The organism is Streptomyces bathyalis (assembly GCF_015910445.1).
In the GTDB taxonomy this organism is placed as follows: domain Bacteria; phylum Actinomycetota; class Actinomycetes; order Streptomycetales; family Streptomycetaceae; genus Streptomyces; species Streptomyces bathyalis.
The window spans coordinates 6,451,755-6,507,973 of record NZ_CP048882.1 but is presented as its reverse complement, the minus strand read 5'-3'; the positions used below and the strand labels follow the sequence as shown (position 1 = coordinate 6,507,973).

The following is a 56,219-nucleotide window of genomic DNA, read 5'->3' as shown; positions in this document are numbered from 1 at the left end:
CCTCGACCACCTCGACGTCGGCCCTCCAGCCTCCGTCCGTGGCCTTGACCGAAGAGACGGAAGCGGGTTCGCACTGAAGGAGTTCGGCGAGCTGCCCGGCCGCGAGACGCATGGCCTCCGCTATCGGAACCCGTCCGTTCGGGCTGCTGCCGTAACGCCCCTGCTTCTGCTCGGCGTTGCTGCTCTGCCGCTCGCTCCGGTCGGCGCTGCCGCCCCGTTCCTGCTTCTGATCTGCGTTCGCCTGCTGCCGACTTGGCTGCCGTCGGCTCGCCTGCTGCGTTTTGCTCTCTTTGCTGTCTTTGTCACCCGATGTCGCCATGCTCTCACCCCTTTCCCTGAGGCCGGGTTGCAGTCCTGTGTTCCAGGTCTCACCGCTCGAACCTGCGGAGGGTGTGTTGGGTGCCCCGACTGTGAAGACCTATGCGTCGGGGTTTACGTGTCGATCACATCTGGGACGTCAACTGCCTTGTGAGAGCGGGGAGATGGTGGCTCAATTCATGCGGCTGCGGTCTCACGCACGACCAGCCGGTGAGGGACTGTGACCTGACGCGCGGGCAGATGACCGAGGCGCCCGTACACACGGTCCGCGAGGCACTGCAGGGCCCGCTCGGCGATCTGCTCCTTGTCCGGGGAGACAGTGGCCAGCGAGGGAACCGAGTACCTTCCGTCCTCGATGTCGTCGAACCCGACCAGCGCAAGGTCCTCCGGCACCCGCAGGCCCGCCTCATGAGCGGCTCGGAGCGCGCCGAGGGCGAGTTCGTCGCTGAAGCAGAAGGCCGCATCCGGCGCCTGCGGCGAGTCCAGCAGCTCACGCATCGCACGAAGGCCCTCCTCGCGGTGCAGCGTGGCGACCTCCCGCGTCAAGGACTCCCCGAAGGGCAACTCCGCGAAGGCGAGAGCCTCGCGGTAGCCCTGTGCGCGCTGTTCCGCCGTGCCGTTTGAGAGTTGAGGCTGCAGGCCGATCGCGGCGATGCGGCGGCGGCCGAGTGAGGCGAGGTGCGCCGTGGCCTCACGCGCGGCGGCGACATTGTCGATGGCCACGTGGTCCGCCGTCCCACCGGTCTCCTGCTCGCCGAGCACGACCAGCGGCATTGTGGCGCTGTGGCGGCCCAGCTCCCCCGGAGTGAGCGACCAGGGACTCATGATCATCCCGTCCACGGTGTGCCGTTCGGAACCCTCCAGCAGGCGGCGCTCCCGTTCGGCTGTGCCGTCGGTGCGGTCGATGAGCACCGTCCAGCCGCGGTCCTGAGCGGCGTCGATGAGCAACTCCGCGATCTCTCCGAAGTACGGGGAGCTGACTTCGGGGACGGCGAGCCCGATCAGCCCGGTGCGGCCCTGGCGGAGATTGCGCGCCGCCAGGTTGGGGCGGTACTGCAGCTCGTCGATGGCGCGCAGCACCCGCTCGCGCGTGGCGGGAGCCACCGCGGGAGCGTTGTTCACCACGTTGGAGACCGTACGGACGGAAACGCCGGCCCGGGCTGCCACATCCTTCAGCTTCGCCGCCACCTGCGCCCGTCCCTTCCGGCCCGGTCCACCCCGCCGTTCACTCGTTCCGGCGACTCGATCCTCCCACGCCGGACTTCCCGGCTGAAAAATCTTCTCTCAGTGTATTGCCACGCTGCATGCAACGTTGCAAAGTGACCCGTCACGCCAACCGTCAGAGAAGGAGCCAGCTTGTGTCCACGATGAGCACCGCGCCGGTCGGCGATGCTGCGCCGGTCAGCCTGTCGGCCATCGGCAACGTGGTGCGCGACCTGTACACCGACGGCATCAGCGCATGCCGCGGCGCCTTCACGCCCGAGTGGGCCGACCGCATGCGCGAGGACATCGAGAGCGCCTTCGAGGAGGCTCGGCAGCGTCCCGGTGGCGCCGTGGGACGCGGCCCGAACCGCTATTACGTCGAGATTCATCCCCAGCAGATGCGGGGCTTCGTCGACCTCGTCGAGCATCCATGGGTACGGGCGGTCTGCGAGGCGGTTCTCGGCCCGCAGTACTCGATCGTCGAGCTCGGGTTCGACATCCCCTTCGCGGGCGCCGTTCACCAGCCCTGGCACCGCGACTTCCCCATGCCCGAGACCACGCGGGCCCGGCGCCATCTGAACTCACTCGCCTTCAATCTCACGGCCGTCGACACCACCGACGAGATGGGCCCCTTCGAGATCGCGCCCGGCACGCAGTGGGACGAGGACAGCGGCTTCGAGCACGGCATGTTCCCGCCACGTGAGGACTACGCCCGCTACCAGGAGCTCGGCGTCCGCAAGTACCCGCAGCGCGGCGACGTCTCCGTACGCTCCGCACTCACCATCCACCGCGGCACCGCCAACCGGTCCGAGCTGTCGCGGCCGGTGCTCGTACTCGGCGTGGACGCCCCCGGAGCGGGCAACGACGGCCATCACGACATGGCCGTCACGGGCGACTACTGGGAAACGCTGCCGGAGCGCCTGCGCGCTCACATGCACTGCCCCGTCGTCGACTCGCTCACCCCGATCGTGCAGAAGCACACCATCGAGGGCCTGGTCATGGGCGACGCGGAGCCCGACTCCCCCACCGGTGGCATGGCCGCTGTCGTGCAAGAAGACGCCGACGGCGGCTGACACGCCATGGCGAAGTGAAGAAACACAGAAAGGCCCTCACCGTGACCACCCCTGCTCCGCCGGACACGGCCGATTCCCCTGCACCCGTACGGCAACCACCGCTGCTCCACGCCGTCGCCGCGATCTCCGCTCTCGGGGGTCTGCTCTTCGGCTACGACACCGGCATCATCGCCAGCGCCCTGGTGGACCTGGGGCGCGACCTCGAACTCTCCTCCCGTGCACAGGAGATCGTGGTCAGCGCCATCCTCGTCGGCGCCATGGTCGGCGCGCCCGTCTCGGGCACGCTCGTGGCTCGCTACGGCCGCAAACCTGTGGTGACCGGTGTCGCCGTCTTCTTCGCCGTGGGCGCCGTCGCGGCTGCCGTGGCTCCGGGGACGGCCGCTCTCATCGGCGCCCGCTTCGTTCTCGGACTCGCGGTCGGGGCCGCGTCGAACACCGTCCCGGTCTACATCGCCGAGACGGCTCCCGCGGCCGTCCGGGGCCGGCTCATGGTGCTCTTCCAGCTCATGGTGGCCATCGGCCAGCTGATCTCCTACCTCGTGGGATACGCCCTGGCCGGGCCGGGTGGCTGGCGCTGGATGTTCGCCCTGGCCGCCATCCCCGCCGTGGTGCTCGCCGTCGGCATGATGCCGCTCCCCGAGAGCCCGCGCTGGCTGGTCGGGCAGCGGCGGACGGAGGAGGCCCGCGCCGTTCTCATGAAGCTGCGCCGACCCGGTTCGGACATCGACGAGGAGATCGCCGACATCAAGGCGGTGCGCACCAAGGAACGCGGTACGGGCTGGCGGGCCCTGCGCGGAAGCTGGGTGCGCCCGGCGCTGATGGTCGCGCTGGGGATAGCCGCGTTCTCGCAGCTGACGGGCATCAACGCGATGGTCTACTACGCGCCGAAGCTGCTCACCGACGCCGGGTTCGGTGACTCCACAGCCCTGCTGACCGGCGTCGGGATCGGCGTGATGCTCGTGCTCGCGGGAATCGCGGGCACCCTCCTCGTCGACCGGACGGGACGGCGTCGGCTGCTGCTGTGGCTGCTGCCCGGTTCGGGACTCGCCATGGCGGTGCTCGCCCTGGCGTTCCTGGGCACGTCGGGATCACAGGCGCAGAAGTGGACCGTCATCCTGTCGCTCTTCGCGTACATCTTCCTCAACGGCGCGAGCATGCAGGCCGTCGTCTGGCTCATCGGCCCCGAAGTACTGCCGCTGGCCGTACGCGGCCCGGCCATGAGCCTGGCCACCACGGCGGTGTGGGGTTTCGACCTCGTCATCGCGATGACCGCGCTCACCGCCGTCGACACCTTCGGCCGTACCGTGACGTTCCTCGTCTACGCGTTGATGAACGCGGCCTGCTGGATCTTCGTGCTGCGCCGGGTCCCGGAAACTCGCGGGCGCACGCTGGAGGAGATCGAACAGGCTTTGCGCGGTCCCGCGGGCGCGAAGAGCACCTCCGAGGTGCCGACGAACGCCTGACGGAAAACCCGTGGCCGACGGGTCGCGTCAGGCGACGCGGCCCGTCGGTCACTCCTTCACGGCGCCGGTGAGCATGCCCTCGATGAAGCGCCGCTGCAGCGCCACGTACACCACGACGACCGGCAGGGCGATGAGCACCGAGGCGGCAGCGAGCAGCGCCGTGTCGGAACTGTGCTGCCCCTGGAAGAAGGCCAGCCCGAGCGGGACGGTGCGGTGCGCCTCGTCGCTGACCATGACCAGTGCCATCAGGAACTCGTTCCACGTCCACATGAAGACGATGACGACCATCGTGGACAGGGCCGGACGCCCCATCGGGACGAGTACGCGCCACAGCGTGGTCCAGCTGGACGCCCCGTCGATCCGGGCGGCCTCGATCACCGACCGCGGGCTGTTGCGGAAGTACGTGCGCATCCAGAAGACGCCGAACGCGAGTGACTGTGCGGTCTGGGGCAGGATCAACGCCCAGTAGGTGTCGGTGAGTTGCCAGTACCGGAGATCGAAGTACAGGGGTACGACGAGTGCTTCCTGGGGCAGCGTCAGCCCGATGACGAAGAGGTAGAAGAGCACGCTCGAGCCGGGGAAGTGCATCACGCCGAAGGCATAGGCGGCGAGCACGGCCAGCACGGCGGTGGCCGTGACGACGACGGCCGCGACCAGCACGGAGTTCGTCAGATACGAGCCGAAGTGCCCGCGGGTCCATGCCTCGGCGAAATTGGCCCAGTTGAGTCCGTCCGGCAGCGAGAAGCCCGCCGCCTGCGAGGAGGGACGACCGAACGCCGTGGAGAGGATGCCGATCACGGGCGTGAGGCTGATGACGGCGAACAGGGCGAGGATGCCGTAAGTGGCGCTGCGTTCCAGGCGGCCGGTCATCGGTTCCGTCCTTCTACGAGCCGTGCGACGGAGACCGTCAGCACGAAGATCAGCACGGTCAGTCCGACGCCCATCGCGGCCGCGGATCCGACCTCGTTCGTCTCGAACGCGCGGTGGTAGACCTCGTACGCGGGCACGGAGGTGGCGTTGCCCGGGCCGCCGCCCGTGGTGATGTAGATCAAGTCGAAGTTGCGCAGCCCGGCGACGATGGTCAGGGTCAGCGCGACTGCGGTCTCGGCGCGCAGCGCGGGGAGGGTGACGGCGAAGAACTCCCGCAGGGGGCCCGCTCCGTCCATGCGTGCGGCCTCGTACAGCTCCCGCGGGATCCGCTGGATGCCGGCCAGGAAGAGCACGACGCACAGCCCCGTCTCCACCCAGGTGCCGATCGTGCCGACCGCCGGCAGCGCCCACGTGTAGTCGCCGAGCCATGAGCGGGCGAGGGAGCCGAGACCGACCGCGCGGAGCGAGTCGTTGAGCAGCCCGTCCGGGCCGAGGATGGAGCGCCAGGTGACGCCGACGACGACCATCGCAAGGACCTGCGGCAGGAAGAACACCGTGCGGAAGAACGTCATCCCGCGCACCCGGAAGCGGGAGAGCGCGGAGGCCAACAGCAGACCCAGCGCGACGGGCAGGGCGGCGTAGAAGAACAGCAGGGCGAGGGCGTGCAGGAAGGGGCCGCGCAGCGACGGATCCGTCAGCAGGGCCTGGTAGTTGTCCGTCCCGGCCCAGGTGGCGACGGTCAGTCCGTCCCAGTGCAGCAGCGAGAGCCACACGGTCTGCCCGAGCGGGAAGAGCAGGAAGACGCCGTACAGGGCGAGGGCCGGTAGCACGTAGAGGTAGCCGACCGCCCGTGGCTGCCCGGGAGCCCGGCGGCGGTAGCGGCCCGCGGCGTGACGCAGCAGCCGGCCGCGCGGGCCGTTGTCCGCTGCCGGAGGCCGGGGGGCCTCGTCCCGGGGTTCGGCGGCCGGCGCCGCGGGGGCGGAGCTCACTGCTTCGCCTTCCCTTCGGCTCGCTTCTTGTCCTGGAAGTCCGTGTAGGAGCGCTGCATCTTCGACGACAGCTCGTCCGGGGAGACCGATCCGTCGATGACGCCCTGCAGGTCCGCGGAGAGCGAGTCGTAGAAGTCGGGCGTGGTGTAGTCGAGGTAGGGCACGAGCCCGTCGTCCGCGTTGAGCCGCTCCCAGCCCTCCACCATCTGCGCGTCGACGCTGCCCTCGGGGATGTCGCGGGCGGCCTTGCCGGGCAGGGCGGGCAGCACGCCCTCCTCGGTCATCACGTCAGCCGCGTGTCGGCTGGTGATGAAGTCCAGGTAGGCGGCAGCGACTTCGGGGTGGCGGGACTTCGACGTCACGGACCACGCCAGGCCCTGACCACCGGTGGTGACGGGTGCCGCGTCCTTCTTCGCGGGCGGTGGCGGCATGAACCCCAGGCTGTCGCCCATGGTCTTCTTCAGATCCGGCAGCTGCCAGGTGCCGGTGATGAGGAAGGCGCCCTCGCCGCCGGCGAACTTCTTCGCGGCGTCGTCGTATCCGGTGCCGTTGGCGCCCTTGGGCACGTAGCCGTTCTTCTTCCAGTCGGCGAGCGTGCGGGCGGCTTCCTTCGTCGGCCCGTTGTCGAACCCCTTGCCGCGGCCGAAGACGCTCTCGCGCGTCTCCTGCGCACCGCCGGCCTGGTTCTGCAGCACGCCGAAGGTGTGGATCGCCGGGTACTTGTCCAAGTTGCCAAACTGGACGGGCAGTTCACCCTTGTCCTTGATCCGGGGCAGTGCGTCCGTCAGCTCGCCCCAGGTCTTCGGGGGCTTCACGTCCGCCTTCTCCAGGACGTCCTTGTTGTAGTAGACGCCGATGTACTCGCCGGTCTGGGAGATGCCGTAGAGGCGCCCGGTGCCGAAGTCGCGGCCGTCGACCGAGACGCGGTTGAGGTTGAGCAGCGTCGAGGGGTAGCGGGTGTTCCAGGCGTAGATGCCCGCATAGTTGTCGAGCGGGGTGAGCAGCCCGGCCTTCACGAAGGCCACCATGTCGGAGTAGCCCTGGTTGGCCTGGATGACGTCAGGGGGCTTGTTCCCCGAAATGGCCAGCTTCAGCGTCGTCTTGAGGTCGGAGAAGCTGCGGGCGGTTCGCTTGATCCGGATGTGCGGGTACTTCTTCTCGAACTCGGCGTTGAGCCGCTCCAGTTCGTCGTTCTGGCCGCCGCGTACCTCCTGGTCCCAGACGGTCAGCGTGGCCTTGCCCGCCTTTGCGGGGTCGGGCTTGGAGGTGGCGGCCGAGCCGGGCACTCCCGCCCCCACCGCGCCGGAGCCGTCGGTTCCCGGAACGCAGGCCGCGGCAAGCAGCGCTCCGCCCACGGCCAGCACGAGCGCTGCCGTACGACGCCGCCGGATCCGTCCCGCGCCGCTGAAGGGACTGTGCCGGAACGGGTGTTGACGGGGCGGTTGCGGGCGGGGCGGCACGCGGCGCACCGGGCCCGCACCTGTCGGTCGCTCAGCGCGCATGGGAGTCTCCTCTCGGCGCCCCTGCCGCGGTTGCCGTGGCACGGGCGGGGCGGGCCGCCTCCGTACCTCGGCACCGCTCAGGTCGCACGGAATCCGATGGTGGGCGTGGCACGGCGCAGCGCCGAGCCCCGGTTGGCCCCGGGCAGCAGGTCGGACAGGAAGGCGTACCGCCGCATCACGTCCTCGCTCTGTCCGCCGCAGCGGGTCGCGTACTGCCACCAGGCGGCGACCTCGGGCCAGCCCGGCGCGGACAGCGAACCGCCGAAGTGCTGTACGGACAGTGCCGCGGTGAGGTTGGCGAAGGCGAGCCGGTCGGTGAGCGGCCAGCCGGCGAGCGTGCCGGTGATGAAGCCGGCGACGAAGACGTCACCCGCCCCGGTCGGGTCCAGCGCCTCGACGGGCAGTGCGGGAAGATCGGCGCTCTCGCCGGTCAGCGAGTCGACGGCGACGGCCCCGCCGGAACCCTTGGTGACGACGGCGATCGGTACGAGTTCGGCCAGCGCCCGCACCGCTTCCTCGGGACTTCCGGTGCGCGTGTAGTGCTGCGCCTCGGCGGCGTTGGGCAGGAAGGCGTGGCAGTAGGAGAGGTCGGCCAGCGTGTCCGGGTCCCAGGCGCCGGTGTCGTCCCAGCCGACGTCGGCGAAGATCTTGCTGCCTTCGTCGTGGGCCTCGCGCACCCAGCTCTCCAGCCGGCCGGGGGCCAGGTCGGTGAAGCAGGCGCGGGAGCGCGGGCGTCCGGCCGACCGCACGCACGGGGCGGGGGCCTCGTGCCCGTGGGAGACCATCGTCCGCTCGCCCTCGTAGGCCATGGAGACGGTGACGGGCGAGTGCCAGCCCTTGGCGCGATGGGACGGCCCGAGGTCGATGCCTTCGCTGTCGGCGAGCGACTCCCAGCAGTAGTCGCCGTACACGTCGTCCCCGAACGCGGCGGCGAGAGAGGTGCGCAGACCGAGGCGGCGCAGGGCGGTGGCCATGTTGGCGACGCCGCCGGGTGACGAACCCATGCCGCGCGCCCACGACTCGGTGCCGCGCACGGGAGCGTGGTCGAGCCCGGTGAAGATGATGTCGAGGAAGACGGTGCCGGTCAGGAACACGTCCTGCTCCGGGCCGCCGTCATCGCGCAGGGCCGACAGCGGGTCCAGGGCCGCCGAAGTCGGCGCCGGCTGCGCGCTCCCCGTCGTACTCACTGCTCGTCCCGCCCCTTCTGCGGCCTGTGAAGGCCCCGTCCACCGGTGCGCCGGCGGCGTCGTGCTCTGCAGGGCACGGTCCTCGATGGCCGAGCACCCGGAGAATCGCCGGAGGATCCTCGATTCTTTGAGCGATACCTTGCACGTCAGCGGCGATGAGTGCAAGACCCCGGTCACACTCGCGCAAAGACGCTCAGGCACGCTACATTGCCTGCATGTTGCGCGAGACCCGTCATGAGCGGCTGCTGAAGCTGCTCCGCGAGGAGGGTGTACTGCCCGTCGGGCAGATCGCACAGCGCCTCGGCGTCAGCGAGGCCACCGCGCGACGCGACCTGAACGACCTGGCGAACGCGGGCCGGCTGACGCGGGTGTACGGCGGTGCCGTGGCGCGGGGCCCCGTCGAGCGTCCCTTCGCGGAGGAGGAGGGCGACGACCGCGCCGACAAGGACGCCATCGCGCGCAGCGCCGCCGCCATGGTCGAGGACGGAGAGGTGGTGCTGCTCGACATCGGCACCACGACGCTGCAGCTGGCGCGCAGGCTCCACGGCCGGAACATTACCGTGGCGACCAGCAACCTCGCGGTCTACGAGGAGCTGAAGGACGACACCGAGGTCGCGCTCGTGCTGCTCGGCGGCCAGGTGCGCCGCAACTACCGCTCCCTGGTGGGGCACTTGACCGAGTCGAGCCTGAGCCACCTCTACGCCGACCGGCTCTTCCTCGGTACCAGCGGGGTGCTGCCCGACGGACGCGTGCTGGACACCACCGACGTCGAAGTGCCCGTCAAACAGGCCATGTTGGCCTCTGCACGCCACGTGGTGCTGCTCGCCGCCGCACGGAAGTTCCCGGGTACGGGCACGGCCCGCGTCTGCGGGCCGAAGGACATCGACGTGCTGATCACCAATCCGGCGTCGGACCCCGGCACCCTCGCCGTCTTCCGCGAGGCCGGGGTGAAGGTGGAGACAGCCATGGACGCGGAGACGGAGGGCCGATGAGGCTGACGGTGCTGGGCGGCGGCGGATTCCGGGTGCCGCTGGTGCACCGGGCGCTGCTGGAGGACGAGGGCGACGACGCGGGACGCATCACCGAACTCGTGCTCCACGACACCGACTCGGACCGCTTGGGCGCGATCACGACCGTCCTCTCCCACCAGGCGGAACAGGCGCGGCAGCAGCCGGAGTGGGATGCGCGCGGACGGGGCCCGGCGCCCGCCGTGCGCGCCACCACGGACCTCGACGAGGCGCTGCGCGGCGCCGACTTCGTCTTCTCCGCCATCCGCGTCGGCGGCCTGGAGGGCCGCGCACTCGACGAACGCACACCGCTCGCCGAGGGAGTGCTGGGACAGGAGACGGTGGGCGCCGGCGGCGTCCTGTACGGACTGCGAACGCTGCCCGTCGCCGTGCGCATCGCCGAACGCGTCGCCGAACTCGCCCCCGGCGCCTGGGTCATCAACTTCACGAACCCCGCCGGCATGGTCACCGAGGCCATGAGCCGTGTCTTCCGCGAACGGGGCCTGGGCGAGCGGGTGATCGGCATCTGCGACTCCCCTGTCGGCCTGTGCCGCCGGGCTGCCCGCGCCATGGGAGCGGACCCCGACCGCGCGGACTACGACTACGTGGGTCTCAACCACCTCGGCTGGCTCCGCCGCGTCGTCGTGGACGGGAAGGACCGCCTGCCCGGGCTCCTCGCGGACGAGGCGCTGCTGGAGTCCTTCGAGGAGGGGAAGCTCTTCGGCGCCGGATGGCTGCAGGCCCTGGGCGCGCTGCCCAACGAGTATCTGCACTACTACTACTTCAACCGCGAGGCCGTCGCCTCGATCAAGGGTTCGCGGGCCACCCGCGGGGAGTTCCTGCGCGAGCAGCAGTCCCGCTTCTACGAGGAGTCGTGCCCCGGGCGTGCCGCCGGGCCGGCCGAGGCGTACGAGGCCTGGGACCGTACGCGCCGGGAGCGCGAGGAGACCTACATGGCCGAGAGCCGTGAGGCGACCGGCGGCTGGGAGCGTGACAGCTGCGACCTCGAGGGCGGCGGCTACGACCGCGTCGCCCTCGCCCTGATGCGTGCGGTCTCCCGCAACGAACGCACCACGCTGATCCTCAACGTGCCCAACCGCACGGCCGTTCCGGGACTGGACGCGGAGGCCGTCGTGGAGGTGCCGTGTCTGGTCGACGCCGGCGGCGCACGGCCCCTCTCGGCGGGGCCCGTCGCGCCGGATCAACTGGGCCTGATGCTCCAGCTCAAGGCGGTGGAACGATCGGCGATCGAGGCGGCGGAAAGCGGCTCACGTGCTGCGGCGCTGCGGGCGGTGGCGCTGCATCCGCTGGTGGATTCGGTACGGGTCGCCGAGCGGATCCTCGACGCGGCGGGCGGCTTCTGAGGTCGGCTCACCTCTCCTCCCGGCATTCGAGTAGGCCGCGGTGGTGCGGGGCCGGCACCGGCCGCGCGGTGGCTGGGGAGGCAGTGGTCGCGATACGCCTGAACTCGCTCGGGTTCACGCCCCGGACTCGTTTGAACGGACCGTGAGTCGCTTCATCCGACCTCCTCGACAAGATGTCAGTCGGAGACAGTTCGGCGTGTGGCGCACGGTGATTCATCGCGAGCCTTCGTCGTTGCTGTCGCTGAGGCGCTCGAGCAGCCGGAGCAGGACAGCGCCGGTGGTCGCGACCTCCTCCGGTTCGAGGCATTCGAGTGCCGCGGCTTCGGCAGCGGTGGCCAGCGGCTCCGCACGTCGCAAGGCGTCGAGACCGGCGTCGGTCAGTGTCAGAACGAGAGGCTGACGCGGCGGGGTGGGTGCCTTGTCGATCAGATCTGCGGCGAGAAGTCGCGTTACGAGGGTGTTCACCGCTTGCGGGGTGATGAGCAGGGCTCGGGCGAGGTCGCTGCTGCTCAGCGAGGGTCGGCGCGCGATGTGGGCCAGGGCGCTGAACTGGCGCAGGGTCAGCCCGACCTGGCCGACGGCCTTGTCGATTTGGCGCTCGAGCAGGTGCTCGACTTTGGCCATCAGGTAGGTCAAGTGCTCGTCGGGACGAACGTCGAAAGGCTCACCCTTGGACGGTTCTTGCAACATGCTGTTAGCCTAGCAGCATGTTGCAAGAGCCCTTGACGTGCGACGGGCCGCTTTGCGAGGACTGCCGCTCGTCGTATCCGTTCGCGGCGCTGTACTGCTGGCCGAGTCGTCGGTGCGGGCGTGGCTCGTGTTGATCGATGATCCCGCCGCTGGCGTCGTGCGTGCTCGACGCAGCGGTCGGAGCCCGTGTTCAGCCCCGTTGCCTCCGATTGATCCACTGCGGCCAGGCCCACGGGGGGCGGAGATCCGCGGGTGGGTCGACGGCTGTCTGCCGCCGGTCTCGCTCAACCGCGTCGAACCCATACTCGCGTGCGGCGTCGGATTCGCATCAGCGGCTGCGCAGATCGACTGACCTGCGCGAGGAGAGAAGAGGCAACCAATGATCGACATCACCGATCCGTCCGTCGGGATGGTCCAGTTGGTGACGTTCACCGTCGAACCGGCCCACCAGCAGGAGATCGCGGCCACCATCGTCGACCGGGTCGAACAGACGGTCGCGCGCCGTCCCGGCTTCGTCTCGGCGACCTACCACTTGTCCCTCGATGGCACCGAGATCATGAATTACGCCCAGTGGGCGAGCAAGGACGCGTTCGACGCGTTCGCCGAGGACCCGGCATCGCAGGACCTGCGGTCGGCATTCGCCGATCTCGACGGTGTGGTCTCGCTCGCCGGGAGTTCATGGCAGGTCTACCGCGCCGTGACACCGGCCGCCACCCGGTGACCTCCCGCGCCGCCTGGTGGCGAAGCCTCAGCGAGCCGGCAGAGTCCTGATGCCGCGTAGCGGTGTTCGGAGCAAGCGATCGGGCGGACGGGCGGACTCATCGTCGGTGAACCACTCGCTGCCACTCACGCCGTGGTCTCGTGCACCGGAGCGTCCCACGTTCATCGCGGTGACCGGGCGTGGAGGTTCTCTGACCAGGTGCCTCGGGGCCTGCTTCAACCCAACCAACCCCGGAACACGGCACCAAGAGCAGGAGACACCATGAATTCGACCGACCGCGATGCCATCGACACGCTCGTCGAGAGCCTGGTTGCCGCATTCAACCGACATGAAGCGCGCGGCTTCGCCGCCGGCTTCACCGAATCCGCATCCTTCGTGGACGTCCTCGGCCGGCGAATGGCGGGACGCCAGGGCATCGAAGCCGGCCACCGGTTCCCCTTCGGTGGCCCGCTCGCCGAGGCCGTCCTGACCGTCGAGAAGCGAACCGACACCGTCGTCCACCCCGATGTCGCAGTGGTGGACCTGGCCTGGCGAACCCGCGGCGGACGTGGCGGCGACGGCCGCGCGGTCGGCGAACGCGTCGGGCTTCTCTCGCTGACCACGGTACGCAGCGGCAGCCGTTGGCAGATCGCACTCGGCCACAACGTGGACTACACCAACGCGTTCGACCGGACGACCGACAGCCCCGATCGAGCCGACGCGTCACGAACACCTGGCACGCCCGGCGAGGTCGTTGTCACCGGGAGCTCAGAGACGTCGTCGTGATCGTCGTGAACAGCACATCAGCGCCATCACAGGTCCCCAGGGGCTCATTACAGCGCCCAAGAACATACGGGGGCACCATGCGCTCCACGATCCCGACGGCCGCAAGCCAACGATGCACTCGAACCAAATGAGACCATCTCTCATCCGCCGTTGCGGAAGACGAGCAGATAGCGCCAGAAGAGCAGCCTGCGGATGCGGCAGCCGGTCAGCAGGACGGCCGCTTCCGACCGGACCTGGGACAGCGGCATCCCAGGCTGCTTCACCGGGGGCTTCATCCGGCCCCGGCCCGCGGGCGCGGAGGCGGGACGCAGCCTGTCCCCTGCCCAAACCGCAAGCCTGGCAACGGCGTTGACCGGGACGGCGGCCAGGCTCCAGAGAAGGTCGAGCCATGTCTCCTCCCGGTAGCAGCCGAGGATGAGCAAAACACCGCCGGGTGCGAGCGCGTCCCGCAGCGCGGAGACCGTGCCGAACGGCACATGGTGGATGCTGGCGAGGCAAGAGATGAAGTCGTAGTGCCCGCGGGGCAATTCGAGAGCCATGATGTCCGCCCGCCGATAGCGCGGGCTGCGTACGGCCCCGTTCGGCGGGCACGGGGCACGGGCCTTCGCGATCACCTCTTCGGAGGGGTCGATCGCGTCGACCTCCATCCCGAGCCGGGCGAGCCGCCGTGCGAACCGGCCCGTTCCGCAGCCCACGTCCAGTGCCGTACCGCCGTTTCGCGGAATGTGACGCGACAGCAGCCGGTGATAGTGGTCGTTGTGGTCGAAGGGCACCGAACAATGGTGTCACGGGGTCGCTGAAGCCCTTTTCCTCCGGCGTGCACTCCTTTCCTCCGGCGTCCAATCCCGATCCGGGGATCAGGCCGTGGGCCGCCCATGAATCCGGTGGAGCGGCCTCTTTCACCCGACCGCAGGCGAACGGCGGCGGAAACGTGGACCTGGTGCTGCGGTGGCCGTAGTTTTGACGCACAGAAGCAGCCTCGCGTGCACGCCCGGCAGCGAATACCTGCGAAGATCTCGGCCGGCGGTGATTCCCATGGTGCTCAAGGATCTCTGGCGAAGATTCCGCGCTTTCAACGCGGAGCAGATCGAAATCTGGGAACGGATCAATCTTCTCAACCGCCCCTGGGAGGAAGAGGTCCTCCACTGGGCACGGAGCGAGGACGGGTGGGTGCTCCACGGTCACCTCCCCCCGCCCGGGCAGGGCAGCCGGACGAGCGTGACCCGCTCGGGATGGTGCCCCGGGCTGAAGGATTCACCCGGGTCACGGGGGTCACAGGGAACCGACAAGCCGCCCGCCGGGGCCCTTTGACCACACGGCAGGGCAGAGCCCGTCGGCCGCTTCCGCGTCCCGGCGGGGTTCAGGTGCGTGCGGATCAGGGCCCCGGTACAACAACGCGGTTCAGGGGCGCGGGAAGGCGTTGACGAGGGGCTCTCCCGCGGCATAGCGGCGGACCTGCTCCACGACGAGCCGCTCGGCGCGCGGCCGGAACGTGGCGGAGCCGCCCGCCACGTGCGGCGTGATCAGCACCCCGGGCTGACCCCGCAGCGGATGGTCGCCCGGCAGCGGCTCGGGGTCGGTGACGTCGAGGGCCGCGCGCAGCCGTCCACGCCGGACCTCTTCGAGCAGCGCGCCGGTCTCCAGCGTGCGGCCTCGTCCCACGTTGACGACGAGCGCTCCGTCGGGCAGCGCGGCGAGCTCGTCCGCCCCGAACATGCCTGACGTGGCTGGGGTTTCGGGCAGCACGAGCACCACGATGTCCACCTCCGGCAGCAGGTCCGGCAGGGCGGTCACCGGGTGCACGTCCTCCTCGGGCCTGGACCGCCGGGCCACGCGCACGACCTCCGCCTCGCACGCCAGCAGCCTCCGCTCCAGCGCCTCCCCGATCGATCCGTAGCCGATGACGGCGACGCGCGACCCGGCGAGCGAGCGTGTGAAGTGCGGTTCCCAGCGTCCGGCCTGCTGGTCCGCGACCCAGCGCGGAAGATCACGCTGCGCTGCGAGGATCAGGCCGAGCGCGTGCTCGGCGGTGCTGGCGTCGTGCAGGCCCCGGCCGTTGTACAGCTTCGCGCCCTCGGGCATCACCGGCAGCAGCTTCTCGACGCCGGCGCTGAGCGACTGCACGGCCCGTACGGCCGGGAGCCGCGGGAGCAGCCGCTCGGCGCCCGGCACCGCGTACGGCATCACCCACAGCCCCGTCGACTCCAGCGCGTCCGCGGGCAGTTCGTCCTCGGGCGTGTGCCCGTCCCATACGTGCACGCGGACGTTCGAGGGCCACGGTCCGTGACGCTCGTCGAGTCCGTTCCAGGGCAGGAGCACGTGGACTGCGGGATCGGTGGTCTCGGGCATCGGCGTGTGCCTCTCCTCGTCGCGGCGGCGGTGACGGTCGGACGGACGGACGGACGGAACGAACGGACCGGCGGACCGGGACCGGCGGACCGGCGGGCGTCCCGGAAGTCCGGCGGCATGCGGGCCCGGACTCGTCATGGCCATTGACCCGGCCCGCACACGCTCGTAACGTCCTTCCCGCTCAGTGAAACACTTTCCACCCGACGGAAAAAGGGGTGTTCGGGAATGACGGCAGCGTCTTCCTCCCGCACCGCCAGCGGCGGCTTCTGGTCATCCACCCGCGCCCGGTACCTGATGCCGATCGCGTTCATCACGTACTCGCTCGCCTACCTCGACAGGTCCAACTACGCGATCGCCTCGGCGGGCGGCATGGCCGATGAGCTGAACCTCTCCGCCGGGACCGACTCCCTCATCGCGGCCTCGTTCTTCCTCGGCTACTTCTTCTTCCAGATCCCCGGGACGATCTACGCCGAGCAGCGCAGCGTGCGACGGATGGTCGCCGGTTCGACGATCGCGTGGGGCGTGCTCGCGACGGCGCAGGGCCTGCTCAGCAGCCCGGGCCAGCTGATCCCGGTGCGCTTCGCGCTCGGCGTCGTCGAGGGGGCGGTCCTGCCGGCGCTGGTGGTGCTGCTGAGCCGCTGGTTCACCAAGCGTGAGCGCGGCCGCGCCAACTCCCTGCTGATCCTGGGCAATCCGATCACCGTGATGTGGCTGTCCGTGCTCTCCGGATGGCTCATCGAGATCTCCGACTGGCGGATGATGTTCATCGTCGAGGGCGTGCCCTCGATCATCTGGGGCGTGCTGTGCATCCGCTTCATCAAGGACCGCCCGGCCGAGGCCAAGTGGCTGCCCCGGGCGGAGCACGACCAGCTGCGCAAGGACCTCGCCGACGAGCAGCGCGCCGCAGCCGAGGCGCCGGGTTCTGCCGTGACAGCCACCGAGGTCAGCGCGGGCACCCCCGACTCACCCGCAGCCGGGTCGGACCCCGGCGCTCACGCCACCACCGCCGACGCGCCGCGCGCCACCGCCGCGGACTACAAGAAGGTGCTGCGCTCCCGCGCCGTGGTCGTGCTCGCCGCCCAGTACTTCTTCTGGTCGTTCGGCATGTACGGCTTCATCTTCTGGCTGCCGTCGATCGTGAAGCAGGCCTCGGGCGAAGGCATCGGCGCGACCGGTCTGATCTCCGCGATCCCTTATGCGTTCGCGGTCGTGGCGATGATGCTCAACTCCCGACTGTCCGACCGCAACGGACGCCGCCGCATCGCCGTGTGGCCGTGGCTGGGCACGGGGGCGCTGGCGCTGCTGGGCTCCTACTTCGCCGGTTCGAACTTCCCGCTCGCCCTTACGCTGCTCACCGTCGCGGGCCTGTGCATGTACGCGCCCTACGGCCCGTACTTCGCCTTCGTCTCCGAGCTGGCGCCGGCCGGTGTCGCGGGCGCGGCCGTCGCCGCCGTCAACTCCTTCGGTGCGCTCGGGTCGTTCGCGGGCACGTATCTCGTGGGCTGGGTGCGCGGTACTCCGCTGGGTGATGCCGGTGCCTTCGGCTTCATGGCGGTGTGCACGATGATCTCCGCGGCGCTGATGTTCGGAGTCCGGGAACCGCGGGTCACCCCGGGTGATACCGGTACGGTGAGCGGGGATCCGCACGCGACCGCCGGTACGGCACGGAGCAGTGGCGGACGCGACTGACCTTGCCGCGCACGATCTTCGAGGGAGCACCGACGGTGACCGCACCGCCCGGCGACGACATGCTCAGCCGGGGCCTGCGGCTGATGACCGTACTGGCCGACAACCCGTCAGGGCTGGGCGTCAGTGCGGCGGCACGCACGGCCGGTCTTCCCGTCAGCAGCGCGCACCGGCTTCTCGGGCGGCTGGCCGCCGAACGCTTCGTCGCCTACGACGAGGACACCCGCCGGTACGCCCTCGGCGTGCGCGTCCTGGAGTTCTCGCGGGGCTTCCAGCGCTCCCCCGCCGGCTATTCGGCCGCGGCCGCACCGATGCGCCGCCTCGCCGCCCGTACGGGACTTCCCGCGATCGCGGGGATCCTCGACGGCAGCGAGGTGCTCATCGTGCTCAGCGCGCAGGGCACGCAGCATCTCCAGCTGCGCAGCGCCGAGGGCACGCGCAACCCGTGGCACGCCACCTCCATGGGTCAGGCGCTCGCCTCGGTGCTCCCCGACGAGGAGCTGGCGGCACTCCTCGCTGCCGACCTGCCCTCCCCCACCGCGCACACCGTCACCGACCCGGCGGTGCTGCGTGAGGAAGTCGCACGTGTACGGGAGCGCGGATGGGCCGAGGTCGACGAGGAGAACGAGGTCGGCGTCCGCTCCGTCGCCACCGTCGTGCCGGATCTCGACGGGGGGCTGCGTCCCCGTCTGGCGATCTCGCTCGGCGCCACCGTCGTGCTCACCACGTGGGACGAACTCCACGGCCACGTACCGGCGTTGCGCGCCTGCGCGGAGGAGATCGCCTCTCTCATGGGCTGACAGTTCTTTGGGTGACATCTCTTTGGGTGACACCTTCCGCCGACTGTCCCGTCCTCCGGGTCGATCGACGGGCGCAGGGGTAGGACTGGGGGCGATCGGAAGCCGAACGGCCTGCCGAGCGGCCAGGCCATGGGGGAGGAGACAACCGTGCGGACGGGCATCAAGACCCTGACCTTCGTCGTCGGCACCGGGCGCAGCGGCTCGACGGCGCTGTCCCAGGTGCTGCGGCTGCACCCCGACGTGCTCAGCCTCAACGAGCTCTACTCGTGCATCGACGGCCCCCCGGCGCTGTCCCGACAGCCGCTGACGGGCCCGGAGTTCTGGCGATGTCTGCGCGAACCGATGCCGGTCTTCGACGCCATGGTCCGCAGCGGCACGCCGCTCCCGGAGTTCCTCTACAACCGGCACCCCGAATGGCGCTACTCGGCCGAGACCACGGGCATCCCCGCGATCAGCATGATGCCGCTGCCTCATCTGAGCGACGATCCGGACGCGCTCCTCGATGCCCTGGAGCCGGAGGTCCGCTCCTGGCCCGAGCGCCCCGCCCCGCAGCAGTGGCACGCCCTCTTCGGCGCGCTGGCCTCCCGGATCGGCGGGCGCGAGGCCGCCGTCGAACGCTCCGGGTACTCGCTGCACCGCGTCGGTCTGCTTCACGAACTCTTCCCCGAGGCCCGCTTCGTGCACCTCTTCCGCGACGGCCCCGACTGCGCCCTATCCATGAGCCGCCACAACGGCTACCGCATGATCTCGCTGCTCCGCGAGATCATCCGCCGCTCGGGCGTGGAGTCGGCCTCGGACCTGACCGACGACCACATCAAGCAACTCCCGGACGACCTGGCCCCGTTGCTCGGCCCGCAGTTCGACCCCGCCCTCGTCCTCGACCGCGAGATGCCGGTGCCGGACTTCGGCACGCTGTGGTCGGACCTGATCTGCGAAGGCGTGGAGTACCTCGCCGCCGTCCCGCGGGAGCAGGTCACGACGCTCTCGTACGAACGCCTCCTCGACGCACCCCGTCAGGAGCTGGCCCGGCTTGCCGACTTCATCGGGGTCCAGCCCTTTGCGGAGTGGCTGGAGGAGGGCGACGAGATCCTCGACGGCACGGGCCGGCGCGGCTCGGCGCTGCGCCTGCCCGTGCGGGTTCTCGCGGAGCTGCGTGACAACTGTGTGCGGGGAGAGCGTGCGTTGGGCGTGGTCGGCGCGGATGCGGGTGCTGCGCAAGGGAGTTGACCGACCGGCCTTCTGCACCGTCCGTCGTCGCTGGTTCCCACGGCGTCCCGTCGGGAGCCGGGGACGAACGGCGCTCGGCCCCGGGACGCCTGATCACCCCAACGCCGCCTGGATTGCAAAGAGTCCTTCGCGAAGGAGTCTTTGCAAGGAACCCTTTGCCTTCTAGAGTTCACGGTATGGCAGAGACTCACGGCCTGCGGGCCCGGCGGGCGGTCAGCGAGTTCTGGAAGCTCCCCAGCGAATGGCGCGACCCCACCGACATGAGTGACTGGCCCCTGCGGCTCACCCCGGACGAAAGCCGTTCCCTCCACGAGGAGTTGGTCCCGGTCAGCGACCGCTACCGTCGGGACGGGCCCGGAGCCGAAGCCCCGGAGGACGCGGAACGCGTCACGCTGATCACGCACATCCTCCCCGAACTGGACGACCATGGGAGGCAGGCATGAATCAACTCCCCTCCGGAAGACGGTCGCTGCGACCCCTGGCCGGCGTGCTCGCCGCGACCGGACTGTCGCTCACCGGCACCCGCATCTCGGTCATCGCCCTGCCCTGGTTCGTGCTCGTCACGACGGGCAGCGCGACGCAGACCGGCCTCGTGGCCTTCTGCGAAATGGGCCCGTACGTGCTGGTCAAGGCGTTCATCGGGCCGTTGGTGGACCGAAGCGGCCCTCGCGTCGTCTCCTGGTCCACGGACCTGGTGAGTGCGACGGCAGCCATGACGATCCCCGTTCTGCACGCCGCGGATCTGCTCTCCTTCTGGCTGCTGATGCTCCTCGTCGCCGTCATCGGCGCCGCCCGCGCTCCCGGCGATCTGGCGAAGGAGGTCATGGTTCCGGAAGCCGCGGACCGCGGCAGTGTCCCGCTGGAGCGGGCCACCGGGCTCAGCGGCGTCATGGAACGGCTCGCCTTCACCCTCGGTCCTGCCGCCGGCGGGTCGCTCGTCGCGTTCCTCGGACCGATGACGGCGCTGGTGGTCAACGCCCTCTGTTTCGGACTGGGTTCGGTCGTCATCTCGCTGGTTGTTCCGCGGAGCATCGGCCGCACCGCCGAGGTGCCGGGTCATGGCCCGGATGCCCCCGGCTACTGGCAACGCCTCGGCGAGGGCATGCGCTTCCTTCGCCGGGACCCGCTACTGCTCACCATCACGGCGATGATCGCGGTCACCAACCTGCTGGACACCGCCTTCTCCACGGTCCTCCTCCCGGTGTGGGCCAAGGAGTCGGGCAACGGCCCGGCCGCGATCGGGCTCACCGGCACCGCCTGGGGGCTCTCGGCGGTCGCAGCCAGCCTCACCGCGGCAGGTCTGGCACACCGGCTGAACCGCCGCCTCGTCTTCTTCGCGGGCTTCACGCTCGCCGGCGCTCCGCGCTTCCTGATCCTCGCCGCCGACGTACCGATGTGGGTCGTGATCGCCGTCTTCGTCGCCAGCGGCTTCGGAGCGGGCTTCCTCAACCCCATCCTGGGAGCGATCCTCTACGAACGCATTCCGCGCCAACTGCTCGGCCGTGTCCGGGGGCTGGGCACCTCACTCGCCTGGATGGGCATTCCGCTCGGCGGCCTGGTGGCAGGAGCCGTGGTGTCCTCCGCGGGCCTCGTCCCCGCGTTGGCCGCCGCCGGCGTCGCGTACTTCCTCACCACGAACCTGACGGGACTGCGCCCGGAATGGCGCCAGATGAAGCGCCCGCCCGCAAATGCCCCAGAGGCTGGGATTCCACGGCCCAACGACCACGCGCCGACATAGGCCGACCGCGACGGAATCAGCACGCCGGGGTGAGGGCGCATGACCGAGGCAAGGCTACGACCACGGTCTCGGCACACTGGTACGGAGCTACGGACTCGACATCGCTTCTTGACGCGACCACCTGACCGGAGTCCCGGCAGGAACCGGCTTCAACGCGGGGTACGGTCGGCCCCCGGCATCGAACCGAGAGGAGAAACCGTGGCCGACGCAGAGTTCCTCGCCGTGCTCACCACGACGGACAGCGAAGAGGCCGCCCAGGTGCTTGCCGCGTCCGCGGTCGCGGGGCGGCTCGCCGCGTGCGGGCAGGTCGACGGGCCGATCAGGAGCGTGTACCAGTGGCAGGAGAAGGTCGAGACCGACACGGAGTGGCGCGTGCTCCTCAAGAGCACGGCGGCCCGTTACGACGAGCTCGAAGCGCTCATCAAGTCCCTGCACTCGTACGACACACCCGAGATCATCGCCACCCCGATCACCGCCGGAAGCAACGAGTATCTGGCCTGGCTGCGGACCGAGACGGCCGGCTGACCACGCGGGCGGGCCGGGGTTCGCCGAACGGCCGGCGCCGGCTCCGTACGTCGCGGAGGCGGGCGACAGACGGCGAACCGCGGCCGCCGCCTACGCCTTGATCTCCCCGAACTCCGGTGTCTTCTTCACCAGTCCGCTGTCCTCATGGAACTGCCGCGCCACCTCGTACGGCTCCTTCTTCAGCTCCGGTGACTGCGGCATCTCCCTGCGCAGGATCGGCACCAGCGCGTCCAGGGCCTTCGGATCGGAGTCCTTGAGGTACTTCTCCAGGAGCTCCCGCACCTTGCCGGGGTCGCCCTGCACGTCCTGCTGGGCGCGCTTGATCGCGCTCTGGAAGCCCTTGACCTCCTTGGACTTCTTCTTCAGCAGCTTCTGCGTGGAGAAGACGACCCCGTGCAGCGCGCCCGCCATGTCCTTCACATCGCCCCTGGCCGGGGATATGAGAATCCGGCCCGAGCCGTCGGCCTCGGCCTGCTGGCCGATCGGCTGGAAGAAGGAAAGCGCGTCGACCCGGCCGGACTTGAGCGCTCCGATGGCCGACGTGGCCGCACTTCCCAGGTTGACGAGAGTCGCGTCGGTCTTCGCCTTCTTGCCGATGCGGTCGAAGAGGTGACTCACCAGAGCCTCGGTGCCGCTTCCCGGGCCGGTGATGCCGATCTTCTTGCCCACCAGCGCCCGAGTGCGCTCCTCCAGGCTGGCCCTGTCCCCGGGCCCGGTGAAGGACTTCCCCACGACGATGTCCACGTAGTACTCGGTCACGAGGCTGGAGAGGACCCGCGTCTCACCGGGTTCGGAGGACTCCGCGAGGTTGAAGGCGTCCGTGAGCACCCCGGCCCCCAGGTCGATGGAGCCGGACTTCAGCGCGGCGGCCACCTTCGCGCCGGTGCCGAGCCGGGGGCGGTCGCCGAGCTTGATGCCCTCGTCCTTGAAGTAGCCCTTCTCCTCGGCCACGAAGAGCGGGAAGAAGGCGACGGAGTTGCTGATCTGGCCGATGTTGAGCGTGCCGGCCTTGGTGGTGGAGCCGTGCTTCGCGCATCCGGCGGCCAGTGGGGACAGAAGTACGGGGGCGGCTGCGAACGACTTCAGCAGCGCCCGGCGCTCGATGTGCTTGCCCATGGTTCAAGCTCCAGTCGCATGAGTTCCAGCTCCGTTCGGAGAGGAGGTGGAGGACGGGAAAGTGGAACGGCGGGATCGGGGACGGCGGGATCGGGGGCGGCGGATCAGAGGGCGGATACGGGGACGGTCGGGGCTGTGGGACGCAGAACCGCACCGGCGGAGGTCATCAGGCCTGTGACTCGACGGGTTTCCACCGGTTGACGCGGCGGTCGATGAGTCCGACGAGCACGTTCAACAGCCCCGCGATGACGCTCAGTACGACGAGCGTCGCGAACACGCCGGCGGTGTCGAACTGCGCCGCCGCGTCGTTGATCAGATAGCCGAGACCCTGGTTGGAGGCCACCAACTCGCCGATGACGGCGCCGATGAGCGCGTACGGAATGGCGACCTTGAGCCCGGTGAGCACACCCGTCATCGACGCGGGCAGCACGACCTTGAAGGCGATGTCCCGGCGGCTGCCGCCCATCAGCCGCACGGCGTCGATGAGCCCGCGGTCCACCTCCCGTACTCCCGCGGCGGTGTTGAGGAACACCAGGAAGAAGACGGTCGCCGCGGCGAGCAGCACCTTCATGTGCATCCCGATGCCGAACCAGACGATGAACAGCGGCGCCAGCGCGACCTTCGGGATCGAGTAGAGCGCCATCATGAACGGATCCAGCACGCGGTACGCCAACTGGAGGGATGCCAGCACGAATCCGGCGATCGCCCCCGCCAGCGCTCCGAGCGCGAAGCCGTAGATGATCTCCTGGATCGTCACCCAGCTGTGCGTCCACAGCGTGCCGTCGCCCGACCATTCGCCGAGACGCTGCGCGATGGCGCTGGGCTTGCTGGTGAAGGTGATGTCGAAGAGGCTTCCGGCGGTGGCCTCCCAGCCGGCGAGCAGCACGACGACGAGGAGCAGCCGGACGCCCCACACGGTCACGGTGCGCCCGTTGCGCTGCCACCAGGTGCGCTCGACGGGTATGCGCACCGGTCCGGAGGGGGCACCCGTTCCCGCCGGGCCCTGCGCGGTTCCCTCAACCGGCGCGGCCTCGGTCCCGGCCTGTGCCGGGGCGGACTTGCCCTCGGGTGACGGCGTCACGGTCCGCTCGGTCATGACGACCCCTCCTTCAGCGCGGCGGCCATCGCGGTGTGCAGCCTCACGAACTCCGGGTCCACGCGCAGCGCGTCCACGGAGCGGGGCCGGGCCAGGGTGATCTCCTCGTCGGCGACGATGCGGCCGAGCCCGCCGAGCACGACGATGCGGTCGCCCAGCAGCAGCGCCTCCTCGATGTCGTGCGTGACGAACACGACCGTCTGCCCGCTGCCGTGCCACAACTTCAGGAGTTCTTCCTGGAGTTCGGTGCGCAGTTGCGCGTCGAGCGCTCCGAACGGCTCGTCCATCAGCAGCGTGCGGGGAGTCCCGGCGAGCATGCGTGCCAGGGAAGCGCGGCGCCGCATGCCGCCGGAGAGTTCGCGCGGATAGTGCCTCTCGAAGCCTTCGAGGCCGACGCGCCGGAGCAGTTCGGCGGCGGTCCTGCGGCGCTCGTCGCCGCGAACGCCGCGGATCTCCAGCGGCATCTCGACGTTGCGCTGCACGTCCCGCCACGGCATGAGGGTGTCGGACTGGGTGAGGTACCCGATGTCGACGTCCGGGCCGGTCAGCTTCGTGCCCCGGTGAGACACGACTCCCTCGGAGGGTTCGGTGAGCCCGGCGAGGAGATTGAGCATCGTGGACTTGCCGCAGCCGCTGCGTCCGAGGACGGTGACGAAGCTGCCTTCCTCGACGGTGAGGGCGAAGTCGCGCAGCGCCACGATCGCGCTGTCGTCCTTGGCGAACTGCTTGGTGAGCCCTTCCGCGCTGAGCACCGCGGTCATGTCACCGCCCCCTCGGGCGAGTTCTCGTCGGCCTCGCGCATCCCGTAGGCGTCGTAGCTGAACTCGCCGGCCGCCCAGCGCCTGCGCAGCCCCTCCTCCTTGGCGATGCGTTCGCGGACCGCTTCGACTGCGGAGTCGACGTCGGCGGCCTCCACGGCGGTGACGCCGTCGTCGTCGAGTACGAGCACATCACCGGGGGCGACCGTCGTACCGCCGATCTCCACCGGCACGTTCACGCTGCCGCGTTCGTTCTTGGTGGCTCCGCGAGCGCGGCGCCAGCGGGTCCACACCCCGTAGTCGAGCCGTTCCAGTTCGGCGCTGTCGCGCACGGACGCGTCGACGAGCACGGCCGCCGCTCCACAGGCCGCGGCCTGGGTGGCGAGCAGGTCGCCGAAGAGGGCGACGGGCTCGGGCTCGGGCATGGTCAGTACGAGAACCTCACCGGGGCGCAGATGCGTCATCACCTCGTGCACCGCACGGTTGTCGCCCTGTCCGCAGCGGGCGATCCGGGCGGGTCCGGCGATGCTGCGTCCCGGCTGCAGCGGCGTCCACTCCACGTCGAGCAGCCCGCGGCGGCCGTACGCCTCGTAGACCGTGGCCACGCCCGCCGCGGCGAGTTCGTCGACGGCGGAGGCCGTGACCGCCCCGCTCACAGGGCACCCACCACGTTGGGCAGCAGCCGGTGGAACGCCTCCGCCTGCCGGATGTCCTGGTTGCCGGTGACCTTGCGGGCGTGGTTGCCGCGCTGGTCGGCGCGTTGCGCGTAGTACTCCTGGAGGTACCGCTGGGCAGCCATGCAGCTCATGGCCTCGACCTTCCGTTTGAATACGGGCGTGATGTCCACGTAGACGGTCGGTGTGAAGCCGCACAGCTCCGGCTGGTGCGGTTCGAAGGCCAGGAACTCCGACGGGGGTGCCGTGCGGAATCCGCTGGCGACGCCGGCTCCCGAGGTGAGGAGCCGGGCACGGGCCACCGCCTCGTGCGCGACCGGGTGGTCCGGGTTGAACGGGTCCTTCTCCGGGTGGGTGAGCACCACGTGCGGGGCGAAGTCCCGCATGAGTTCCGCGAGTTCGCCGACGGACTCCTGTGAGACGTGGAGCGGGTAGTCGCCGAGGTCGAACGCGCGGAAGCCGGCGCCGACGGCGGCTGCGGCCTTGGTCGCCTCCTCGTGGCGTATCCGCTTCACGTTCTCCTCGGTCTGGCCCTCCTCCTTCCACAGCACTCCGGACTCGCCGCGCTCCCCGTACGTGAGCGCCACGACGAGGGCCTCGCCTCCGGCGGCCGTGTGCGCCGCGACCGCGCCGGCGGAGCGCCAGACGAAGTCGGCACTGTGCGCGCCGACGACCAGCAGGCGCCGCTCGCTCGATGGCTGCTCGCTCATACGAGGCTCTCCTTCCGGTGGCGGGAGGGTGCGTCCTCGAAGGGCTCGGCGCCGACGAGCCAGCGGCTGTTGTGGACGGTCATGATGCGGACGTCGGCCTCGGAGAGACCTTCCTCCAGCAGCCGGTCGGCACAGATGGCGAGGCCGTCCTCGACGGGCGGGTTGAACGGCTGGCCGAGGTCGCTGGAGATCACCGAGTTCTCGGGTCCGGCTTCCCTGATGGCCCGGAACCAGGTCTCCCAGGAGACCTTGCCGGTGTACGGCGTGGTGAAGCAGCGCTCCAACAGGGCCCCGCGGGCGGCCAGTTCACGCTGGCGGTCGATGGCCACGCGCTGCGAGGTGAACTCCGGGTGTGTGACGACCATCCGCTGGACGCCCTCCTCGGCGGCGGCCTCGACGACGGCGGCTATCTCGTCGGCGTGGAGGTGGCCTGTGGCGAGCACCATGTCGTGGCGGGCGATCAGACGGAAGACCTGACGTGCAGCGTGTACGACGTCGCCGTCGGGTGTGAGGACGTCGACGGGATCGGCGGCCATGCCGTCGGCGCGCAGGTCGTCCTGGAGCTTGGCCCACATGGGAGGCGTGGCGCCTTCCGGCTCGCGGGCATGGCACTGGCGCTGGTTGGCACTGTCGACGGTGGGCAGCCAGACGAACTTCGCGCCGCCGCGTCCGGCGATCTCCACGGCGATCGGGTTGAGGCCGCCGACGGACGCGTTGAGTGTGATCGCGCCGAGGGCCGTGGCGGCGGGCTCGGCCCGGCGGACGACGGCGGCACGTTCGGCGGTGGGCGCGTAGTGCGACTTGAGCACGAAGCCCGCGAGGCCGACGGCGGCGAAGCGCTCGGCGAGGGTCACGTCGTCGATGCGGCGGCGCATCACGTCCGGCGCCACGTGGATGTGCACGTCGTACGCGCCACGCACCAGCTCTCTCGCCCGCTCGGACGGCTGGGGGTGCTCCGTCATCTCTCTCCTTCGACCCTTTGCAGCCATAATCTCCGCTCAGATTGTTAACAATCTTGGCTACAGGGGTCAAGGGGTGCGCAGAAGAGAAAGCCCGGCCCGAACGGGCCGGGCGGTGAGCGGGGAGGCAGGCGGGCGTCGCCGGCACGGCGAACCGGAACCCGACGAAGCGGGGGACGGAGTCCGAGGCGGAGGGCGGCGAGGGTGAGCGGCGAGCAGGTCGGACCGGCAAGTGGCGGGCGCGGACGGACCACGGCGCCCGGCCACCGGCAACCGGCAACCGGCGATCACGGACGGGCAACGGCCATGGCGGTCGGCGAACCCATGAGGTACCGGCAACGGGCAACGGGAGAACGCCGTGACGCACCGGCGACCGGAGAACGCCGTGACGCACCGGCGACGGGAGGACGCCGTGAGCGCGAAGGCGCCGAGCGCGCGCCGATCCCCGGGTGGGGCTCAGTGAGCCGGCCCCGCCCCCGATCTGTCGACCTCCTTGAGCGCCTTGATGACGCTGCGCAGGTGGGTGCGGGCCGCCGCCTCCGCGGCTTCCGCGTCGTGTGTGCAGATGGCGTCGATGATCGCGAGGTGCTCCGGCAGGGACACGGTGGGGCGCCCGGGGTGCATGGCCAGCCGGAACTGGTGGCGCACGTTCTGCCCGCGCAGCCGCTCCAGCATCCGCGACGCCGTCCGCTGGCCGCCGATCTCCCGTACGCGGCGGTGGAGTTGCTGATTGAGGGAGGAGTATCCGAGCAGGTCGCCGTCGGCGACCGCTTCACGCATGGAGCTGCCGATCGAGCGCAGTTCGCGGATCTCCTCGCCGGTCACGGCCGTGGCGGCCTTGGCCGCGCAGAGCCCCTCCAGCACCATCCGGACCTCGGAGATCTCGACGGCCTCGTCCAGGGAGACGGCACGCACGCGGGCTCCGCGGTTCTGTATGCGCTCGACGAGCCCCTCGTTGGTCAGCTCCAGCAGCGCCGACCGCACGCTGGCCCGGCTGGCCTCGAACTGCGTGGACAGATCGGCCTCGACGAGCCGCTGGTTCGGCACGAACTCGCCGCGGATGATCGCTTCGCGGATGGCCTCCACCAGGGGCACTCCGGGCCCGCTCCGCGCCCCGTCCTCTGCCACGTCCGCTCCGGCTCCTCTCCGTCCGCAGATGCACACCGATATTGTCAACAATATTGTGCGAGTTTAGTGTACAGGGATGTCTTCCGTCGCGACCTCTCTAACCGTCGTCGCCGTCCTCGGCCTGGGCGAGGCGGGCAGCGCGCTCTCCCGCGATCTGGCTCGGGCCGGTGCGATCGTACGGGGCTACGACCCCGCCCCGGTGCCGGTTCCCGACGGCGTGCGGGAGGCGGACAGCGAAGCGGAAGCGGCGACGGACGCTCACCTGGTCCTCAGCGTCAACAGCGCCTCGGCCGCGCACGACGCACTCCGCGCCGGGATGCGCGCGGCGCCGCCCGGAGCGGTCTGGGCCGACCTCAACACCGCCTCCCCCGGGGCGAAACGGGCCCTCGCCGCCACCGCGGACGGCCACGGCGTGACGTTCGCGGATGTCGCGATCATGGCGCCGGTTCCGGGCCGGGGACTGCGCGTACCGATGCTGGCGTGCGGACCGGGCGCCGGACGAACCGCTGAACTCCTCGGCCCCTTGGGGGCGTTCGTCGACCTCATCGAGGGAGAGCCCGGCACGGCCGCCGAACGCAAGCTGCTGCGCAGCGTGTTCTTCAAGGGCCTGGCCGCCGCCGTGGTCGAAGCACTCGCCGCGGGCCGCGCCGCGGGCTGCGAGGAGTGGCTCCGCGAGAACATCGCCGCCGAGCTCACCCGCGCCGATGGCTCGACGGTCGAGCGCCTGGTCGAGGGCACACACCGTCACGCGGTCCGCCGTACGGCCGAGATGGCCGCCGCGACGGAGATGCTCGGCGAGCTCGGCATCGACCCGGCGATCTCCGCCGCCAGCCGCGACCTGCTGGCACGGCTGTCCGCGAGGTAGCGGCAGCGCCGTCCCGGCCGCGGCCGGCGGCGGAGCAACTGGGCCGCTATCCCACGGCCTTGGCCGCCGCCCTGCCCGCCGTGCGCCCGGAGAAGATGCAGCCGCCGAGGAACGTGCCCTCCAGCGAGCGGTATCCGTGCACGCCGCCTCCGCCGAACCCGGCGGCCTCGCCTGCCGCGTACACGCCGGGCAGCGGCTCGCCGCCCTGGCTCAGCACCCGCGCGTCCAGGTCGGTCTCAAGACCCCCGAGAGTCTTGCGCGTGAGGATGTTGAGCCGGACGGCGATGAGCGGCCCGGCCTTCGGGTCGAGGAGCCGGTGCGGAGCCGCGACGCGGATCAGCTTGTCGCCCAGGTACTTGCGGGCACCGTGGATCGCCGTCACCTGGGAGTCCTTGGTGAAGGGGTTGGTGATCTCCCGGTCACGGGCCTCGATCTCGCGCCGCAGCCCGGCCTCGTCGATGAGCTTCTCGCCGGTCAGCTCGTTCATCCGCCGTACGAGAGCGCCCAGTTCACGTTCGATGACGAAGTCGGCCCCGTTGTCCATGAACGCCTGCACGGGGCCGGGCGCGCCGGAGCCGACGCGCGCCAGCAGCAGCCGCAGGTCCCGTCCGGTCAGGTCCGGGTTCTGCTCGGAGCCGGAGAGCGTGAACTCCTTCTCGATGATCTTCTGACTGAGCACGAACCAGGTGTAGTCGTGCCCCGTGTGCATGATGTGTTCGAGCGTGCCGAGCGTGTCGAAACCCGGGAAGAGCGGCACGGGCAGCCGCTTTCCCGTGGCGTCGAGCCACAGTGACGACGGTCCGGGCAGGATGCGGATGCCGTGCATGTTCCAGATGGGGCTCCAGTTCTCGATGCCCTCGGTGTAGTGCCACATCCGGTCGCGGTTGATGATGCGGCCGCCCGCCTCCTCGGTGATGCCGAGCATCAGACCGTCGACGTGTGCGGGGACGCCGGAGAGCATGCGGGCGGGCGGAGTGCCCAGCCGCTGTGGCCAGTTGGCGCGCACGAGCTCGTGGTTGCCGCCGATGCCGCCGGAGGTGACGACGACTGCCTGGGCACGCAGCTCGAACGTGCCGGCAACGTCGCGGCTGCTCGCCGTGCCCCGCTCGGCGTCGCTGGGCTCCAGCACCTCGCCGGTGACGGTGTCGACCGTGCCGGAGCTGCGGGAGAGGCCCGTCACACGGTGCCGGAAGCGCAGTTCGACGTTGCCGCGTTCGACGCCGGCCCGCACGCGGCGCTCGAAGGGCTCGACCAGGCCGGGGCCCGTACCCCACGTGATGTGGAAGCGGGGAACCGAGTTGCCGTGCCCCGTCGCGCCGTAGCCGCCCCGCTCGGCCCAGCCGACGACGGGGAAGATCTTCAGGCCCTGGGCGCGCAGCCACGACCGCTTCTCACCGGCCGCGAAGTCGACGTACGCCTCGGCCCAGCGCCTCGGCCAGTGGTCCTCCTCGCGGTCGAAGCCCGCCGTGCCGAGCCAGTCCTGCCAGGCCAGCTCGTGGCTGTCACGGATGCGCATGCGGCGCTGTTCCGGGGAGTCGACGAAGAAGAGGCCTCCGAAGGACCAGTGGGCCTGCCCTCCGAGTGACTGCTCCGGCTCCTGGTCCAGCAGGATCACCTTGCGTCCCGCGTCGGCCAGTTCCGCCGTCGCCGCGAGCCCCGCGAGCCCCGCTCCGATCACGATGACATCGGCGTCGTACGCCATGCGTCCCACCTGTTCCGCGCCCGATTGTCCGCCCTGAAGATCTGGTGACGGGAGAGTATGCCCCCGCGGTCGCGCGCGGCACCCCAGGGGCGCACGGTCAGTGGCCGTCCATTCGCGGACTGCCGCGCACCGGGCGCACCCAGCGCGTCAGGGACCTGCTGTCTGCACGGTCCCGCCGCCGTGCGCCTCGCCCTGCCTCAAACGCTCCGCCTGCAGGGGCCGAGCCGAGGCGGGGCCCGCTCCGCAGGCACGGACGAGTCGTCGGTGCCGTCCGGTCACTGGCCGGACGGCACCGCGCCACCCGTGCACTTCACCCGCCGCCCCGCCGGAACGGCCGGGGCGTTCTGCGAGACTCTTTGTCGGTGGACCAGGCGCCTCCGGGCGCGGAGCACAAGGAGCCGGATGACCCAGCAGCCGCTCTCGGCGGACGAGTTGCTCGACATCGTCGACGAGGAGGACCGCGTCGTCGGGCAGGCGCCGCGGGGCGAGGCGATGGCGCGGAGGCTGCGGCACCGGTCCACGTCCGTCCAGGTGCGCGATCCGCTGGGCCGGATCTTCGTACACCGCCGCACACCGCGGAAGTTGGTCTTCCCGTCGATGTACGACGTGGTGGTCGGCGGCGTCGTGGGGGCCGGCGAGTCCTACGACGACTGCGCACTGCGCGAGGCGGAGGAAGAGCTGGGCGTGCGGGGTCTGCCCGCGCCCGAGCCGCGCTTCACGTTCCTGTACGAGTCGCCGGAGCACACCTGGTTCCTCCGGGTCTACGAGCTGGTGTGCGAGCTGCCCGTGGAGCCTCAGCGGGAGGAGATCGACTGGTGGGACTTCCTCCCGGAGGACGAGCTGGAGCGCCGGCTGACGCTGCCGCAGTGGCGGGTCGTCCCGGACGGACTCGAGTGCCACCGGCGGCTGCGTGCCTGGCACGGACTGAGCGACGGCGGCTGAACTGCGCCTGCGCCGCTGCGCGCCGCGTGCCATGCCGACGGGACGCCGGCGGCCCCCGCGGCGAGGTCCCCCCCCCGGTCACAAAGCCGCCACCGGCCGCCCCGGCGGGGTGCAACACCCGTGCGTACGCCTCGAATCCGGCAGGCACCGGCGTCGGGATGGCCGTCGAGAGGTCCCTGGCGCTCTCCTCGACCCAGCGCGCGGGGGCCGCGCCGTCGACGTGCCGCAGGCGGTCCCCCTGGCCCGGTGCTGCTACCGGTGCTTCACGAGTCTGCTCCCCCGAGACGTCACGGGGCGCCGCCCGCCCCCGTACGCGGTCCGCTTCCCGGGGCGTGAAGAGCGGAAGGTCCAGCATGCGGCGTCGGGCGTATCGGCCCCCGGAGCGAAGGCCCGTAGGCTCGTCCGCATGATCGACCGGCTCATGGCGACACTCCGGCTGTGGTTCGCACCTCAGCGCCTGCGCGCTGAGGGCAGCACGCCCGACTACCGCTTCTCGCTCGCCAACGAGCGCACCTTCCTCGCCTGGATCCGCACCGCGCTGGCACTCGTCGCGGGAGGCATCGCCGTCGATCAGTTCCTCACGGGGCTGAGCTGGGGCGTACGCACGGCGATCTCGGTGGCGGTACTGGCGTGCGGGGCGCTGTGCGCGTTCCGGGCGGTCAGCCACTGGATGCGCTGCGAGCGGGCGATGCGGCTCGGTGAGGACCTTCCGGTCTCCCGCTTCCCGGTGCTGCTGGCGACGGCGACCGCGCTGGCCGCCGTTCTGGTGCTCGTCGCCGTGGTGCTGGGGCGCGGCAGGTGAACGCAGGTGGCGGGCCCAACGCGCGCACCGGCGACCCGGCGGCGCAGCCGGAACGCACGCGTTTCGCATGGCGGCGCACCACGCTCACCTTCGCCGTCGCCGTCGCACTCGGCGTGCGGGAGGCGGTGTACGGGGGCGGCGGCGTCTCGGCTGCCGAGGCGTCGGCCGCCGCGTTCGGCGTGCTGGCGTGGCTGCTGTTCCTCGTGCTGGCACACCGGCGCATCAGGGCCATGGAGGCGGACCGCCCGTCGGGGATGGGGCCCGCGACCGTACGGGCGGCGGTGCTGTGCACACTGGCCATGGCGACGGTTGGAGTGGTGCTGCTGTGGTGAACGACGAAAGCGGGCGCGCGGAGCGGCCGGAAGGGGCCGGCGGACACCGGCCGGCCGACGGCCGGCAGGCGCCCCTGGTCGTGGTGATGGGGGTGTCCGGGTCGGGCAAGTCCACGGTGGGCGAGCTGCTGGCAGACCGGCTGGGAGTGCCGTACGCGGAGGCCGACTCCTTCCATCCGCCCGCGAACATACGGAAGATGTCCGCCGGCACGCCGCTGGACGACGAGGACCGGCGTCCCTGGCTCGACGCCATCGCGGGCTGGCTCTCGGAGCACGCGGACGGTGGCGGCGTCGTCAGCTGCTCGGCGCTCCGCCGCCGTTACCGCGACCGGCTGCGCGCGAGCGGCGCGCCGATGTTCTTCCTGCACCTGGACGGCTCGGAGGAACTGATCGCGGAGCGACTGGGCGGCCGCAAGGGTCACTTCATGCCGCGCACGCTGCTCCGCTCGCAGTTCGCGACGCTGGAGCCGCTGGAGGCGGACGAGCGGGGCGCTGCGGTCGCCATCGGGGGGACGCCTCAGGACGTCACCGAAAGAGCACTCGCCGCGCTCGCGCCGTAGCCGCGGCGCCGAACGCACTGAGAAGCTTTGGGCGTTGTGGCGCCGGAGCCCACCGGCCCGAACGGGCGGCCCCTTCGCGGGCGAGTTCGGCGCCCGGCGGGCGGCGGGAGAACGAGGGAGAGAGCAGCGCATGACGTCTGCGTCAGCGGCGGAGGCGGGCGGGAGCGTGCCGGCGCCGGGTGAGCCGTACACGGAGAAGATCGCCGAAAGCGTGCACGCCTACATCCAGCCGGACGGGGGCTGGTGCCTGAGCAACGCGGGCTGGATCAGCGACCGCGGGGCGACCCTGCTGGTGGACACCGCCGCCACGGAACGCAGAGCCAGGGCACTGCGCGAGAGCCTTCCGGGCAGTGGCGCGCCCGCACCCGCGAACACCCACCACCACGGCACCCCCTTCTTCCCCATGGGTTCACTCAGCGGTTCGCTGCGTGCCCGGGAGCGGCTGCGTGCCCTGGAGCGGCTGCGGGCGCTGGGGGCGCGCACCGTCGTCCCGGGCCACGAGCCGCTCGCCGGGCCGGAGGCGTACGACACGGCGGAGCGCTGTCTGCGGTACGTCGAGGAACTGGCCCGCTCTGCGCACGGGCGCGGTCTCACGCCTCTGGAGGCGGCGCGTGGGGCCGGGCCGGGCGAGTTCGCCGAACTGGCCGAGAGCGAGCGGCTGGTGGCGAACGTGCACCGCGCGTACGCCGAACTGGACGGATGCCCTCCGGGAGAACCGCTCGACATCCCCTCCGTGTGGGCGGACACGGAGCAGATGAACGGCGGCAGGCCGGTCGCGTGCCACGCCTGAGCCGCCGCCCGCTACGGCGCCGCGACCACCGGGTCCGGTGCCGGTCCGCGGGTGTGTCTCGTCACATGCGGGCCGTTGAGCGGGGTCCGTGGCCCTGTCCCCCTAGACGCCATACCGACTAGTCGGCATGATCGTGCCAACCGCCGTCCCACGGTCGTCCGTCAGCCCGCTCACACCCCTCCCCCGACCTCCGACTCCCCCTGCCGCCCACTCCCTGTCCCCCACCCCGACCTCGCAAAGGAGCGCTCACGCATGAGCAAGGAGAATCCGCCCGGCCTCGATCCGGAGCGGCTCGCCGCGTATCTGGACCGGGAGCGGCCGGGCCTGGTGCGGGGGCCGCTGGAGGCCGAGGTGATCCAGGGCGGCCGGTCGAACCTCACGTACCGCGTGACCGACGGCGTCAGCCGCTGGGTCGTGCGGCGCCCTCCCCTGGGGCATGTGCTGGCCACGGCACACGACATGGCGCGCGAATACCGCGTGATCACTGCCCTTCGGGGCACGGACGTGCCGGTGCCCGGGACGGTGCTGCTGTGCGAGGACGAGGACGTGATCGGCTCGCCGTTCTACGTCATGGAGCAGGTCGAGGGCACCCCGTACCGCACGGCCGGTCAACTGGCCGCGCTCGGCCCGGAACGCACCCGCGCGCTGGGGCTGGCGCTGCCCGACACGCTCGTCGCGCTGCACTCCGTGGACCCGGCGGAGGTGGGCCTCGCCGACTTCGGGCGCCCGGAGGGTTTCCTGGAGCGGCAGTTGCGCCGCTGGGGCAAGCAACTCGAAGCCTCGCGCAGCCGGGAGCTGCAGGGGATCGACGAACTGCGCGCGTCGCTGGGGCAGCAGCTGCCCGAGTCGCCCCAACCCTCCGTCGTGCACGGGGACTTCAGGCTCGACAACGTGCTCGCGGGCGAGGACGACCGGATCGCCTCCGTACTCGACTGGGAGATGTCCACCCTCGGCGATCCGCTGACCGACCTGGGCCTGCTGGTGATGTACAGCGAGCCGCTGAACGTCCCCGACGCGCCGGTCAGTTCGACGGCGGAGGCCCCGGGGCATCCCTCGCCCCAGGAGCTGATCGAGCGGTACGCCGCCGGTTCGGGCCGGGACGTCTCCCGCATCAACTGGTACACAGCCTTCGCCTGGTTCAAGCTCGCCGTGATCCTGGAGGGCATCCACTACCGCTACACGCTGGGCCAGACAGTCGGGCCCGGCTTCGACCGGATAGGCGGCCTCGTCCCGGTCTTCATCGACAACGGACTCACCACGCTGCGGAAGGGATGAAGTCAGTGGACTTCGCATACGACGCCCGTACGGAGGAACTGCGCAGGAAGCTGCAGAGCTTCATGGACGAGCACGTCTATCCGGCCGAGGCAGTCGCCGACGAGCAGCGCGACGCGCAGGAGTCGCCCTGGGACACGCCCCCCATCGTGGAGGAGCTGAAGAGGACGGCGCGCAAGCACGGGCTGTGGAACCTCTTCCTTCCCGACCGCACCTACGGGGCGGGGCTGACGAACCTGCAGTACGCGCCCCTCGCCGAGATCCTCGGACGCAGCCCCCGGCTGGCGCCGACGGCCGTCAACTGCGCCGCCCCGGACACCGGGAACATGGAGGTGCTCACGGAGTTCGGCAACGCGGAGCAGCGCAGGACCTGGCTGGAGCCGCTGCTGAGTGGCGAGATCCGCTCCGGCTTCGCGATGACCGAGCCGGACGTCGCCTCGTCCGACGCGACGAACATCGAGACCCGCATCAGGCGGGACGGCGACGACTACGTCATCACCGGCCGCAAGTGGTTCATCTCCGGGGCGATGAACCCCGACTGCAAGATCTTCATCGTCATGGGAAAGACCGACCCGGACGCCCCCGACATCCGCCGCCAGCAGTCGATGGTGCTGGTCCCCCGGGACACCCCCGGTCTCGAAGTGCGTCGCGCCATGCAGGTCTACGGCTACGAGGACCACTACCACGGCGGCCACGCGGAGATCGTCTTCGACAACGCCCGGGTACCCAGGAGCAACCTCGTCGGCGAGGAGGGCGGCGGATTCGCCATCGCCCAGGCCCGGCTCGGCCCCGGCCGCATCCACCACTGCATGCGCCTGATCGGCATGGCGGAGCGGGCTGTCGAGCTCATGTGCCGCCGGGCGCAGGGTCGTTCGGCCTTCGGGCGGCAGCTCGCGGAGCAGGGACAGGTGCGGGAGTGGATCGCCGACGCGCGGGTGCAGATCGAGCAGCTGCGCCTGCTGGTGCTCAAGACGGCGTGGCTGATGGACACGGTGGGCAACAGGGGCGCGCACACGGAGATCCAGGCCATCAAGATCGCGACGCCGCGTGCCGTCGTCGACATCCTCGACCGTGCGGTGCAGCTGCACGGCGCCGGCGGGGTCAGCCAGGACTTCCCCCTGGCGGAGCTGTGGGCGGCCGCCCGTACCCTCCAGCTCGCCGACGGTCCGGACGAGGTGCACCAACGCTCGCTCGCCAAGCGTGAGTTGAAGCGGCACGCCGCCGCCGAGTAGCCGCGCGCCGATGTCTCGGTCCCGCTTCCCTGCCAACGGCGGGGAGGGCGGGACCGGGCGCGCCGCGGCCGTCCCACTCTGTTCACGGGGACGAGGCGGCGCGGCGCCACACCTCCCGCACCGCCGCGTAGTCGGTGACGAATATGCCCTCGTCGCGGAGGAGTTCACGAGCCTCGGGTGAGGTGAGGAACTCGTGGTCGGTGCGCCGCACGAGCCATCCGCCGGGGTCGAGGGCGCGTGACTCCTCGTCGCCGAGGCCGGGATGGACGGCCCACTCGCTCAGCCCGGCAGGGAGCTCCCGCATGAGCTGCGCGTACCGTTCCGACTTGCCTTCGGTGCCGAGGCGGAAGCTGTCGACGAAGTCGTTGTCCGTGACGGGGAACCCGAGCGGGCGCAGCTTCCGGCGCCCGCGGCCGAGCCACACCCGGACGGCGAGTCCGTGCTCGGCCGCCAGGGACAGCGTGAGGTCGAAGATGTCGTCACGCCCGCCGTCGGCGAGGCAGTGCCAGTCCAGGTGCGTGGGTCCGAGCCCCGCGTCGGCGACGGACGTGATCTGCGCTCTGAACTCGCGTTCCACCTCCTCGATCCGGGCCTTCGAGAGCAGTTCGCCGACGGCTCCGGGCTCGTGGAGTCCGCCCGAATCGTCAAGAAGCGAGGGGACGTTGCTCTTCGGGGACAGCGGCCCCCACCGGTTCGCGGCCGTGTCGCAGACCAACGTGAGGTGTATTCCGAAGGGGATGTGCGGCCGCTCGCCCAGCAGTCGCATCGCGTGCGGGGCGGCTGGGCAGGGCGGCATCAGGCTGCACGAGCCGGCGATTCCGCGCTCCACCGACTCCACGACGGCGGCGTTGACGCCTTCGTACATCCCGAGGTCGTCGCAGTTGACCAGGAGCACGCGGGCATCGGGCGGGAATCCGAGCAGTTCACCGGAGCGGGCATGTCCGTCCATGCCGTCAGCGTGCGGGAGAGTGCCGCGCGGCCGCCACGGGATATCCGTTCGGGGACGCTCCGGCTCGCCCTCTGCGATCCGGCCGGGCAGGTCCTGAACCTGTGCTCGGTGGGCGGGTGTGGCACCGGCACGAGGAGTCTCCGTCGTGGAAATACCGGGGTCGCCCGACGCGATGGACCGGATTCTTCCCGGGAGCGGCCTACGTGGACCGATTACTCGCTGCGCAATGGCCGCTCTCGTATTCCTCCTCAAGTTCCGGGTCCGCTAGGATCATTCACATGACTGCCGGGTCGGCCGTGGGCCGCACACAGAACGGATACCCGGCCGGCGTTTGATCACCGCGCGGGCGAGAGGCCCGCCCCCGCTACGAGAAGTGCGCACAGCCACTCGTAGCGGAAGGAGGTGAATTCATGAGCTGGCAGGAATTCCTCGCCCGTCACCAGGCAGGTGACGTCATCGAAGGCGTGGTCACCGCTGAAGTGCCGTTCGGTTCGTTCGTCGAATCCGAAGGGGTCACCGGTCTCGCGTATCAGGAGTCCTGGCCCGTAGGCACCCGCGTCTCGGTCCGCATCCTCGAGATCGATCCCGAGAAACAGCGGTTCAGCCTGGCCTCGGCCTGAGCCGAGCGCTGATCCGGGGGAAGAGGACTCCCCCGGATCAGCGTGACCGCATTATCCCGCCCGGGTCCGCTCCCGATCGCCCCTCTCACGCGAAGCTCCCTCTCCCCGCGAAAGGAATGCGTGGTGTGTGAATCGCCGCCCGAACAGACGGGCAGCAGACGTCTGCCGTGGGGCGGCCTGCCGCAGTCCGTGAGGTCGGGGATCGAGGACGTCTTCGGGAGGAAGGCGGCCGTGGCCACGAGCCTGCCGGGCGGCTTCTCCGAAGGACTCGCCGCACGGCTGGAGTCGGCCGACGGCCGCAAGGCTTTCGCCAAGGCCGTCGACGCGACAGCAGCACCCGCGGTGGGGGCCTTCCACCGGCGTGAGATCGCGACGGTGCGCGCGTTGCCGCCCGGAACGCCGTCGCCCCGGCTGCTCGGTTCGTTCGAGGACGGCGGGTGGGTGGCCCTGGTCTTCGAGCATGTCGACGGGACGCTTCCCGCACAGCCCTGGCGCGAGGCGGAACTGGAGCGGGTGCTCGACGCCCTCACGGGGCTCGCGGAGCGGCTGACACCGGCGCCAGCGCTCGAAGTGGCCCCCGGCGCACCGCGATTGGGCGGCTGGGCACGTCTGGCCGGTGACCACCGGGCAATGACGAGGCTCGCGGAACTCGCTCCCGGCGCCGCGCTGGACCTCGATCTGCACCTGAGGCTGGAGGCAGACCTCGATGAGGCCACGGCGGGCGAGACGCTCACGCACGGGGACCTGTACCCGTTCAACGTCCTGCTCACCGGCGAGCGTGCCGTCTTCGTGGACTGGCCGCACGCCCGGGTGGGCCCGGCCCACGCGGACCTCGTCACGCTGCTGAGCAGCGTGGCCCTCAGCGGCATCGATCCCGAACCGTTCGTCGCGCGTGCTCCGTTGACGAGCGGCGTCGAGCCCGAAGCCGTCGACGTGCTCATCTCGGCGCAGGCGGGTTTCCTTCTGGCGTCGTCCTGCACGGCGGGCCCGGCGGCGGACCCGCACCTGGTGCGCATGATGACGCGGCTCGGACTGGCCTGCCTGCGCTGGCTGTCGGCGCGCCGCGGGACGAACGGGCGGCCGGGGCGTGCCAGTTGGGGGCGGGGGTTGCCGGTGTGCGCCTCGGGTTCGTGCGTGGTGACGGGTGCGGGCCGTTCCGGGGGCGGCCCCGGGGCGGCATGATTTACGGCCGACCAACGGAACCAGTTCGGCGAGCTTTGCATCGGCACAAATCACTTCCCCACGCCTCGCTGGGGAGACCCCAATGGCCCCGGAACCATCCCCCTTCACGACCCACACCCTCCTGCCGTCTCGCGTCTGCCGCCATCTGCGGCTTCGGGTGGTTCAACTCGTCTGCTGTGAGGGTTGGTTCAGGGGCGACGACGTTGGCGGGCCCGAGGGCGGAGACGAAATCGCAGTCCTCTGTGTCCACCGGCGGAATGCCGCTGGACCGGCGGGAGGGGGCGGGACGCGCAGGGGGGCCGTGTCCGGGCTTAAACGTGATTTGTGGCCGATGCGAACCTCGCGATCTGGTTCCCAGTGGTCGGCCGTAAATCATGCCGCCCGGACATGCCCCCCGGAGCGGCACGCCCCCGCCACCACGCACGGACCGATAGCGAACCCCGGGAAACCCCAGCGACGCGGCACGCGCCCGCCACCCGAGACGAACCCAGGCGCACACCGGCGCGCACACAGTCCGGCTGACGGTCGCCGCCGTGGCGACCGTCCGGCACCGCGCGTCCGGCGGGTGCACCTCTACCGCTCCGGCACACCCGCCTCCCAAGTCCGCACCGCTCAGGGCTGGATGACCACACGCCCCGTCGTGATGCCGTCGAAGACGCGCTGCACCGCACTCGCGCCCTCCTCCAGCGGAACGCGTTCGCTGATGAGCGGCTTGACCGAGCCCTCCGCGGCGAGCGCGGTCAGCTCCTCGTGGCAGGCCTGGACGGCGGCCGGGTCCTTGGTGTTGTAGAGGCCCCAGTGCAGACCGAGGATCGAATAGTTCTTGATCAGCGAGTGGTTGAGGCCGGGCGTCGGCACCGCGCCGCTCGCGAAGCCGACGACGACGATGCGGCCTTCGAAGGCGATGCACTTGACCGACTTGGCGTAGGCGTCGCCGCCGACCGGGTCGTAGACGACGTCCGCACCCCGGCCGCCCGTGGCCTCCTTCACCGACGCCACGATGTCGTCCTCGCGGCGGTCGACGACCACGTCGCAGCCCAGCTCGCGCGCCGCCTCGGCCTTGGCCTTGCCGCCCACCACACCGATCACGCGCGCCCCGGCCGCCTTGCCGAGCTGTACTGCCGCGCTGCCGACGCCGCCGGCCGCCGCGTGCACGAGCAGCGTCTCGCCGGGCTGCAGCCGGGCCCTGCGGTGCAGGCCGAACCAGCCGGTCTGGTAGCCGATGTGGAGCGCCGCCGCCTCGGCGTCGTCCAGCGCCTCGGGTGCCTTGCGGACGCTCGCCGCGCTGACCAGCGTGCTCTGTGCGAATCCGCCCATGGGGAGCGCCGGCTGGGCTATGACGCGCGAGCCCACCTCGGGTGCGTCGCCCTCCGGGGTGCCCTCGCCGACCGCCAGCACCTCGCCGCACAGTTCCACGCCGGGAGTGAACGGGAACGGCGGCTTGACCTGGTATTCCCCCCTGCACAGGAGCGCGTCGGGGAAGTTGACGCCTGCGGCGCGCACCCGTACGAGCACCTCGCCCGCGCCGGGTTCGGGGTCGGGGATGTCCTCCAGCCGCATCACCTCACGCGGCTCGCCGTTCATGTGGACGCGCCATGCCTTCACCGGTGCTACCTCCGGAACGTAGTTGCTGCTCTTCGCTCGTGTTGTCGCGCGGCGCCCGCCGCCCGTGGCGCCGCCCGCCGCGCGAGGGCCCGTATGCGTGTGCCTGCCCGGCCGTGTACCGGTGCATGGGGGCTGCGGGCCCGCTGCCTGTATCGGTGTCCGTGTCCGGTCCGTGTCCGGTCCGTGTCCGAGTCTGTGCCCGCGGACGTACGTCCTATGGCCGCAGCGCCCGCAGCAGCAGGTCAGCGAGGTGGTCCGCGACCTCCTGCGGAGCGAGCCGACCATCGGGCCGGTACCAGGCGCTCAGGTGGTGGACCGAGCCGAAGTGGTAGTCCACGACCAGGTCCGGCGGCGTCGCCGCGTTGAAGACACCGTCGCGCTGGCCCTCCGCGACCAGGTCCCGGAAGCGCTCGTGGTAGCGGCGCCGCTCCGCGCGCACCTGCTTCTGCTTCTCGGGGCTGAGCTGGTGCATGGAGCGGAAGAAGATCCGCGCGTCGTCGAGGTTGTCGATGGTGGTCACGACGACGTCGGCCGCGGCCCTGCGCAGACGGTCCTCGACGGGCTGATCCGCGTCCGCGTAGGCGTCCAGGCGGTCCTGCTGGAGGCGGAGCAGCCGTCCGTAGATCTCGTGCAGCAGATCGTCCTTGGAGCCGAAGTAGTGGTAGAGGGCGCCCTTCGTCACCCCTGCCGCCTCGACTATCTCCTGGACGGACGTGCGGTCGTAGCCGCGCTCGGAGAACAGACGCGTCGCGGCGGCCATCAGGCGCTGCGGTACGGGCGCGGCGGCCGTACCGGCCTGACCGCTCTTGTGGGCGCCGGTGCGGGGCGCCGTTCTAGGTGTGGCCATGCGCCCTCACCTGCCTTTCCTCGTGCGCCCGCTCACCGCGAACACCGCGACGACCGCCGCCGCTGTCTCATTTGCCGCTGTCACCGCGGGAACGCAGTTCCCGCCTCAGGATCTTCCCACTGGTCGTCTTGGGCAGGTCGGCCAGGATCTCGATCTCCCGCGGGTACTTGTACGCCGCCAGCCGTTCCTTGCAGTGGTCGATCAGTTCATCGGGCCCGGCCGGGGTTCCCGGGCGCAGGCTCACATACGCCTTCACCGATTCGCCGCGGTACTCGTCACTCACGCCGACGACCGCTGCCTCCCGCACCGCGGCATGACCGTAGAGGACGTCCTCCACCTCCCGGGGCCAGACCTTGAACCCGGAGGCGTTGATCATGTCCTTCTTCCGGTCGACGACGTAGAGCCAGCCGTCGGAGTCCATGAACCCGATGTCCCCGGTGCGCAGTTGGCCGTCGGGTATCGCCTCGGCCGACTCCTTGGGCCTGCGCCAGTAGCCCGGCACCACCTGGGGTCCGCGGACGGCTATCTCGCCCTGCTCGCCCAGCGGTACGGGCCTGCCGTCGTCGTCGAGGATGCTCACCACCGTGTCCGGCCCGGGCACGCCCACCGCGAGCGTGCCGGAGGCCGGGTCGACGGGCGCCTCACGGCCCGGCGGCACGGAGGCGCATGGCGCGGTGCACTCGGTGAGCCCGTAGCCGTTGCGCAGGTACGGGCCGAAGGCCGCGCCGAGCTTCTCCACGAGCGCGGGCGGCAGGGGCGCGCCGCCCGAGGAGAGCACCTGGAACGAGGAGAAGTGCTCCCGCGTGGCCTGCGGGTGGGCCGCCAGCGCCATGTAGGCGGTGGACGGGCCGACGGTGAAGGCCGGCCGGTGCTCCAGGAACGCGTCCAGCACGACGCCCGCTTCGAACCGGTAGGCGAGGGCGAGGGTCCCGCGGCCCGCCAGGCAGGCCGACAGCTCGCAGACCATGCCGGTGATGTGGAAGAGCGGTGCGAGGACGAAGATGCAGGAGGCGTCGGGCAGTTGGAGACCAGTGTGCTGACGCTCGGCGTTGTAGGCGATGTTGGCGTGGGTGTTCATGGCGCCCTTGGGAGCGCCGCTCGTTCCCGAGGTGTAGCTGATGAGCGCGATGTCGGAGCCCGTCAGTTCGCGTCCGGGCGGGGCCGCGCCGCCGGAGCGCGCGACCGTGAGCAGGTCCTCGGCGTCCTCCGCGGGCGCCGCACGCTCGAAGCCCAGCACGCGGGGATCGTCCCGTGACTGCAGGTCGAGTTCGCAGGCGGTCAGCGCGATGCGTACGGGCGAGTCGGCGGCCGTGGCCCGCAGATACGGCTCCCATGCCCTCTCGTCGCACACCAGCGCCGTCACCTCGGCGTCGTGGAGTACGTGCGCGACCTCGCCGGCCTTGTACATGGGGTTGACCGGCACCACCACCGCTCCGGCCTTCCACGCGCCCAGCAGCGCGAGCACGAAGTGCGGGCTGTTCTGCAGCATCAGCGCCAGGCGGTGACCGCGTTCGAAGCCGCGTGCCGCGAGGTGCGCGGCTATGCCGTCGGAGAGCTCGTCGGCCTCGCGGTAGCTGACACGTCCGTCGAAGTAGGCGAGGGCGGTGCGGTCGGGGACGGCGCGCACCGCGTCGCGGAAGGCGTGCAGCATCGTCTCCGGAGGCTGCACCGGGGCACGCTGAACCTCGTTGAGCTGCTTCAGCCACGGCTTGTCCTCGTACGTGATGGTCAACGTGCCGCCCCCTGCGAGCCGTCGGCGCCGTTGGTTCCTGCCGCTCCCCCGGCCGGCTGCGCCTCCTGCGCCTCCTTGTCGAGGAGTTCCTCCAGCTTGCGCTGCATCTTGTTCATGCCGCCCAGCCAGTGATCGGGGTGCCCGGCCCGGGCCTCGTAGAAGCCCGCGGTCTCGGGGTGCGGCAGTACGAGGAAGCGCCCCGCCTGCATCGCCTCGAAGAGGGAGTCGGCGACGGCCTCCGGCTCGATGGCGGTCTCCGCGAGCACCAGGTCGCCCGCGGCGCCGGTATTGGCCAGCATGTCGGTGCGCACGCCCTGCGGGCACACGGCATGCACGTCGATGCCGCGGTGCCTGTAGGTGACCGACAGCCACTCCGCGAAGGCGAGCGCGGCGTGCTTGGTCACGCTGTAGGGCGCCGAGCCGAGCATCGTGAGCAGCCCGGCCGCCGAGACGGTCGCGACGAACCGGCCCCGGCCCTGCTCCAGCCAGCCGGGCACCAGCTCACGCGCGGCCCGCACGTGTGCCATCACGTTCACGTCCCAGGCGTGCTCCCACAGCTCCTCGCCCGCCTCCTGGCCACCGCGGGTCGCAACGCCGGCGTTGGCGCAGAAGGTGTCGATGGTGCCGCCGAGCGCTTCGCGGGCGACCGGCACGATCGAGGAAGCGTCACCGGGAACGGCGACACCGCCGATCTCGTCCGCGACCGCCGCGGCCCTGGCGGCGTCGAGATCGTTGACCGCAACGCGGGCTCCCTCCGCGGCGAATCGGCGGGCCAGTGCCGCCCCGATTCCGCCGCCCCCGCCGGTGACGACCACTGTGCTGTCGCGCAAAGACTCCATCCCCGCAACTCCCCTTCACACTCTCGGCGGCTCTCCCCGCGGCGGCAGACTAACCAGTCGGTATGCCGGGGGGAAGAGGAGGATCCGGACGCGGACGCCAGAAGGCACGGGGACGAGGACGCGGGGACCACCGGCAGGCGACGTCCGGGCGCGGCCCTGACCAGCGGCCTTGGCCGGGCGGCCGGTCAGGTCTTTCGGCCGACCCCTCCGTAGGTGGTGACGGGAGTCACCGGAAACGGGGTGTGGTCGGGCCGCCACTGCGTGACGGGAACGAGCCCAGGCTCCAGCAGTTCGAGTCCGTCGAAGAAGTGGCCCAACTCCTCGGGGCTGCGCAGGTGGTAGGGGACGGCACCGCTGCTGTTGTACTTCTCATGGGCCGCCTGGCGCGCCGCGCTGATGTCGGTGCCGTCGCTCAGCGTGAGATAGCTGTCGGCGGGCAGGGCGTCCAGCAGCCGCCGCACGAGCGACCGTGCGAGTTCGTCGTCGGCGATGTGGCCCATGATCCCGAGCATCATCAGACCGACGGGCCGCTCGAAGTCCAGCGTCCTCGAGGCGGCCTCGAGGATCGTGTCCGGCTCGCGCACGTCGGCGTCGATGTAGTCGGTGGCGCCCTCGGGTGTGGAGGTCAGCAGCGCCTGCGCGTGCACGAGCACCAGCGGGTCGTTGTCCACGTACACGATGCGTGAACTCGGCGCGACGGACTGGGCGATCTCGTGGGTGTTGTCCACCGTGGGCAGTCCGGTGCCCACGTCGAGGAACTGGCGGATGCCGGCCCGGCCCGCGAGATGACGCACGGCACGGGCGAGGAAGTACCTGGATCCGCGGGCCGCGTCGACGATTCCGGGAAATGTCTTCGCGAACTCGTCACCGGCCTCGGCGTCCACCGGATAGTTGTCCTTGCCGCCCAGCCAGTAGTTCCAGATCCGCGCCGAATGGGGCACAGATGTGTCGATCTTCGGCGGGAGGTCCGGCTCGGACTTCTCGTCGGCCATGGTGATCGTCTTCCCGTCTGCCAGGTGGATTCCCGTCTCCACCCTACGGCGGGCCTTCATGCCCCGGGCGCGGGAAAGAGAAACAGCGCCAAGGGCCCGCGCGGCCAATTACATGTGTTCCGGGCGGAGTTGACGCGCATAGAACTGCCGGCGCACGAGACGGCGGGCGCACGCTCCGTCCGCGCCGTGCACAGCAGGGCCATATGCGGAACCACTCGTTGCGATGTCTTCACTACTGATGAGTGTTCTGTGAGAAGTCATGAGAACGAGGTGAGAATTCCCTTCAGGGGAGAGTGTTCAGGCGTTGCGGGGGTAGCCCACGAGCCCGGGAAGGCCGGAGTACGGAAGGCCCGGACAACCAGAGGAAAATGACTTCGCAACGGGGGGATCCGATTGCGCGGCACTTACGTCATAACGCCGACGAGTCGGGTCCAGTCCGTCGGAGGTGGGATGATTGGCCGGTTTCAGAGCCCTCGCAGAGCAGGTCCGCGACCCTGAAAGAGCACCCTCACAGCGTCGCCAGGCGCTGCGTAAGTGCCTTGAGCGATTCGCCCCGTACGGGCATCGCGCGACATGGCAACACCTGTGCGCCCGCGCCGGTTTCGGCCCGGACGACCGTGACCCCGACCCGGAGCTGCTCGTCGCCGCCCTGGAGGAACTCGAAGAGGCGCGGACGGTGTGGCTGGAGTACGAGTCGCAGGTCGCCGTCCGGCGCAGAGCCGAGAAGCGCCACGGAATCAGACAGCCGGCGCAGCACGACGAATGGCACCGACTGACGTGGGGCGGCAGGTCGCTGCTCCCCTGTGACCCCTCGACTCCGCCCACGCCCCGACTCGCGGACGTGCTGCGCCGGATGATCACCGCCATGGACAAGGACGTCGGCAAGGACGTCATCCGCCTTGCCGGCCGGGGACGCCGACTGCGCACCGGACTGGGTTCGATGGCCGCTTCCCGGAGCTGACGACACCGCACGCGCCTCCCGCTTCCTGCGGACGTTGACACGCGCGACAGCACCGCAGCATGCTGAGCGAGCGCTTAGCATCCGGCGGCGCGCGACACGCATGCGGGAGGTTGTACGGATGGCGGAGCCCCGGGTCTTCACCTCGACCGACGAACTGGTGGCCGCGGTCGGCCAGGAACTCGGCTTCAGCGACTGGCTGGAGATCGACCAGAAGCGGATCGACCTGTTCGCGGACGCGACGGGCGACCACCAGTGGATCCACGTCGACCCGGCACGCGCGAAGGACGGCCCCTTCGGCACGACCATCGCGCACGGATATCTGACCCTCTCCCTGCTGCCCGACCTCGTACCGCAGATCATGCGCGTGGAGGGGGTCCGGATGGGCGTCAACTACGGCGTGAACAAGGTCCGATTCCCCGCGCCGGTGCCGGTCGGCTCACGGCTGCGCGCACGGGCGGAACTCGTCGACGTCAGCGAGGCCGGCGGCGGCGTGCAGGTCGCGGCCAAGGTGACGGTAGAGCGCGAGGGCGGCGACAAGCCGGTGTGCGTGGCCGAGACCCTCAGCCGCTACTTCTGGTAGATCACCGGGGGCCGGCGCCGGCCCCCGGCCCGGGACCCCGGGCGTCACCTTGCGGGGCGACCATGCGCAGGACGAGGTCGGCGTAGAGCGTGCCGATCTCGTCCGGTGTCCTGCGGCCGGACGGGCTGTACCAGCGGGCCACGTCGATGCAGAGGGACATCACCGCGAGCGTCGTGCCGCGGATGTCGGCGATCTCGAACTCGCCCGAGGCGTCTCCGCTCTCCAGCACGCCGCGCAGGATCTCCTCGCTGCGGCGGCGCAGTTCGACGATCTCCTCGTAGTGCCCCTCGCCGAGCGCCGCCAGTTCGTACTGCACTACGCGTGCCGTCGTGTGGTGCTCGGCGTGCCAGCGGACGAAGTGGCGCACGGCACGGGCCAGCCGGCCGGAGTCGCTGCCGCCGCCTTCGGCGGCCTCGGCCAGCACGCTCACGGAACGCTCGTGTCCGACCTTGCTGATCTGGAAGAGGAGTTCTTCCTTGGTCTTGTAGTGGATGTAGAGCGCGGCAGGGCTCATCCCCGCGCGGCCGGCGATGTCGCGGGTGGTCGTGGCGTGGAAACCGCGCTCCGCGAACGCGTCCACCGCACCCAGCAGCAGCCGCCGCGCGGCATCCGGGGTCACGCCCTCGAAGGATTCGTCGGCAGCCGCGACCCGGGGTTCCGCCTCCGATGCCATTGCCTGTGCCCTTCCCGTCGACCGGTCGAACACCATACATCGGCGACTGAGCAGATGCTTAGCCGCGGGCGTTGCGGCCGGTGGCGGGGCCGTACGGCGGCGGAAGCGCGGGCGAGGCGCCCGCGCCGTCCGCCCGGCAGGGCTCCGCGCGCAGAACGCCCCGCCCCGGCGTGACGGTGGCGGGGAAGTGACCGGCGCCGGTTCCCCGTTCCGGCCGCTCTACCATTCACCGCATGGCCAGACCGCCCAAGCCGCTGCTGAACCGCGAGAGGATCGTCGCGTGCGCGCTGGCGCTCGTGGACGCGGAAGGGCTCCAGGCCGTCTCCACGCGCCGTCTCGCTGCCGAACTCGGCGTGAGCGGACCGTCGTTGTACAACCACTTCCGCAACAAGGACGAGATCCTCGACGCCGCCGCCGACACGGTGTGCGCGCAGGTCGAGGTGTCGATGTTCGCCGACGGCACGGACTGGCGGGAGGCGCTGGTGCAGTGGGCACGCTCCTACCGCGCGGCCCTCAACGCGCACCCGAACATCGTGCCGTTCCTGGCGCAGGGCCCGGGCCGGCGCCCGAGCCAGCTGCGGATGGCCGACGCGGTCTTCGGCGCGATGACCGCGGCGGGCTGGACCAACGCGCAGGCCACCCACATCGGCGCCCTCATGCGTTACTTCGTGGCCGGGTCGGCGCTCGGTTCGTTCGCCCGCGGCTTCGTCGGCGACGCGTCCTTGTACGAGGGCGACTACCCGCACCTGGACCAGGCCCACCTGCTCGCCAGGCATCAACAGCAGGTCGACGACGGGGCGTTCGAGACGGGGCTGCGCGCGATCGTCGACGGGCTGGCCGCGGGTTTCCCCGGCTGAGACGTTTCCCCGACTGAGACGTTCCCCGGCCGAGACGTTCCCCGGCCGAGACCGGACGGGGCGGGAGGCGGCCGGCGCGCAGCCCTGTGGGGGCGCGCGTTCCGAATCGTCGGAGCGGGACGCGGCGGTCAGCCGCGCAGGAAGTACAGGACGGTCGTCGTCACCGCGGTGGTCAGAAGTACGCCCCGCAGCAGCGGGGCGGGGAGGCGGCGGGCGAGATGGGCGCCTCCGTAGCCACCGGCCACGGCACCGACCAGCATGGCACCGAGCAGCAGCGGGGCGCTCAGCGCGTCGGAGGCAACGAGGAAGAGCACCGTCGCGCTGGCGAAGATGGCCGCGAGCTGTGCGATGCGCATCGGATTGCCGGCCGCCGAGTCGAGGCCGAGGCCGATGCCCCACAGGGCCAGCATCATCACGCCGACGGCCCCGCCGAAGTAGCCCCCGTACACGGCGATGAAGAACTGCCCGGTCAGAAGGGCCCGGGAACTGAGGGCGACCGAGCGGCCCAGCCGGTCGCTCAGCGCCTGCGACACGCGCCGGCCGAAGGCGAGGACCACGGTGGCGAAGGCGAGCAGCCACGGCGCGGCGGCGTCGAACGACGATGCCGGCAGCACCAGCAGCAGACCTGCACCCACCCCGCCGCCGACCACGCTGACCGCCGTCAGCTCCCTCATGGAGGTCGGTCCGACCGGGCCGATCTCGCGCCGGCACACCCAGGCGCCGGCCAGGGCTCCGGGCACGAGGGCGATCCGCGACAACGCGTTCGCCGTCACCGGCGTCAGGCCCAGGGCGACGAGTGCGGGCAGCGCCACGAAGGTGCCACCGCCGCCGACGGCGTTCAGCGCTCCGGCGGCGATACCGGCGAGCAGGGCGAGCAATATCTCGAACACCCGTCGAGCATGAGGCCGTGACCAGCCATTTCACAATGCGTAATCGCTGTACCCGGCCTAAGGCTGCTCCTTAGGCTGAGGCGGTGCGCTACGACTTGGACGATCTGCGGCTGTTTCTCCACATCGTGACGGAGGGGTCGATCACCGCGGGTGCGCACCGGATGCATCTGAGCCTGCCCTCGGCCGGCGCCAGGGTGCGCTCGCTGGAGCGTCAGACCGGTGTGGCGCTGCTGATACGGGGCCGGCGCGGAGTCCGGCCCACACCGGCCGGGGCGACCCTGGCCCGTCATGCGCGCGATGTGCTCACGCGGACCGCGCGGCTCGAGAGCGCCGTCGCCAGCTACGCCCGGCCCCGGTCCGCTCCCCTGACCCTGCTGGGCGGCGGGTCCGCGATGCACCGGCTCGTACCGCGTGCCCTGGTCTCCTTCCTCCGTGCCCACCCGGACGTCGACGTCAAGGTGTCGGAGAGCCGCACTCCGGAGACCGTGCGGATGCTCGCGGACGGCGAGGCGCATCTCGGGGTCGTCCTCGACGACGAGGCCCGCGACTGCGGCCTGCGCGTGGAGCCGCTCGGCGACGACTCCCTCGTCGTGATCGGCCAGGCCGGAGGGATCCTCGCCGGGCGGAACGCGCTCAGCTACAGCGAGGTCACCGAGCACCCTCTCGTCGGACTCGACGCCGACTCCTCACTGCGCCGCTGGATCGAGAAGCACGCCGGGCCGCACGCTTCGGTGGCGCGCTACCGCACCACGGTCGCCGACCTCAGCGTTGTCGTCGCTCTCGCCGCCGCCGGTGCGGGCCTCGCCGTCGTACCGCGCCGCGCCCTCGACCCGGACCGGCGACTGGACGTGTGCGAGCTGCGGGACTCCTGGGCCCGCCGCCGTCACCTGCTGGCATGGGGCGTCATCGACGACGCCGCGTCGGCAGCCACCACCGCGCTGGCCGGACATCTGCGTGACGCCGCCTCCACCGAGCCTTCCAGGGCGGTCACTCCGGACGGTCAGGACGCGACGGACTGACCGTCGAAGACCACCAGCGCGCGCCCGCCGCGTCCGGCGAGCATCGCCTCGAAGGCCGCTGGAATGCCCTCCAGGCCGATCCGCTCCGTCACCAACGCGCCCAGATCCAGGCGCCCTTGACGTATGTGCTCCGCCAGCGTGGGCAGATCCCGGGCCGGGTCGCAGTTGCCGTAGACGCAGCCGGTGAGGGTGCGGGCGAAGTGGAAGATCTCCAACGCCGAGAACTGCACCTGCTCTTCCTTGCCTCCGATGCCGACCACGCTCGTACGGCCGCCGCGCCGCGTGGAGTTCCAGGCGGTGCGGATGGTCTCCGCCCGCCCGACGCACTCGATGGCCACGTCCGCTCCGTGGCCTCCGGTGAGTTTGCGGATCTCCTTGGCGGTCGTCTCCGAGGCGACGACGAACTCGCTCGCGCCGGCCGCCCGCGCCAACTCCTCCTTCTCCGGGGAGACATCGACCGCGATCACGGCTCCCGCCCCGGCCAGCCGCGCCGACTGGGTCGCGGCGAGCCCGACGCCGCCGACCCCGAAGACGGCCACCGACTCGCCGGAGCGGACCCGGGCGCTGTGGTGCACCGCGCCGTACCCCGTCAGGGCGGCGCAGCCCAGCAGCGCGGCCTCGTCGAGCGGCACCCCCGCGGGCAGCGGCAGCAGCGAGCGGGAGGAGACGACGGTCTCCTCCGCGAAGACGGCGGAGCTGAGCCCGGGGTAGAGCTCCTCCCCCGCCCCGGTGCGTGCGTATGGGACGGTCGTGCCGGCGTTGGCGTTCACGCACAGCCATGGCTCTTCGAGCGTCCCGCAGAAGTGGCATTCGCCGCAGGAGGGCGCCCAGTTGAGGACGACGGGGTCACCGGGCGCGTGCCCTTCCACGCCCTCGCCGACGGAGACGACCGTGCCCGCGCCCTCGTGGCCGAGCACGGCCGGTACGGGCTGTCGCAGCGTGCCGTTGGAGAGCGACAGGTCGGAGTGGCAGACGCCGGCCGCGGCCAGGCGCACCCTGACCTGTCCCGGGCCCGGCTCGGGCAGGTCGATGTCGGTGACTTCGAGCGGCGTTCCGACGGCGGAGAGTACGGCGGCGCGGACCATGTCGGGCTCCTGGCGGGGTCGGTGGGATCGCACGGTTCGTGCGCGGGCTCGGGTGGGGAATCGCGCGGGCCCGTGCCGGGACGCCCGGAGGCGCCACCGGCCGGGACCGGTCCGCGAAAACCCCTAGAACTGCAGGGACTTGGTGTGCAGGTACTCGCCCAGCCCGTGCCGGCCCAGCTCCCTGCCGACACCGGACTGCTTGTAACCCCCGAACGGCGCCAGGGGGTTGAAGCGCCCGCCGTTGATGTCGACCTGTCCGGTCTCCAGCCTGCGGGCGAAGGCGACGGCCTCGTCCTCGTCCTTGGCCCACACGGCGCCTGCGAGCCCGTAGACGCTGTCGTTGGCGATGCGGACGGCGTCCTCGACGTCCTCGTACTTCAGGATCGACAGGACCGGCCCGAAGATCTCCTCCTGGGCGACGGTCATCTCCGGGGTCACGTCGGACAGGATGGTCGGGCGCACGTAGCAGCCGTCCTCGTACCCCTCGGGAGCGCCGGGGCCGCCCGCAGCAAGGGTGGCGCCCTCCTCGACGCCCTTGGCGATGAAGCCGGTGACGCGTGCGTGCTGCTTGGCGTTGACGACGGGCCCGATGCGCGTCGTCTCGTCCTTCGGATCGCCCGGCAGATACTTGCCGACGGCTTCGGCAGCCATCCGCACGGCCTCGTCGTAGTGCTCGGAGTCGACGAGCATGCGCGTCCAGGCGCTGCAGGTCTGGCCGGAGTTGGCCATGACGTTGGCGACACCCTTCTTGACGGCCTTGGCCAGATCCGCGCCCGGCAGGATGACGTTGGCGGACTTGCCGCCCAGCTCCAGAGCGACGCGCTTGACCGAACCGCCCGCGGCGGCGCCGATCTGCCGGCCCACGGCGGTCGAGCCGGTGAAGGACACCAGATCGACGTCCTCGTGCCCGGCGAGCGCCTGTCCCGCGACGGGGCCGAGGCCCGTCACGAGGTTGAACACCCCTGCGGGCAGCCCCACTTCGTGCACGGCCTCCGCGAACAGCTGGGCCACCAGCGGCGTGTCCTCCGCGGGCTTGAGCACGACGGTGCACCCCGCCGCGAAGGCGGGAGCGACCTTGGCGACGATCTGGTGCAGCGGATAGTTCCACGGCGTGATGGCGCCGACGACGCCCACCGGCTCGTGGAAGACACGGGAGTTGCCGATCTCCTCCTCGAAGGGGTACTCGGCCGCCAGCTTCGCGTAGCTGCCGCAGACCGCGACCGGCACGGCGGCGTGCACCGCCTTGGAGAAGGCCAGCGGCGATCCCAGCTCCGCCGTGACGGTCTCGGCTATCTCCTCGCGCCGGGCCTCCAGAGCCTCGTGCAACGCGCCCAGCAGCGCCGCGCGTTCCGCGGGCGGGGTGGCGGCCCAGCCGGGGAACGCGGCGCGGGCCGCGCGTACCGCGGCGGCCACGTCCTCCTCGCCGCCCGCCGGCACCGTTGCGATCACACTGCCGTCCGCGGGGTTGATGACCTCGAGCTTCTCCGAGGATGCTGCGGGGCGCCACGCGCCGTCGATGTACATACCGTCGTGTGCCTGCATGGACCCAAACTAGCGCCGCTAGTTTGGGGTGTCAGCACGGCGGCGGGTGCCATGAGTCACCCGCGCCCGGGACTTCCCCTCGACTCCTGCGGCCCGTACGCGGCTACCGTCGGCTCGAATTCCCCCGGCTTGCCGTGCTCGATGCTCCGGCCGCTCCTGCCGGGCCCCCGCCACTCGCCGCCGTCCCGGCGTCCTCGGTGTTTCCCGCGGGTTCCGAACTCCCGGCGCCTTCCGAACCTCCCGCGCCGTCGGAGCCGTCGGATGTCTCCGCGGTGCTGGGCCGGTTCGGGCGCGAACGCGCAGCCGTGGCCGACGCACCCAGCAGCAGCACACCGAGCAGCACGAACGGTGCCGCCGCTCCTGCCGCGCCCGCGACCAGCCCGGCGCCCGCGGGCGCGGCGACCTGGCCCAGCCTGTTGCCCGTGAGCCGCAGCGCCAGCGCCGTCGACCGTGCGCTGTCGGGCGCCGCCTGCACGACCGTCGTCATGGTCAGCGGCTGGCCGACGCCGAGGCAGAACCCGAGCACCACGAGCGAGAGGGCCAGCGCCCACACCGGCAGGTGCACGGCCAGCAGCACGCACAGCACACCCGCGACGAGGCAGCTGACGACGAGCAGCGGCTGCCGGCCGAGCCGGGCCGTCATCCTCGTCAGCCCGGCGCGCGAGAGCACGGACGCCGCGGCGCGCAGGCTCAGCAGCAGGCCCACCACGCCCGGTGCGATGCCCCGCTCCTCGCCGACGACCGGCAGGTAGGCCGTGAGCACGTCCGTCGTGGAGAGCACCGCGAGGGAGGCGAGGATGCCCGCGGGCACCCCGCGCGAGCGCAGAATGCGCGCCACCGGGACCGGCAGGGACGGCGGACCGCCCGCGGCGCCGCCCCCTCCCGGCCGCCGCGGCACCGCACGGCCCTCGATGCGCCACAGCGTCGCGTACGAGCAGAGCGCCAGCACACCGGAGGCGAACAGGGCGACGGCACTGCTGTGTTCACCCGTCCCGGGCGGTCCGCCGGCCGCACCGCCCACGAGCCAGCCCGAGAGCACGGGCCCGATCAGCTGGCCCGCCGAGCCGCCGATGGTGAAGTGGCCGAAGTTGCGGTCGTGTTCGTCGGGGCCGCTCTGCCGCGCCACCAGCGACTGCGCACCGATCACGAACACCAGGTGCCCGAGTCCCAGCAGCGCGCTCCAGGCGGCGAGCAGTACGAGCGAGGGCGCCGTGGCGGCCAGTGCGCTGCCCGCGGCGACGAGACCGACGCCGGCCGGCAGCAGCGGCCCGCACCGCTGCCGGTCGGTGCGCCTGCCGAGCGGTACGGCGACCGCCAGCGGCAGCAGCGCGAATGCGGCGGTGACGACGCCGACGGCACGGGCACCGGCGCCGAGTTCCAGCGCGTGGTAGGAGATGGCGGGCCTCGCCATGCTCACCGCGCCCTGCGAGAAGACGAAGGAGACGACAAGACGCAGCAGCCATCGGCGCGGCGCCTCGGCCCCGCCTCCGGCTTTTGACAACGACGGCGACGGCGACGGGACTCCCGAGGTCACCCGGCATCCGGAACGGCGGCCGTCGCGGCGGCTGCCGCGGATGCGGCGGGCGCGGCCGGCGCCACCCGCACCGGGAAGCCGTTGAGGACCGCGGTGCCGGAGAGCGGGTCCAGCAAAGTGCCGTCCAGGAGCTGGTTGACGTTGACCCCCGGGTCGTCGGCGGCGACCCGCATGCGCGTACCGGGGCGGTCGTGGCCCCAGCCGTGCGGCAGGCTGACAACGCCCGTGCGCACGGCGTCGGTCACCTCGACCGGTGCAGTCACCTCTCCCCCGTCGCCGGTGACCCGGGCGTCCGCACCGTCCGCGAGACCGAGACGTGCGGCGTCCTCGGGGTGGATCTGGAGGGTGCAGCGGTTCGTGCCGCCGCGAAGGGCCGGCACGTTGTGCATCCAGCTGTTGTTGGACCTCAGATGCCGCCGTCCGACGAGCACGAGGGCCTCGCCGGAGGTGCGCCGCTGCAGCGCTGCCCGCAGCCGCGGCACGTCCGCACGGACCGGCTCGGGGCACAGTTCCACCGTGCCCGAGCGGGTACGCAGCAGCTCAGGGAGCCGCGGACGCAGCGGTCCCAGGTCGATGCCGTGCGGGTGTGCAAGGAGCTTGTCCAGGCTGAGCCCCTCGGGGTCCGCGCCGAAGCCGTCTCCGTACGGGCCGAGCCGCAGCATCATGTCCAGGCGCCGCTCCACGCCGTCCCGCCCGGTCAGCTGCTGCGCGAGACTCTCGGGGTCCTCGCCGTGCACGGGCGAGTGCTGGTCGGCGACGGCCCTGCCGAGGGCGCGGGAGATGACGGCGTCGTCGACCGCGGCGGCGGGAGCGTCGGCCTTTCCGGCGAGGCAGAGCAGCAGCCGCGCCATGATCTCCGCCTCTCCCAGCTCGTCCTTGCCGGGCTGGACGACGGCGCGGGTGTAGCGGACCTGGTTGCGTACGGGCAGCGCGTTGAAGGCGAAGTCGAAGTGCGCGGTGCGGCTGGGCCTGGCGGGAGGCAGCACGACGTCGGCGTGGCGGGTGGTCTCGTTGAGGTAGGGGTCGAGGCTGACCATGAAGTCCAGCTCCGCCAGGGCCTTTTCGAGCCCTTCGCCGTCGGGTGCGGAGAGCACCGGGTTGCCGGCGAGGGTGATCAGAGCCCGTACTCGGCCCTCGCCCGGCGTGGTGATCTCCTCGGCGAGTGCGACGACGGGAAGCTCCGACTTGGCCTCCGGGTGCGAGGCGACCCTGCTGTGCCAGCGGCCCAGCGCGAAGCCCTTGCCGGGTGTGCCTGCCGGGCGCGGAGGCCGTGCGGTGGCGGAGAGCGGGAACATGGAGCCGCCGGGCCGGTCGAGGTTGCCGGTCAGCGCGCTGAGGACGTCCACCAGCCAGTTGGTGAGGGTGCCGAACTCGACCGTGGAGGAGCCGACGCGCCCGTACACGGCGGCGCTCGGGGCGGCCGCCAGCTCGCGCGCGAGAGCCCGGATGTCGTCCGCCGGTACGTCGCAGGCGTCCTCGACGGCTTCGGGTGTGAACTCCCGGGCCAGCTCCCGTACTTCGTCGACCCCGCTCAGGTGCGGACCGAGCTCGCCGGTGTCGGTGAGCCCTTCGTCGAAGAGCACCTGCACCATCGCCATCAGCAGCAGCGCGTCGCTGCCGGGACGGATCGGCACGTGCCGGTCGGCGAGTTTCGCCGTACGCGTGCGGCGCGGATCGACCACGGTGAGGCGTCCCCCGCGCCTGCGCAGCTGCTTCAGCCTGCCGGGGAAGTCCGGGACGGTGGCGAGGGATCCGTTGGACTCGACGGGGTTGGCACCAAGGATCAGCAGGTGATCGGTGCGGTCGACGTCGGGGACGGGTATGGCCTGCGGATCGCCGTAGAGCAGGCCGCAGGAGACATGCTTGGGCATCTGGTCGAGGGTGCTGGCGGTGTAGA

Annotated in this window: 55 protein-coding genes (2 of these 55 cut by a window edge); 26 read left to right on the top strand and 29 right to left on the bottom strand. The window is 71.1% G+C overall.

Translation table 11 applies throughout. From position 1 onward, the window contains the following. Both G4Z16_RS33135 and G4Z16_RS28215 read right to left on the bottom strand, forming a co-directional pair. Positions 1–319, bottom strand: partial view of a gas vesicle protein GvpO gene (locus tag G4Z16_RS33135; RefSeq protein WP_197353419.1) — the 5' portion only. The gene continues 128 nt to the left of window position 1, outside the view; the window shows 319 of its 447 coding nt (coding positions 1–319); the start codon lies at positions 317–319; its stop codon lies beyond the left edge, outside the window. 176 nt (positions 320–495) lie between these two features. Next, a complete protein-coding gene (locus G4Z16_RS28215; protein ID WP_197353418.1) occupies positions 496–1,506 on the bottom strand; it encodes a LacI family DNA-binding transcriptional regulator in 1,011 nt (336 codons plus the stop codon). A gap of 179 nt (positions 1,507–1,685) precedes the next feature. Here G4Z16_RS28215 and G4Z16_RS28210 point away from each other — a divergent pair, with 179 nt between their 5' ends. Beyond that, complete coding sequence (locus G4Z16_RS28210; protein WP_197354978.1) at positions 1,686–2,594, top strand: phytanoyl-CoA dioxygenase family protein; 909 nt, start codon at positions 1,686–1,688, stop codon at positions 2,592–2,594. 14 nt (positions 2,595–2,608) lie between these two features. Next, a complete protein-coding gene (locus G4Z16_RS28205) occupies positions 2,609–4,057 on the top strand; it encodes a sugar porter family MFS transporter (protein WP_197353417.1) in 1,449 nt (482 codons plus the stop codon). A gap of 48 nt (positions 4,058–4,105) precedes the next feature. Here the strand turns inward: G4Z16_RS28205 and G4Z16_RS28200 are convergent, their stop codons facing one another. The 4 genes from G4Z16_RS28200 to G4Z16_RS28185 all read right to left on the bottom strand — a co-directional run bounded on the left by G4Z16_RS28200 (position 4,106) and on the right by G4Z16_RS28185 (position 8,605). Beyond that, positions 4,106–4,927, bottom strand: coding sequence for a carbohydrate ABC transporter permease (locus tag G4Z16_RS28200; RefSeq protein WP_197353416.1), 822 nt, complete (start codon positions 4,925–4,927; stop codon positions 4,106–4,108). After that, positions 4,924–5,826, bottom strand: a complete 903-nt coding sequence (locus tag G4Z16_RS28195; RefSeq protein WP_197354977.1) for a carbohydrate ABC transporter permease — start codon at positions 5,824–5,826, stop codon at positions 4,924–4,926. The genes G4Z16_RS28200 and G4Z16_RS28195 overlap by 4 nt, the downstream gene beginning before the upstream one ends. Before the next feature lie 86 nt (positions 5,827–5,912). After that, a complete protein-coding gene (locus G4Z16_RS28190; protein WP_197353415.1) occupies positions 5,913–7,418 on the bottom strand; it encodes an extracellular solute-binding protein in 1,506 nt (501 codons plus the stop codon). A gap of 77 nt (positions 7,419–7,495) precedes the next feature. Next, positions 7,496–8,605 (bottom strand): carbohydrate kinase family protein, encoded by a 1,110-nt coding sequence (locus G4Z16_RS28185; protein WP_197353414.1) that lies wholly within the window; start codon positions 8,603–8,605, stop codon positions 7,496–7,498. A 215-nt stretch (positions 8,606–8,820) separates the two neighbouring features. Here G4Z16_RS28185 and G4Z16_RS28180 point away from each other — a divergent pair, with 215 nt between their 5' ends. Further along, positions 8,821–9,597, top strand: coding sequence for a DeoR/GlpR family DNA-binding transcription regulator (locus G4Z16_RS28180; protein ID WP_197353413.1), 777 nt, complete (start codon positions 8,821–8,823; stop codon positions 9,595–9,597). Beyond that, complete coding sequence (locus G4Z16_RS28175; RefSeq protein ID WP_197353412.1) at positions 9,594–10,976, top strand: 6-phospho-beta-glucosidase; 1,383 nt, start codon at positions 9,594–9,596, stop codon at positions 10,974–10,976. Before G4Z16_RS28180 ends, G4Z16_RS28175 begins: the two co-directional genes overlap by 4 nt. A gap of 213 nt (positions 10,977–11,189) precedes the next feature. Here the strand turns inward: G4Z16_RS28175 and G4Z16_RS28170 are convergent, their stop codons facing one another. Then, on the bottom strand, positions 11,190–11,666 hold the full coding sequence (locus G4Z16_RS28170) for a MarR family winged helix-turn-helix transcriptional regulator (protein ID WP_197353411.1): 477 nt from the start codon (positions 11,664–11,666) through the stop codon (positions 11,190–11,192). A 379-nt stretch (positions 11,667–12,045) separates the two neighbouring features. On the opposite strand from G4Z16_RS28170, the gene G4Z16_RS28165 reads away from it, so the two are divergent. Further along, positions 12,046–12,387: an antibiotic biosynthesis monooxygenase family protein gene (locus G4Z16_RS28165; RefSeq protein WP_197353410.1), complete on the top strand. Its 342-nt coding sequence runs from the start codon at positions 12,046–12,048 to the stop codon at positions 12,385–12,387. A 261-nt stretch (positions 12,388–12,648) separates the two neighbouring features. Then, positions 12,649–13,152 (top strand): SgcJ/EcaC family oxidoreductase, encoded by a 504-nt coding sequence (locus G4Z16_RS28160; RefSeq protein WP_197353409.1) that lies wholly within the window; start codon positions 12,649–12,651, stop codon positions 13,150–13,152. A gap of 140 nt (positions 13,153–13,292) precedes the next feature. Here the strand turns inward: G4Z16_RS28160 and G4Z16_RS28155 are convergent, their stop codons facing one another. Both G4Z16_RS28155 and G4Z16_RS28150 read right to left on the bottom strand, forming a co-directional pair. Further along, positions 13,293–13,925, bottom strand: coding sequence for a class I SAM-dependent methyltransferase (locus G4Z16_RS28155; protein ID WP_197353408.1), 633 nt, complete (start codon positions 13,923–13,925; stop codon positions 13,293–13,295). Positions 13,926–14,553: 628 nt separating this feature from the next. Then, the gene (locus G4Z16_RS28150; protein ID WP_197353407.1) at positions 14,554–15,501 is read right to left on the bottom strand and encodes a 2-hydroxyacid dehydrogenase; all 948 of its coding nucleotides are present in this window, start codon (positions 15,499–15,501) and stop codon (positions 14,554–14,556) included. A gap of 225 nt (positions 15,502–15,726) precedes the next feature. Between G4Z16_RS28150 and G4Z16_RS28145 the strand changes: the two genes are divergently transcribed. The 6 genes from G4Z16_RS28145 (at position 15,727) to cutA (ending at position 21,477) form a co-directional block, all read left to right on the top strand. Further along, positions 15,727–17,190, top strand: coding sequence for an MFS transporter (locus tag G4Z16_RS28145; RefSeq protein ID WP_197353406.1), 1,464 nt, complete (start codon positions 15,727–15,729; stop codon positions 17,188–17,190). 35 nt (positions 17,191–17,225) lie between these two features. Then, positions 17,226–17,987 carry an IclR family transcriptional regulator gene (locus tag G4Z16_RS28140; RefSeq protein WP_246531110.1) on the top strand — a complete coding sequence of 254 codons (762 nt, stop codon included), beginning with the start codon at positions 17,226–17,228 and terminating at the stop codon, positions 17,985–17,987. A gap of 147 nt (positions 17,988–18,134) precedes the next feature. Beyond that, positions 18,135–19,214 (top strand): sulfotransferase family protein, encoded by a 1,080-nt coding sequence (locus G4Z16_RS28135; protein ID WP_246531109.1) that lies wholly within the window; start codon positions 18,135–18,137, stop codon positions 19,212–19,214. Between the two features lie 176 nt (positions 19,215–19,390). Further along, positions 19,391–19,657: a hypothetical protein gene (locus tag G4Z16_RS28130; RefSeq protein ID WP_197353404.1), complete on the top strand. Its 267-nt coding sequence runs from the start codon at positions 19,391–19,393 to the stop codon at positions 19,655–19,657. Next, entirely contained in the window at positions 19,654–20,952 is a 1,299-nt protein-coding gene (locus G4Z16_RS28125) for an MFS transporter (protein ID WP_197353403.1), read from the top strand. The genes G4Z16_RS28130 and G4Z16_RS28125 overlap by 4 nt, the downstream gene beginning before the upstream one ends. 198 nt (positions 20,953–21,150) lie before the next feature. Next, the gene (cutA, locus tag G4Z16_RS28120; protein ID WP_197353402.1) at positions 21,151–21,477 is read left to right on the top strand and encodes a divalent-cation tolerance protein CutA; all 327 of its coding nucleotides are present in this window, start codon (positions 21,151–21,153) and stop codon (positions 21,475–21,477) included. A gap of 90 nt (positions 21,478–21,567) precedes the next feature. Here the strand turns inward: cutA and G4Z16_RS28115 are convergent, their stop codons facing one another. The 7 genes from G4Z16_RS28115 to G4Z16_RS28085 form a co-directional block, all read right to left on the bottom strand. Next, a complete protein-coding gene (locus G4Z16_RS28115; protein WP_197353401.1) occupies positions 21,568–22,593 on the bottom strand; it encodes an ABC transporter substrate-binding protein in 1,026 nt (341 codons plus the stop codon). 166 nt (positions 22,594–22,759) lie between these two features. Further along, entirely contained in the window at positions 22,760–23,689 is a 930-nt protein-coding gene (locus G4Z16_RS28110) for an ABC transporter permease (RefSeq protein WP_197353400.1), read from the bottom strand. Continuing rightward, positions 23,686–24,450 (bottom strand): ABC transporter ATP-binding protein, encoded by a 765-nt coding sequence (locus G4Z16_RS28105; RefSeq protein WP_197353399.1) that lies wholly within the window; start codon positions 24,448–24,450, stop codon positions 23,686–23,688. Before G4Z16_RS28105 ends, G4Z16_RS28110 begins: the two co-directional genes overlap by 4 nt. Next, positions 24,447–25,103 (bottom strand): 4-carboxy-4-hydroxy-2-oxoadipate aldolase/oxaloacetate decarboxylase, encoded by a 657-nt coding sequence (locus G4Z16_RS28100; RefSeq protein WP_197353398.1) that lies wholly within the window; start codon positions 25,101–25,103, stop codon positions 24,447–24,449. The genes G4Z16_RS28105 and G4Z16_RS28100 overlap by 4 nt, the downstream gene beginning before the upstream one ends. Further along, positions 25,100–25,831, bottom strand: a complete 732-nt coding sequence (locus G4Z16_RS28095; protein WP_197353397.1) for a PIG-L deacetylase family protein — start codon at positions 25,829–25,831, stop codon at positions 25,100–25,102. Before G4Z16_RS28095 ends, G4Z16_RS28100 begins: the two co-directional genes overlap by 4 nt. Beyond that, complete coding sequence (locus tag G4Z16_RS28090) at positions 25,828–26,793, bottom strand: DUF6282 family protein (RefSeq protein WP_197353396.1); 966 nt, start codon at positions 26,791–26,793, stop codon at positions 25,828–25,830. The genes G4Z16_RS28095 and G4Z16_RS28090 overlap by 4 nt, the downstream gene beginning before the upstream one ends. A gap of 453 nt (positions 26,794–27,246) precedes the next feature. Beyond that, a complete protein-coding gene (locus G4Z16_RS28085) occupies positions 27,247–27,918 on the bottom strand; it encodes a GntR family transcriptional regulator (RefSeq protein WP_197353395.1) in 672 nt (223 codons plus the stop codon). 76 nt (positions 27,919–27,994) lie between these two features. On the opposite strand from G4Z16_RS28085, the gene G4Z16_RS28080 reads away from it, so the two are divergent. Further along, a complete protein-coding gene (locus G4Z16_RS28080; protein ID WP_197353394.1) occupies positions 27,995–28,783 on the top strand; it encodes an NAD(P)-dependent oxidoreductase in 789 nt (262 codons plus the stop codon). 46 nt (positions 28,784–28,829) lie between these two features. Here the strand turns inward: G4Z16_RS28080 and G4Z16_RS28075 are convergent, their stop codons facing one another. Further along, positions 28,830–30,485, bottom strand: coding sequence for an FAD-binding dehydrogenase (locus G4Z16_RS28075; protein WP_197353393.1), 1,656 nt, complete (start codon positions 30,483–30,485; stop codon positions 28,830–28,832). Between the two features lie 402 nt (positions 30,486–30,887). Here G4Z16_RS28075 and G4Z16_RS28070 point away from each other — a divergent pair, with 402 nt between their 5' ends. The 7 genes from G4Z16_RS28070 (at position 30,888) to G4Z16_RS28040 (ending at position 36,415) form a co-directional block, all read left to right on the top strand. Next, positions 30,888–31,427, top strand: coding sequence for an NUDIX domain-containing protein (locus tag G4Z16_RS28070; protein WP_197353392.1), 540 nt, complete (start codon positions 30,888–30,890; stop codon positions 31,425–31,427). Positions 31,428–31,833: 406 nt separating this feature from the next. After that, the gene (locus G4Z16_RS28065) at positions 31,834–32,229 is read left to right on the top strand and encodes a YidH family protein (RefSeq protein ID WP_197353391.1); all 396 of its coding nucleotides are present in this window, start codon (positions 31,834–31,836) and stop codon (positions 32,227–32,229) included. After that, complete coding sequence (locus G4Z16_RS28060) at positions 32,226–32,561, top strand: DUF202 domain-containing protein (protein ID WP_197353390.1); 336 nt, start codon at positions 32,226–32,228, stop codon at positions 32,559–32,561. The genes G4Z16_RS28065 and G4Z16_RS28060 overlap by 4 nt, the downstream gene beginning before the upstream one ends. A gap of 86 nt (positions 32,562–32,647) precedes the next feature. Next, complete coding sequence (locus tag G4Z16_RS28055; RefSeq protein ID WP_197354975.1) at positions 32,648–33,121, top strand: gluconokinase; 474 nt, start codon at positions 32,648–32,650, stop codon at positions 33,119–33,121. A gap of 130 nt (positions 33,122–33,251) precedes the next feature. Next, positions 33,252–33,911: an MBL fold metallo-hydrolase gene (locus G4Z16_RS28050; protein WP_197353389.1), complete on the top strand. Its 660-nt coding sequence runs from the start codon at positions 33,252–33,254 to the stop codon at positions 33,909–33,911. 252 nt (positions 33,912–34,163) lie between these two features. Next, a complete protein-coding gene (locus G4Z16_RS28045; RefSeq protein ID WP_197353388.1) occupies positions 34,164–35,186 on the top strand; it encodes a phosphotransferase family protein in 1,023 nt (340 codons plus the stop codon). Positions 35,187–35,191: 5 nt separating this feature from the next. After that, positions 35,192–36,415: an acyl-CoA dehydrogenase family protein gene (locus G4Z16_RS28040; RefSeq protein WP_197353387.1), complete on the top strand. Its 1,224-nt coding sequence runs from the start codon at positions 35,192–35,194 to the stop codon at positions 36,413–36,415. Positions 36,416–36,497: 82 nt separating this feature from the next. On the opposite strand, the gene G4Z16_RS28035 is transcribed toward G4Z16_RS28040, so the two are convergent. Next, complete coding sequence (locus G4Z16_RS28035; RefSeq protein WP_197353386.1) at positions 36,498–37,364, bottom strand: polysaccharide deacetylase family protein; 867 nt, start codon at positions 37,362–37,364, stop codon at positions 36,498–36,500. A gap of 410 nt (positions 37,365–37,774) precedes the next feature. Between G4Z16_RS28035 and G4Z16_RS28030 the strand changes: the two genes are divergently transcribed. Together G4Z16_RS28030 and G4Z16_RS28025 are read left to right on the top strand one after the other, a co-directional pair. Next, positions 37,775–37,984, top strand: coding sequence for a hypothetical protein (locus G4Z16_RS28030; protein ID WP_055488156.1), 210 nt, complete (start codon positions 37,775–37,777; stop codon positions 37,982–37,984). Positions 37,985–38,107: 123 nt separating this feature from the next. Beyond that, positions 38,108–39,166 carry an aminoglycoside phosphotransferase family protein gene (locus G4Z16_RS28025; RefSeq protein ID WP_246531108.1) on the top strand — a complete coding sequence of 353 codons (1,059 nt, stop codon included), beginning with the start codon at positions 38,108–38,110 and terminating at the stop codon, positions 39,164–39,166. A 612-nt stretch (positions 39,167–39,778) separates the two neighbouring features. Here G4Z16_RS28025 and G4Z16_RS28020 read toward each other — a convergent pair. The 5 genes from G4Z16_RS28020 to G4Z16_RS28000 form a co-directional block, all read right to left on the bottom strand. Next, positions 39,779–40,771, bottom strand: a complete 993-nt coding sequence (locus G4Z16_RS28020) for an NADPH:quinone oxidoreductase family protein (RefSeq protein WP_197353384.1) — start codon at positions 40,769–40,771, stop codon at positions 39,779–39,781. A gap of 214 nt (positions 40,772–40,985) precedes the next feature. After that, positions 40,986–41,531, bottom strand: a complete 546-nt coding sequence (locus G4Z16_RS28015) for a TetR/AcrR family transcriptional regulator (protein WP_246531383.1) — start codon at positions 41,529–41,531, stop codon at positions 40,986–40,988. A gap of 154 nt (positions 41,532–41,685) precedes the next feature. Beyond that, on the bottom strand, positions 41,686–43,350 hold the full coding sequence (locus G4Z16_RS28010; protein ID WP_246531107.1) for a class I adenylate-forming enzyme family protein: 1,665 nt from the start codon (positions 43,348–43,350) through the stop codon (positions 41,686–41,688). Beyond that, positions 43,347–44,189 carry an SDR family oxidoreductase gene (locus G4Z16_RS28005; RefSeq protein WP_197353382.1) on the bottom strand — a complete coding sequence of 281 codons (843 nt, stop codon included), beginning with the start codon at positions 44,187–44,189 and terminating at the stop codon, positions 43,347–43,349. Before G4Z16_RS28005 ends, G4Z16_RS28010 begins: the two co-directional genes overlap by 4 nt. A 185-nt stretch (positions 44,190–44,374) precedes the next feature. Further along, a complete protein-coding gene (locus tag G4Z16_RS28000; protein WP_197354973.1) occupies positions 44,375–45,181 on the bottom strand; it encodes an SAM-dependent methyltransferase in 807 nt (268 codons plus the stop codon). 454 nt (positions 45,182–45,635) lie between these two features. Here G4Z16_RS28000 and G4Z16_RS27995 point away from each other — a divergent pair, with 454 nt between their 5' ends. Then, positions 45,636–46,142 carry a hypothetical protein gene (locus G4Z16_RS27995; RefSeq protein WP_246531106.1) on the top strand — a complete coding sequence of 169 codons (507 nt, stop codon included), beginning with the start codon at positions 45,636–45,638 and terminating at the stop codon, positions 46,140–46,142. Positions 46,143–46,260: 118 nt separating this feature from the next. Beyond that, the gene (locus tag G4Z16_RS27990; RefSeq protein WP_197353381.1) at positions 46,261–46,722 is read left to right on the top strand and encodes a MaoC family dehydratase; all 462 of its coding nucleotides are present in this window, start codon (positions 46,261–46,263) and stop codon (positions 46,720–46,722) included. Between the two features lies 1 nt (position 46,723). Here G4Z16_RS27990 and G4Z16_RS27985 read toward each other — a convergent pair whose 3' ends face one another. Continuing rightward, complete coding sequence (locus tag G4Z16_RS27985; protein ID WP_197353380.1) at positions 46,724–47,395, bottom strand: TetR/AcrR family transcriptional regulator; 672 nt, start codon at positions 47,393–47,395, stop codon at positions 46,724–46,726. 233 nt (positions 47,396–47,628) lie between these two features. Here G4Z16_RS27985 and G4Z16_RS27980 point away from each other — a divergent pair, with 233 nt between their 5' ends. Next, a complete protein-coding gene (locus G4Z16_RS27980) occupies positions 47,629–48,252 on the top strand; it encodes a TetR/AcrR family transcriptional regulator (RefSeq protein ID WP_197353379.1) in 624 nt (207 codons plus the stop codon). A gap of 128 nt (positions 48,253–48,380) precedes the next feature. On the opposite strand, the gene G4Z16_RS27975 is transcribed toward G4Z16_RS27980, so the two are convergent. Then, positions 48,381–49,142, bottom strand: a complete 762-nt coding sequence (locus G4Z16_RS27975; protein WP_197353378.1) for a TSUP family transporter — start codon at positions 49,140–49,142, stop codon at positions 48,381–48,383. Between the two features lie 83 nt (positions 49,143–49,225). Here G4Z16_RS27975 and G4Z16_RS27970 point away from each other — a divergent pair, with 83 nt between their 5' ends. After that, positions 49,226–50,161 carry a LysR family transcriptional regulator gene (locus tag G4Z16_RS27970; protein ID WP_197353377.1) on the top strand — a complete coding sequence of 312 codons (936 nt, stop codon included), beginning with the start codon at positions 49,226–49,228 and terminating at the stop codon, positions 50,159–50,161. Here the strand turns inward: G4Z16_RS27970 and G4Z16_RS27965 are convergent. The 4 genes from G4Z16_RS27965 to G4Z16_RS27950 all read right to left on the bottom strand — a co-directional run. Next, complete coding sequence (locus G4Z16_RS27965; RefSeq protein ID WP_197353376.1) at positions 50,143–51,246, bottom strand: zinc-binding dehydrogenase; 1,104 nt, start codon at positions 51,244–51,246, stop codon at positions 50,143–50,145. The two genes, G4Z16_RS27970 and G4Z16_RS27965, sit on opposite strands and share 19 nt — an antisense overlap. 123 nt (positions 51,247–51,369) lie before the next feature. Then, a complete protein-coding gene (locus tag G4Z16_RS27960; RefSeq protein WP_197353375.1) occupies positions 51,370–52,788 on the bottom strand; it encodes an aldehyde dehydrogenase family protein in 1,419 nt (472 codons plus the stop codon). Between the two features lie 103 nt (positions 52,789–52,891). After that, the gene (locus G4Z16_RS27955; protein ID WP_246531105.1) at positions 52,892–54,289 is read right to left on the bottom strand and encodes an MFS transporter; all 1,398 of its coding nucleotides are present in this window, start codon (positions 54,287–54,289) and stop codon (positions 52,892–52,894) included. Positions 54,290–54,318: 29 nt separating this feature from the next. Beyond that, a protein-coding gene (locus G4Z16_RS27950; RefSeq protein ID WP_197353374.1) for a molybdopterin oxidoreductase family protein crosses the window boundary here: on the bottom strand, positions 54,319–56,219 show its 3' portion. 454 nt of this gene lie beyond the right edge of the window; 1,901 of the gene's 2,355 nt are visible here — the last part of the coding sequence; its start codon lies beyond the right edge, outside the window; it ends in the stop codon at positions 54,319–54,321.

Coding starts and splice junctions, on each gene's coding strand:
- G4Z16_RS28080 (WP_197353394.1), top strand. CDS start 27,995: ATGTCTTCCGTCGCGACCTCTCTAACCGTCGTCGCCGTCCTCGGCCTG.
- G4Z16_RS28030 (WP_055488156.1), top strand. CDS start 37,775: ATGAGCTGGCAGGAATTCCTCGCCCGTCACCAGGCAGGTGACGTCATC.
- G4Z16_RS28105 (WP_197353399.1), bottom strand. CDS start 24,450: ATGACCGCGGTGCTCAGCGCGGAAGGGCTCACCAAGCAGTTCGCCAAG.
- G4Z16_RS28145 (WP_197353406.1), top strand. CDS start 15,727: ATGACGGCAGCGTCTTCCTCCCGCACCGCCAGCGGCGGCTTCTGGTCA.
- G4Z16_RS28015 (WP_246531383.1), bottom strand. CDS start 41,531: ATGGCCGCCGCGACGCGTCTGTTCTCCGAGCGCGGCTACGACCGCACG.
- G4Z16_RS28165 (WP_197353410.1), top strand. CDS start 12,046: ATGATCGACATCACCGATCCGTCCGTCGGGATGGTCCAGTTGGTGACG.
- G4Z16_RS28065 (WP_197353391.1), top strand. CDS start 31,834: ATGATCGACCGGCTCATGGCGACACTCCGGCTGTGGTTCGCACCTCAG.
- G4Z16_RS28200 (WP_197353416.1), bottom strand. CDS start 4,927: ATGACCGGCCGCCTGGAACGCAGCGCCACTTACGGCATCCTCGCCCTG.
- G4Z16_RS28150 (WP_197353407.1), bottom strand. CDS start 15,501: ATGCCCGAGACCACCGATCCCGCAGTCCACGTGCTCCTGCCCTGGAAC.
- G4Z16_RS28005 (WP_197353382.1), bottom strand. CDS start 44,189: ATGGAGTCTTTGCGCGACAGCACAGTGGTCGTCACCGGCGGGGGCGGC.
- G4Z16_RS28115 (WP_197353401.1), bottom strand. CDS start 22,593: ATGGGCAAGCACATCGAGCGCCGGGCGCTGCTGAAGTCGTTCGCAGCC.
- G4Z16_RS28210 (WP_197354978.1), top strand. CDS start 1,686: ATGAGCACCGCGCCGGTCGGCGATGCTGCGCCGGTCAGCCTGTCGGCC.
- G4Z16_RS28190 (WP_197353415.1), bottom strand. CDS start 7,418: ATGCGCGCTGAGCGACCGACAGGTGCGGGCCCGGTGCGCCGCGTGCCG.
- G4Z16_RS28125 (WP_197353403.1), top strand. CDS start 19,654: ATGAATCAACTCCCCTCCGGAAGACGGTCGCTGCGACCCCTGGCCGGC.
- G4Z16_RS28175 (WP_197353412.1), top strand. CDS start 9,594: ATGAGGCTGACGGTGCTGGGCGGCGGCGGATTCCGGGTGCCGCTGGTG.
- G4Z16_RS28160 (WP_197353409.1), top strand. CDS start 12,649: ATGAATTCGACCGACCGCGATGCCATCGACACGCTCGTCGAGAGCCTG.
- G4Z16_RS28075 (WP_197353393.1), bottom strand. CDS start 30,485: ATGGCGTACGACGCCGATGTCATCGTGATCGGAGCGGGGCTCGCGGGG.
- G4Z16_RS28095 (WP_197353397.1), bottom strand. CDS start 25,831: ATGAGCGAGCAGCCATCGAGCGAGCGGCGCCTGCTGGTCGTCGGCGCG.
- G4Z16_RS28045 (WP_197353388.1), top strand. CDS start 34,164: ATGAGCAAGGAGAATCCGCCCGGCCTCGATCCGGAGCGGCTCGCCGCG.
- G4Z16_RS27990 (WP_197353381.1), top strand. CDS start 46,261: ATGGCGGAGCCCCGGGTCTTCACCTCGACCGACGAACTGGTGGCCGCG.
- G4Z16_RS28130 (WP_197353404.1), top strand. CDS start 19,391: ATGGCAGAGACTCACGGCCTGCGGGCCCGGCGGGCGGTCAGCGAGTTC.
- G4Z16_RS28090 (WP_197353396.1), bottom strand. CDS start 26,793: ATGACGGAGCACCCCCAGCCGTCCGAGCGGGCGAGAGAGCTGGTGCGT.
- G4Z16_RS28035 (WP_197353386.1), bottom strand. CDS start 37,364: ATGGACGGACATGCCCGCTCCGGTGAACTGCTCGGATTCCCGCCCGAT.
- G4Z16_RS28170 (WP_197353411.1), bottom strand. CDS start 11,666: ATGTTGCAAGAACCGTCCAAGGGTGAGCCTTTCGACGTTCGTCCCGAC.
- G4Z16_RS28000 (WP_197354973.1), bottom strand. CDS start 45,181: ATGGCCGACGAGAAGTCCGAGCCGGACCTCCCGCCGAAGATCGACACA.
- G4Z16_RS28180 (WP_197353413.1), top strand. CDS start 8,821: ATGTTGCGCGAGACCCGTCATGAGCGGCTGCTGAAGCTGCTCCGCGAG.
- G4Z16_RS28070 (WP_197353392.1), top strand. CDS start 30,888: ATGACCCAGCAGCCGCTCTCGGCGGACGAGTTGCTCGACATCGTCGAC.
- G4Z16_RS27965 (WP_197353376.1), bottom strand. CDS start 51,246: ATGGTCCGCGCCGCCGTACTCTCCGCCGTCGGAACGCCGCTCGAAGTC.
- G4Z16_RS28050 (WP_197353389.1), top strand. CDS start 33,252: ATGACGTCTGCGTCAGCGGCGGAGGCGGGCGGGAGCGTGCCGGCGCCG.
- G4Z16_RS27980 (WP_197353379.1), top strand. CDS start 47,629: ATGGCCAGACCGCCCAAGCCGCTGCTGAACCGCGAGAGGATCGTCGCG.
- G4Z16_RS27985 (WP_197353380.1), bottom strand. CDS start 47,395: ATGGCATCGGAGGCGGAACCCCGGGTCGCGGCTGCCGACGAATCCTTC.
- G4Z16_RS28055 (WP_197354975.1), top strand. CDS start 32,648: ATGGGGGTGTCCGGGTCGGGCAAGTCCACGGTGGGCGAGCTGCTGGCA.
- G4Z16_RS28110 (WP_197353400.1), bottom strand. CDS start 23,689: ATGACCGAGCGGACCGTGACGCCGTCACCCGAGGGCAAGTCCGCCCCG.
- G4Z16_RS27960 (WP_197353375.1), bottom strand. CDS start 52,788: ATGCAGGCACACGACGGTATGTACATCGACGGCGCGTGGCGCCCCGCA.